Below are 43,727 nucleotides of genomic sequence, written 5' to 3' on the forward strand. Positions count from 1 at the left end.
ACTTTTTTTCTACACTCAAAAAGGCTCCATAATCTCCACGGTGGTTTTACCCACTACAGAAATTATAGAGCCTAATTCTGCAATATCCTCTTGATGAGCTATGATATACCTTGCTAAATCCTTTTCAGACTCCGACAAGTGATCGAAATGCAACCCAACTAACTGTTCAAAATTCAAGACTAACCCTCCACAAACTGATGCTTTCATGCTTAATCATAACGACTGATATAACAATATTGTATACTATTTGCTAAAAATTTTCGATACCAAAAAAGACAATGCTCATCGCATTATCCCTTTAGGTATTTATTTCATTAATCAAATAAATAGACAAAAGCTTCATAAGGTTGGAGTTCTTGTTTAACATTTAATGACGATGGCTCTTTGGGGTAATTATGGATTAAACAACGCCCTGAGCGTTCCAGCAACTCTTTTGGAAGATCAACATAAGTCGGCTTATCAGCAAAAGAACACACAACAAGAAGCATCTGATTTTCGTATGTTCTCAAATAAGAATACACATTACTATCGCTTTCATTAATTAGTTCATAATCTCCGTGAACGATAATTGGTAATTGATGTCGCAAAGCAATTAGTTGTTTATAGTAATAGAAAACAGATCCTTCATCTTCTAAAGCTGACTCAGCATTAATAAATTGATTATCGCTAGAATAAGCAATCCAAGGTTTTGATGGTGAAAAACCATAGCCATCGTTGGCATCCCCATTCCAAGGGAAAGGGGTTCGAGCATTGTCTCTTGATTTGAGATACATCGACTCTTTAATATAACTTTCAGGCTCTCCTTTTTCTTTCATCAATTGCAAGAAATATTGCGTCTCAATATCTTGATAGTCTTCCACTTTTTCAAAAGGAACATTTTTCATACCTAACTCTTCTCCCTGAAAAATGTAAGGAGTCCCTTTCATCATATGTAATAAAGTAGCCAGCATTTTTGCAGATTCAACACGATATACACCGTCGTCACCAAAACGCGTTACAGCTCTAGGTTGGTCATGGTTACTCCAATATAAGCTATTCCAGCCTTCAGCTAACTTATCTTGCCACTTTGATAATACTCTCTTTAATTCACTTAATTTAAAACGAACATCAGAGAATTTGCCATAACGACCGTAGTCTAGATGCATATGGTCAAAATGGAACACCATATTTAACTCTTCATTTTCAGGTTTGGTGTAACGAAGGGCTTGATCAGCATTGGTATTAGGCGCTTCACCTACGGTCATCACATCATAACGTTTTAATACTTTTTCGTTCAATTCGTGCAAATACTCATGAACTCTAGGACCATTTGAAGCACCGATATAATAAGATTTAGTATAAGGGAGAGATTCTGGGGCATCTGGATAGTTTAGATCTTTACTGATTAACGTAATCACATCCACCCTAAACCCATCGATTCCAAATTGGAACCACCAATCTATCATCTGAAAAATCTCTTCACGCAATTTTGGATTATCCCAATTTAAATCGGGTTGTTCCTTGGCAAAACAATGTAAGTAATACTGGTTTCTTTCTGGAACATATTCCCAAGCTGAACCTCCAAAAGTGGATCCCCAATTGGTCGGCTCACTGCCATCTGGCTTTGGATCTTTCCAAATATAATAGTCTGAATACGGATTGTCTTGGCTTTTTTTAGACTCTTCAAACCAGCGGTGCTTATCACTAGTGTGATTAACCACTAAATCCAATATGACCTTTATACCTATTTTGTGGGCTTCTTCCAATAACGTTTTTAAATCATCTAATTGCCCATATTTAGGATCAATCTTATAATAATCGCTAATGTCATACCCGTTATCTACTCCTGGTGACTCATAAATTGGATTTAACCAGATGACATCAATACCAAGGGTCGCTAAGTAAGGAAGTTTTTCGATTATTCCTTTTAAATCACCAATACCATCTGCATTGCTATCTTTAAAACTTTGCGGGTACACTTGATAGACCACGCTATGTTTCCACCAATCTTTCTCCATGACGCTCTTCCTTTATATCCTACTTACAATTCATCTTCATCTAAATCATCAACTGATTCTTTTAAAAACTGATTCACATAGATAATCTGATTTTTAGCCTCTTCAATACTCTGTGTAATCAATTCTTCAGATAGTGGTTGATTTTCCAATTGTAACAACAAAGTCATGATAATAGGTAAATTCATCCCTGCAATGACGTGAACATTGGGTTTTAATTGTCTAACAAATTCTTGATTGACAGAACCGCCTAATAAATCTGTGAAAACCACAACATCTTCTGTATCTTGGCAACGGCCTAAAGCTGCTTCAACAGCCGAATCAATCGGCTCATTGTCAAGATAAGCACTGATGGTTTCAATATCTGTCAAAGAAGGTACGAGATACTTTAACGTATCTCCCATACCATCTGCTAACTTATGATGACTTGCAATAATAACTTTAACCATATATAACCTACGCTTTCAAAATTCCAAAATAAGATAATATAATTGAGAGGATAATAATACCAAAAATAATTTGGATAACAGATACTTTTTTACTTGCAATCAATTTATAGACAGCTACGGTTAATAAAGCAGGTAGTAACGAAGGCATGATTTTATCTAGCACTTCTGTTTGTAAAGGTAGGGAAACTTCTCCTGTTTTAAAAACAGTAGCAACGTCGATTTTGACAACAGAGGCTACCAAGGCACCAATAACAGTCAGTCCCATGATGGAAGCTGCCTCTGTAAAGACACTAAGGCGTTCACCTAAAGCTGTTACTAGCTTAATCCCTGATTTGTAACCGATGTTAAACAATTTAAAACGGAATAACAAGAAAAGCAGATTGAGTAAAAGCCAGACAATTGCTCCTGTTGGATTTCCCTCTAGTCCCATATAAGCAGATATAGAACCAATGATGGTTAGATAAAGAACCCAAACAAGGGTATCACCAATACCTGCCAAAGGCCCCATCATCCCTGTTTTAAAACTTTGAACCGCATCATGAGCAGCCGCCCCATCTTTTTCTTCCATTGCCACACTTGCCCCCAGCAAAATATTAGCCATCCAAGTTGTGGTATTGAAATATTTAAAATGATTATTCAAAGAGGCTAGGTATTCATTATCATCAGGGTAAATTTTTCGTAGTAATTTATTTAATCCAAATACAACTGCTGGTCCTTGTTGTGTTTCATAATTGAAGGTGTTACAAGCCATAAACATGTATCTAAAGGCTGCTTTATTAATGTCTTTAGTGGTTACGGTATCTTTTTGCTTACTCATCAAAATCATCTCCCATATCTTCTACAGTATTAGCACTAGTTGTAGCGACTTTTTGAGTCGTGGTTGTAAAGTAGTAATAAGCTAAAGCTAGTCCAATGATAGAAACCCCTACAATTGGTAGGCTAAGATAAGCCGTTAAGACAAATCCAATCAACAATAGGGATAGGTATTTTTTAGCTGGCATCACTTGTAACAACAACGCAATCCCTACAACAGGAAGCATATTACCAGCAACCGTTAGGCCAGTTGTCACCCAATCAGGGACATAATTCAAGATTAACGTAACAATTTGTTCACTGAACAATACACATAAAGCTGTTGGAATCGCCATTGATAGCCCAAAAATAAGAGGACCAAGCCAAAGGATGCGATTCATTTTATCAAATTGTTTGGCATTTGCTGCCTTTTGTGCCCAGTGTGCAACATAAGTATTTAGGATTTTAGCTAGTACATCTAGTTGAATGCCTAACATACCAACAGGAACCCCTACTGCCAGAGCAACAGCTTTGGCATCTTCAATATTGTTAGTACTCTTTATAGCGACATAACCACCAACCAATGCTGCCAACCCCCAGTTTGGAACCGATGAGCCTCCAATATTTGCGACACCTAACGACATTAATTGGAAGGTTCCACCAATAACCATGGCTGTTTCCATATCGCCCATAATAAGACCAACAAACAATGACACCATGATAGGAAACCAAGTCACAACGACTAGCCCTTGTTGATCCAAAACGACCCAAAATGATAGTAAAATAATTAAAATGCCTTGAATAATATCCATAGTGATCTACCTCAATTAATGTAGCTACTCATTGGTTCTTCAACATCATTTGGAACAAAATGGAAGGTTACTTCCACGCCAAGATTTTCCAATTCTTTCAAAGCACTGATTTCTTCCTCATTGACTGAAACCATCTTTTTAACAGTTTGCTTACCAGGACCATCAAAAATGATTCCGATATTAACTTTAGGAATAGCTACGCCTCCTTTAGCTAAGTCAACTAATGTTTGAGGGTGGCGGACAATTAGAAAAACGTTGTGACTGTCGTATTTTCCTGCTGCAAAATTAGTAATGGCTGTGTTTGTATCGATGATAGACATTCCTGTTCCTGCTGGCTTACTCATTCTCATAGCTGCCTTTTGAACTTCATCTTTGCTAATATCATCATCGACAACCATAAGGCGTTTGGCCTTGGTAAATCCTGCCCACTGTGTGACGACAATACCGTGAATAAGACGTTGATCGATTCTTGCTAATACTACTGACATAATGTTTTCTCCTTTTGTTATCGTTTACATTGGTTATTTTGTCAACATCAATACGGGAAAACAATAGATTTCAGGCATTCTGAAACTTAGTCAGTGAGGTTGGGAAAAGTATTAAACGATGACACTTTTTCCCACTTGATAAGAAATAAAAAAGAGCACTACCTTCTACCCAAATGGGTAAAGGTAATGCTATAAATCATATATAAAGCTCACTCACTTTTTTCAATATCTTCTTTCAAATCATCAATATTGAAGGTTGCAAAGAGGTATTTTCGGTCTTGAACTGGGAAGCGTTGGTCTAATTGGTCAACGGGGCCAACTTCGACAATGCCTTCTGTGATGGTAAAGTCCATGATGTGGCCGCCAAAGGTCAAATCATCAGAGATAAAATGCAAGTGGTAGCCTGCCACACTAACGCCGTGGAACATCTCTGGGGTCCAAATCCCTACAATCGTTCCTGAAATGTTCTCACAGGTGTACTCTGGTTGTCTTGTGGCAACGTCTGCAAACTTAATATTAGGAGCTGATTTTGGAATCATGCGAACGTGCATTTTTGAAAAATTCCCTTTGATTTTAATGGAACGGAAGAGGTTTTGCCCGTCATAATAAGACTCGATACGTCTTTTGAGCTCGGTATCGGTCATTTCAAAGCGTTGTTTAAAAATCACTTCTGCTTGATGAAAAACGACAGCAGCATAGGGAACGGTCACATCATCAGAAACCTCTACCACTTCTGCTTTGCCGTTAGAACCTTTGGCTTGATAGGCCTTACCATCAAGAATAATCAACTCACCATCAATCGAATCCAGCGTTCCAATTCCCAAATCACCGTGCTGCAAAAGCTCGCCGATGGTCATTGTTCCACCGTAAAGCCCCGCCATCAAAGCACTTAAGGTATTGTATTGAAATAGTTTAATAACGTCTGACATTTTACTTCACTTTCTTTCCTAACATCCTTACCGTTTATCAATAAAATTCATCCGGCAAAATGGTTTCACCTAGCTTGATATTGTCCTTATAATCAATAGGAATATCAATCAAAATCGGACCGTGTTTGACTTCTTCCAAGACTTGTTTTAAGGTCTGTTCAAAGGATTCTTTGCCGTCAACACGATAACCTTTGGCACCGAAACTTTCAGCGTATTTGACAAAATCAACCGGACCAAAATCAACGCCAGAAGAACGCCCGTATTTCATTTCTTCTTGGAATTCAACCATGTTGTATTTGCCATCATTCCAAATCAAATGAATGATCGGCAATTGGAAGCGCACAGCCGTTTCTAATTCTTGGGCAGAAAAGAGGAAACCTCCGTCGCCTGATATTGAAATAATCGTGGTGTTAGGGCGTATCAGGGCCGCTGAAATAGCCCATGGCAAAGCAACTCCCAGTGTCTGCATCCCATTTGAAAAGAGCAGGTGACGCGGCTCATAAGATTTGAAATAACGCGCCGTCCAAATGTAGTGACTTCCCACGTCAACAGTTACGGTCATGTCATCTGTGGTGTTGTCTTGCAAAACATCAATAACATCTAGTGGGTGCACCAAACCGTCTTTTGTTTTTCGGTCAAATTTCACATCTTCGACAACGTTTTTCTTAAGGTTTTGCAGGTAAGCCACCGATGTTTTTGGCAAGGAATAACCGTTGATGGCTGGCAACAAGAGTTGAATCGTATCAGCAATATCACCAATCAATTCACGCTCAGGTTGGAAATAAGTGTCAATTTCAGCCTGAGCTACGTCAATCACAATGATGCGAGCTGAAATTTCAGCATTCCAGTTGCGTGCCTCGTATTCGATTGGGTCATAGCCAATAGCAATCACCAAATCCGCTTTTTTGAGCAACATATCACCTGGTTGGTTGCGGAAAAGACCGACACGGCCAAAGAAAGTATCTTCTTCTAGTTCACGCGAAACAATTCCTGCGCCTTGGAACGTTTCAACAACTGGCAATTTGACAGCAGTCAACAATTGACGAATGGCTTGCGTTACCTTGCTCGTTGAGGCACCATTTCCCAACAAAAGAACAGGTAGTTGCGCATTGCGAATGGCTTGTGCCAAATAATTGATGTCATCCACGGAAGCAGAACCCAATTTAGGGTCAGTAAGTGGCTTGATGGCTTTGACAGACACCAAACTATCGGTCACATCTTGTGGAATAGATACAAAACTAGCTCCAGGTTTGCCTGATTTTGCTTCACGATAGGCGTTGGCGATGGTTTCTGACAAAGTATTTGGGTCATTGACTTCCACAGCATATTTGGTGACAGGCTCCATCATGGCAACGTTTTTCATGGATTGGTGCGAGCGTTTCAACAAATCAGAACGTTTCACTTGCCCAGAAATAGCCAAAACAGGGTCGCCCTCATCTGTTGCCGTTACTAAGCCCGTCGCTAAATTGGAAACCCCTGGACCGCTGGTGGTAATGACCACACCAGGATTACCTGTCATGCGTCCAATACCTTGCGCCATAAAAGCAGCATTTTGCTCATGACGCGCCACAATCAATTTCGGTCCCTTATCCTCCAGCGTGTCAAAGACACGGTCAATCTTAGCTCCAGGAATTCCGAAAATATACTCCACATCATGATTAATAAGGCTATCAACAATCAAGTCTGCCCCATATTGCTTATTCTCGCTCATTAGCTCCCCCATCTCTTTTATTTTATAATATTTTTTCGATATTTCACAAATATAAGTCAATTATATCATAGTTTTTGACAGACTTTGTGAATAAATACTTGTGAAATTTTTCTTTTAACATAAAAACAAAAGGACTCTTCACCACCGATTAAAAGAGACAAAGAGTCACTGGTTTGGGCTACTTTTGCCTTGTTCTGATAAAATCGTAAATAGTCATCACTACAAAGCCAGCAAACACAAGGATAATATTGCGCACGGGTTCGCCGCTTTGGTCAAAGAACATCAATAAAATAAAAATCGTGATAACCGTAATCAGATTGCTAATCAGCAAATCTCTAAAATTCATCTTCATGTAAAAATTCCACCATATTGACATCATCAGGAACCAAGGTCAGATAATGTTTAGCCACTTGATGCGCATGCTCTTTTTGCCCAAATTCTCGCAAAATGTAGGCATAATCATGCAAGAATTCTGGGTTTTCGCCCAAATCTGCAGCCAAGTCATTGTACAAGGCCAAGGCTTTTTTGTCAGCTTCTAGACCTTGATAGGCTTTGGCGATATTCCATTTGGTCAACACATTATCAATGGGCTCTTTGGCAAAGGCGATGACGTCTTCATAGCGTTCTTCCTCTAAATACAAATTGGTCAAACGCATCAAGACTTCTTCTTCGTCTTCTGCGACCTCTTTAGCACTGAGCAAATAACTTTCGGATTGAGCAGCATCGTGCAATTCATAAGCTAATTGTGAGGCTAATAACAACAAGCGATCATCAAACGCATTTTTGCTGATTCCTTTTTGTGCCATACGCAAGGCTTCTTCAGTCTTGTTTTCTTCGTGCAAGGAAAGGGCATAAACGTATTCATACCCTTGAAAATCAGGGTCCATGGTGTCCAATTGTTTGAAGTAGGTATTGGCTTTTTGGAATTCGTCTTGGTCATACAAAATGGTTGCCAATTCAAAGACCGTTTCATTGTCGTATTCGATTTCAATGGCTTTTTCCAAAAATTCAACGGCTGCTTCAAATTTACCAAGGCTAGCATAAGCTTTACCGATGCGTTGGTAGGTTGAAATACCTGTCATTTCTAGGACATCGCGGTTATCCAATTTGGCATATTCCTTGATGGCTTCTGAAAAATGACCCAATTCCATTTCGATTTCTGCTAATCCAAAAGTCACCAAAGGATCGTCGCTGATTTGAGAGGCTAACAAGAGTTTTTCACGCGCCACATCCGCCAAACCTTCCATATCGTAAATGTCCGCCATCACCAATAAAGCCGACAAATAAGCGTCACTATCAGGTGAAATGGCATCCAAATAAGTAAAAGCTGCCTCAATATCACCATCCTCAGCCGCAATCTGTGCGAGATTGATATTGACCTCAGGGAAAGACGCACGCTCTTTTTCATAGATGGTTTTTGCTTGATTTAAAAAACCAATGCTTTCAAGATATTCCGCTAACTCAAGCAATGCCTCATCGTCATCTTCCTTTAAAGCTTTTTTGAAATATTTATTGGCATGCTCCAAATCTTGATTTTGGATGGACACTACCATTTTTTCACTATTCAGCATGTTCGGCTACTTGTCCTCCTTCTTCTTCCTTCAATTCTTCGTACAAACCACTGACACGCTTGTACCACGCAAAAATTTCGATCACAATAACTTTAGCCGAAGCGTACAATGGCACCCCTAAAAAGACGCCCCACACGCCAAACAGGGCTCCAGCCGTCAACAAAATAAACATAATGGTGATGGGGTGAATGTTCAAGCGGCTACCCAAAACCAATGGGGATACAAAACGCCCTTCAATAGTCTGCTCAATTGCAAACACAATCAGAACCTTGACTAACATAATCGGTCCTTGCACAATTCCCATAATCACAACAGGAACCATGGCTAGAAAACTTCCCAAATAAGGAACCATGTTCAAAAAGCCTGCCAAAATCCCAAAGGTCGCTGCGTAGCGAAGGCCTATGATGTTAAAAAAGACGGCAAACATAATCCCAACCACAATAGCAACGGTTACCTGACCTTGAACGTAACCAGCCAATTGTTTGTTAATGTCTCCCAAAACACGCGAAATTGGTTGACGTGTTCTGGTAGGAAGGGCTTGAATCAAAGCTTCCTTCATCTTGCTACTGTCACGTAGAAAGTAAAACAAAATGAACGGTGACATGATAATTGCTACGGTCACACGGGCAAAGGTGCCTGCAAAAGTAGATGCCAAATCAATGGCATTTCTAGAAAAACTTTCTGCATAATCAACGGCTTTGGTTCCAATATTAGACACCATATCACTCAATTCTTTTTGATAAGCCAGTAACCAAGGGCTATCCAATAATTTATTGACTTCATGGTTGATGCTTCTCACATAATTTGGGAGATTTTCGACAAAAGAAGTCAGCTGAGTTTCAATCATCGGAATGAAGCTGGCTACCGCCCAAACCAAAAGGGCTGCAATAATGGCAAAGACAATGAAAATCGACACCGTACGATTGACACCGCGCCGTTCAATGAAGCTCACCAGTGGCTTAATGAGGTAATAAAGAAGGCCTGAAATAACCAAAGGCAGCATGATTACAGCAACCACTGAGACTAAGGTTGTAAATAAAAATGAAATCTTGGTAAAGAGATAAATGGTCAAAAACACCAAGAAAGTGACTAAAACAGCAACCACAGCTTGATTGTCTAAAAACCACTTAAAAAACCAAGAATCTGAAAATTTCTTTTCATCTTGCTGATGCATAACGTATTCCTTTCCAAACCACTATAATCCTACTTAGACACCATTATAGCATTTTTGAGCAAAATAACCACATTTAAGCAAAGTAGCTCAGTCGTAAAAAATAACCTCTTTATCAACCAATTCTTGCTGGTCGTTATAGACAAATTTTGCTGAAAAGAAGGGCACATCATCCAAAATCCATTTGAACATCTCATAATCCCCTTCCCAGGTTGGTTTTGAGAGCACTTTATCATAAGGTACCCATTCTAAAGTACCCTCTTTTGATTCCTCATCTGAAATCAATTCTCCCTCAAAATCAGTGACCTTAAAGACATAAGTGTACCAGTCATGACCTGGGGTGAATTCTGGAAACGTAATCACACCTTTGAAATCCATTTTTTTAACCGTTAAATGCGTTTCCTCAAAAATCTCACGTTTGGCACACTCATCAGGCGTTTCACCCGCTTCCAATTTTCCACCTACTGAAATCCATTTCCCGTGATGGACGTCGTTTGGCTTTTTATTTCGATGCAATAATAACAAGGCTTGGCCATTGTCAATGTAACAAATGGTGGCTAGTTTAGTCATTGTGATTTCCTCTCATGTTTGGCGTATTTTCTGATATTCTCATCTTGTCAAACGCAAAAAACACCCTACCAACAGTGTGATAGGATGCTAGACTGTGATTATTTGATGACTTGTTGCATTTTAGCGTATTTCGCTTCAACAGCGTCTTTTTCTGCTTTCCACCAATCTTCATGGTCAGTGTACCATTTGATCGTGTCTTCAAGTCCTTCTTCAAAGTTTGTGAATTGTGGTTCCCATCCAAGTTCTTCACGAAGTTTTGTTGAGTCAATCGCGTAACGAAGGTCGTGACCTGCACGGTCTGTAACGTGGTCGTAAGCGTCTTTTGGTTGACCCATTTTTTCAAGGATAAGTTCAAGAACTTCTTTGTTATTCTTTTCACCATCAGCACCGATAAGGTAAGTTTCACCGATACGTCCTTTAGTCAAGATAGCCCAAACACCAGTCGAATGGTCGTTGGTGTGAATCCAATCACGAACGTTTTTACCATCACCGTAAAGTTTTGGTCGAATACCTGACAAGATGTTCGTGATTTGACGTGGAATGAATTTTTCGATGTGTTGGTATGGTCCGTAGTTGTTTGAACAGTTAGAAATAGTTGCTTTCACACCGAAAGAACGTACCCAAGCTTTAACAATCAAATCTGAAGCAGCTTTGGTTGATGAGTAAGGTGAACTTGGGTTGTAGTTTGTTTCTGCTGTGAATTTTTCACCTGGACCTTCACCATGTCCTGGAAGGTCTTCACGAAGAGGAAGGTCACCGTACACTTCATCTGTTGATACATGGTGGAAACGAATATCATATTTACGAGCAGCTTCCAACAAAGTGTACGTTCCAACAAAGTTAGTGTGGATAAATGGGCTTGGGTCCTTCAATGAGTTATCGTTGTGGCTTTCAGCCGCATAGTGAACAATAGCATCCGCTTTTGCTGCTAATTTATCCACCAATTCAGCATCGGCAATATCGCCAACAACCAATTCAACACGATCACCTAGAATTTCTTCTAGGTTAGCACGGTTACCAGCGTAAGTGAGTTTGTCAAGGACTGTCACATGAACGTCTGGATGATTATTATAAACATAATGTACGAAATTTGAACCGATGAACCCAGCGCCACCAGTTACGATGATATTTTTGTATTCTGACATAATTTAAGATACAAAGGGACATTTTGCTTGTGCAAAATCTCGTAGAAAATAGAACATCTTTTCTCAGAGATTTAGTCCCGTGTTCTGTTTTTAAAAAACGGAACATTCCTTTCTGATTTATTTTTATTTGGTATTACAAATCGTCTTTGCTTAGTGGTTTAACGTCTTTTAATAATGGGTGGTTTTTGTCTGCTTCAGACACTTCCGCTTCTTCCAAGTTTTCCCATTTGATGCCCAAAGTTGGGTCGGCGTAGTTAACAAAGGCATATTTAGGTTTTAATTCTAAAGCCCAGTAGTCATTAACCAAGTAGCTGTATGACACTTTATCAGACAAGACTTGGAAACCATTGGCAACGCCGCGAGGAACGAAAATCCCTTTTGAAGCATCGATAACGGTTTGATACACATGACCAAAGCTGTCGCCTTCACGCAAGTCAACCCATGAACCAAGGACTTTTCCTTCATCAGCTACTGAGATGTATTTATCCCATGGTTCTGCATGAAGCCCACGCAAAACATTTTTATGTGAAAAGCTGACATTATTTTGCAATTTGCCTTCTGCAAAGAATGATTCTGGAAAACCAAGCGGTACCATTTTTTCTTTTTGGAAGTTTTCTTTGAACCAACCACGGTTGTCGCCATGCACAGGAATATCAAATTCAATCATTCCTGGGATGGCTTCGATAGGACGTGCAGCTAAAGCTTTACCAAAAAATTGTTCTGTCATTATTCTTCTCCAATCAAACGAAGCAAGTATTTACCGTATTCGTTTTTCTTCAATGGTTGTGCGAGATTGTGCACATCTTCCCTTGTGATGTAACCCATACGGTAAGCAATTTCTTCCAAGTTAGCAACTTGAAGGTTTTGCATACGTTGCACGGTTTCAATGTATTGGGCTGCTTCCAAAAGGCTTTCGTGTGTTCCTGTATCAAGCCAAGCAAAGCCACGTTCCATCACTTCAACAGAAAGGTCGCCACGTTCAAGGTAAACTTTGTTAACATCTGTGATTTCAAGTTCGCCACGCGCACTTGGTTTGATGTTTTTAGCAATCTCAACCACGTCATTGTCATAGAAATAAAGACCTGTGACAGCATAGTGAGATTTCGGATGTTCTGGTTTTTCCTCGATTGAAATAGCATTTCGGTTTTCATCAAATTCAACCACACCAAAACGTTCTGGATCTTTTACTTGGTAACCAAAGACAGTAGCACCTTTTTCCTTGCTGGCTGCTTTTTGAAGCATTTTGCTAAGTCCTGGTCCATGGTAGATGTTGTCACCCAAGATAAGAGCAACATTGTCATCACCGATAAATTCTTCACCGATGATAAAGGCTTGAGCCAAACCATCTGGACTTGGTTGCACAGCATAAGTCAATGAAATACCGAATTCTGAACCATCACCAAGTAATTCTTCAAAACGATGGATATCTGTTGGCGTTGAAATGATTAGGATATCACGAATCCCTGCCAACATCAGTGTAGATAGTGGGTAATAAATCATTGGTTTATCATACACTGGCATAAGTTGTTTTGAAGCTGCACGAGTCAAAGGGTACAAACGAGTCCCTGAACCTCCTGCTAGAATAATACCTTTCATACTAGGTCTCCCTCTTACATTAATTATTCAATCCTATTCTATCATTTTTTTCAAATGCCGTCACTAAGTTTCTAGATTTTACACTGGACTTACCTTACTTGTCCTTCACATTTACAAATGGTAAAACGGATTCGTTGGGGCTTGACTGGCGATAAATGTGACATCCCAGTCTTGCTCAGCTTTCCAAGTTTCGCATTTTTCGATGACTTTTTCAATAAATAACACTTCGATGTGGTGACCTGGGTCAATAGCCATCAAACCATTGGTAATCATTTCTTGTGCAGTGTGATAATAAATATCGCCTGTGATGTAAACTTGTGCCCCTTTGGCTAAAGCATCGTGGTAAAAACTTTGACCACTGCCACCGCAAACAGCCACACGGTTAATCAGCTGGTCCTGATTGCCATAAGCCACCAAACGCACACTATCCAAGTGAAAGGCCTCCTTCACAGTCAAGGCAAAATCTGAAAAAGCCTGCTCTTTAATCGTGCCAATGCGCCCGATACCATACCCGTCTTTGGTCGGAATCAATATTTCTGTATTTGTAATCCCCAAACGTTCGCAAAACCAATCATTTAATCCATCTGGCACAATATCAATATTGGTATGACTGACGTAAACAGCGATGTCGTGTTTGATTAAATCCAAGTAAATCTGGTTTTGAGCTGTTGCCACCAAATCTTTAAGTGGTTTAAAAATAGGAGCGTGTTTGACAATGATCAAATCCACATTTTTAGCAATAGCTTCCGCAACTGTTGTTTCACGGACATCGAGAGCTACCATCACGCGGTTGATATCCTTGTCCAAGGTCCCTATTTGCAAGCCTGAAATGTCACCCTCCATAGATAATGCTTGCGGGCAATAGGCTTCGTAACGGGCAATAAGATCACTTGCTTTCATGGATAACCTCCTTAATGGCATCTATTTTTTGAATCATAGCAGTGCGGTCAGCCACACGATTTTCAGGAATATGAGACAAAGCCAGTTCCAGTTTGGCCAGTTCACGTTCCCAGCGAGCACAAAAAACAGGCGATTTGGCTTGCATGAGAAATGGTCCAAAGCGCAAGTCTTCGGCTGATAAATGCATGTGACCGTGTTCGACTACCATAATTTCGTAATACTTATCGTTTTCGGTCATGATGTGTTCAGCAACCAATTTAAATCCATTGGTCATCAACCAGGCACGCAATTCATCTTCACGGTTATTGGGTTGTAAAATCAAGCGTTCAACGCTAGCTAATTTTGCTTTTCCTGCTGCTAAAATCTCCTCAATCAGGCCACCACCCATGCCACAAATCGTAATAACATCCACCTTATCTTCTGGCTCAAATGCTGCCAAACCATTGGCCAAACGAACAGCTATCTTGTCATTCAAGCCAGCGTTAGCCACATTATGAAGGGCTGATTCATAAGGTCCCTTGACCACTTCACCAGCAAGAGCAAAGGAAATGGTATTGTCTTCAATCAAAGCAATGGGCAAGTAGGCATGGTCACTTCCCACATCTAATAAACGTGCGCCCTGCGGTACAAATTCTGCCACAGCCGCCAAACGTTGTGATAATACTGTCTGCATAAGTCTTCCTTCTAAATCTTCATTCACCACATTATTATATCAAAAAGGCACCCGGCTTACAAAAAGCGATGGCAATATAAAAAAGCTGAATATCAGCTTTTTACTTGGTATTTTTAACATGATCCTTGTAGTATTTGCAGTAACTTTGGACTGGGCAAATCGCACACTTAGGATTTTTGGCTAGGCAAAAGTAACGCCCAAAGAAAATCAAGCGATGATGTGTCACAATCCAATCCCTTTTAGGAATTTTCTTCATCAAATCATGCTCAATTTCAGTTACACTCGCGTCTTGTGCTGAGATATTAAGGCGCTTAGCAACACGAGAAACATGGGTATCTACGGCAAGGGAAGGCACTTTGTAAATCTCTGCCAAAACAACATTGGCAGTCTTGCGCCCCACTCCTGGCAGGCTTTCTAGTTCCTTGTGCGTCTTAGGTACCACGCCGTCAAAATCCTGCAAAACAGCTCGCGCCGTTTTTACAATATTACGAGCCTTGTTTTTATAGAGCCCAATCGTTCTCAAATCATTTTCAACATCGACCACATTTGCCGCAGCCAAATCCGCGATAGTGGGGTAATGTTGCCACAACTGAGGGGTTACCTTATTGACCGATTTATCTGTTGTCTGTGCTGATAAAATCACAGCCACCAATAATTGAAAAGGGGTTTGATAGTCTAATTCACAGTGTGCATCAGGATACATCTCACCAATAATGACCAAGATCTTGCGCAAACGTTCTCTACCTAATCTCATGAGCCACTCCATAAATCCATTGCTGACAAAAAGTCATCTGATACGAATACTTTGTTGGTTTTGCCACCTTCACGCTCCTTGCGATTTTCCTCAACTTGACGCACAGTGGTAATGCCCTCACGGCGCCAATTACGCAAAATAGCCGTAATGTATCTCCAGTTGGTTTTACCATTGAAAACCGCTTCACGCAAGGCTTCCCGAACCAAATCAGGATCCACTTGGTCCTCACGAATGGTTTGCTGCAAATCCTCCAATTCAAAGGGGCTAAGCATCCGACCCAATTCGCGCTCAAAATCCTCAACCAAGGTTTTGATCGGATTGTCAGAAGCTTGCTTTTCTGGGGTTGTATTAGCTTGATCTTGCAATTGATCCAAGCGGGCTAAAACGGGGCTAGCATCAAAAAGCACTTCAATCTCATTGCCCAGCTCAATGGTTTTCATATCCAAAAGCCCCTGAGCCGTCAAATCTGAAATGGTACTATTGACCTCAGCCACGGTTTTATTTAAGGCAGCAGCTATCTGACTAGGCGCCAAATCCTCCATTTTTGTAGTGTTTTGCAAATAAATAAATTGCCAAATCACAAAATCATCGGCGCTTTTAAAAATATCCTTATAATGAAATAGCAGAGCACTTGGCAAAACCAAATTGCCCGATTTAAAATTGTCTAAAAAACTCATGACACTGTCTCTAAAAAGAGAATCTCCTTTATTGTTTATTTGGCTTTATCGCCCTAAATACCTGCAGATTCTCCCAACTGTTCTAATAAATAAGGGGTTTCTTGGTAAACGGCATAGTTAATCCAGTTGCTAAAGAAAGTCGTTGCGGCTAAATTCCACTGCATTGGTATGGCTTGACTAGGGTCATCATTGATATAATAATGCGCCGGCAAGTGGGGTTCTTTTCCAGCTTTGACATCACGCTGGTATTCCCAATCAAGAGTACCTCTATCATACTCCAAATGCCCAAAACTGTAAACTTCCCGCAAATCTTTACTGGCCACAATGGAAACGCCGACTTCTTTCCCTGAAGCAACGATCTCAAGGTGTTCCACCTGCTCAATCGCCGCACGCGTCACTTCTGTATGGCGTGAATGGGGTGCCATAAACACATCATCAAAGCCACGCACCAAAGGATTTGACGGTGCTTCAATCGTCTGAGCAAAAATACCTGACAATTTCTGTGGAAGCGGTGCCTTAGGAATGCCGTATTTGTAATACAAGCCTGCTTGCGCGCCCCAACACAGGTGTAAGGTTGAGTACACATGACTTTTAGCCCAATCAAATATCTGACACAACTCCTCCCAATAATCCACCTCTTCATATCGAAGGGTTTCAACAGGGGCGCCCGTCACAATCAAGCCATCATAATAATTGTCCTTCACATCCTCAAAGGTCTTGTAAAAGGTTTCGAGATGACTTTTGGCTGTGTTTTTGGAATGATGGCTGCGCATATACAAAAAGTCAATATTGATTTGCAAGGGAGTATTAGCCAATAAACGCAATAATTGCAACTCGGTAGTTTCCTTTGTCGGCATTAAATTGACAATCAAAAAACGAATAGGGCGGATATCTTGGTGATTTGCCCGTTTATTGTCCATAATAAAGACATTCTCTTTGCGCAAAATGTCTAATACAGGTAGTTCGCGATCAAGTTTTATTGGCATGAAAATATCTCCATTCTATAATATGTTAAATCATATTATAAAACATGGAGATATAGTTTTCAATTATATAAATTCTTTATGTAGTTATAACTAATAACTATAATTAACCTGGGAAGTTCATCAAGACTTTGGTATCGTAACCTTCAATAGCTTTACGACCATTAAGACCATCCAATTCAATCAAGAAGGCACAACCAGCAACTACGCCACCAAGGCGTTCAACCATTTCAATGGTCGCTTTAACGGTACCACCTGTTGCAAGGAGGTCATCCACGATAAGAACACGTTGACCTGGTTTGATGGCATCTGCGTGCATACATAAAGTATCCACTCCGTATTCTTTTTCGTAATCTGCTGAAATTACTTCGCGAGGCAATTTACCTGGTTTACGTACTGGCGCAAAACCAATACCAAGTTCAAAAGCAACTGGGCAACCAACGATAAAACCACGCGCCTCAGGCCCAACAATCATATCGATTTTCTTGTCTGTTGCGTATTGAACAATTTCACGGATGGCGTAGCTGTACGCATTTCCATCTGCCATTAGAGGCGAAATGTCACGAAAAGTAATCCCTTCTTCTGGGTAATTTTCAATTGAAGCAATATAATTTCTTAAATCCATTTTCTTCTTTCTATGGGCTTTTTGCCAAAAAATGTTTTACATTTTATTATAGCATATTTTTCGAAAAAAGAAGGGGATTTAGGTAATAAATTTTCAAGACCTTAATTTTGATAATTCACTTGCCAATCTTTAATCAATGGATAAGTAACTAACTTGTTATTATCCAAATTTTCCTTATGCATATCGACAGCTGTAATCTGTGAATTATCGTAAGTTGTGTAGTAATAAATACCTTTTTCTGTGTTGATACATGAACTGTAAATGGTGTATTCGTATTTGCCGCTTTCATCTACGTAACATAACCCTTTTTGTTGTTCAACGGATTTCAAAATATGGAAGAACTGGTTAACACTAGATACTTCTGTATCTTCTGCTACTGAATTTAATTTAGTAAAGGCTGCCTTAACATAGCGTGACATTGATGACAAATCACCAGGCAAACCAAGGCCTCCCATTCCTCGGCTATAAGTGTCTAAGGTAATTTCTGTAGAAAAGAGATTGTCAGAAACTTTTGGAGAAACGTGACGATAATTGTTTAAATTGAATAATTGTTTATCAAAAGTTGGGTTATTTGTCAAAACACCTGTTGGGTTATCATAAACCTTAAGACCACTAGCCACAGATTCCAACACAATAGCTTCATTGCGGTCTGCAATCAACCAGTGCAAGGGACTTGGTGGAAAATCATCACTAAATGCTTCATTTGTGACGTTAAGATTTTGGCAAAGTTTCTTAACTTCAGCAACAGATTGGCATTGTGATAAGAACCATGGAACCAATTCAAAAGATGCAAGGTTGTCTTTCCCTTCTGCTACTTCTTTATAGTCGGCATTTTCAGGGAAATTCAAACCTGCCATTCCTAAACCTTTTTCATTAACTGCTTCGTAATAAAGTGGGTAATCATCCACTACCGTTGCCATTCCAATCATGGCAAAATGGCTGTTATTTTCTCCTTGGTGTCTAAACGAAAAAGGATAATTTCGAGGACAAATCGTTACCGTTTCATTGTAAGAAAAGTCCAAATCAAGATTTCGACCAAAGTAATTATCTTTAGTTGTATAAGTAATTGCAGTACACATAAAAAAACTCCTTTAAAAAATACTTTAAAAGTCATCTACAACTTTGTAGTCTCATTATAGTTCCAATTAAAAAATTTTCCAATTAAAAAATTTTTCAATTAAAAAAGTTTTCAATTTGAACTATAAAAAATACTTTAAAAGTCATCTACAACTTTGTAGTCTCATTATAGTTCCAATTAAAAAATTTTTCAATTAAAAAAGTTTTCAATTTTTAAGTAAACGTTTTCTATGAAAAAACTAAAAAAGCTACGCTGAGCTAAGCAACGTAACTTTTTAGTCTAGTTCATCAACCAGTCATAAATTTCTTGTGGCGTTCCAAGTGCCATGAGCTCTTGAAATTTCACTTCTTGCTTAAGATCTTGATAAATTTTACTATCAGAAATGCTGCGTTTCTCAGCACCTTTATTGACGACCATTACTCCATCTGTGATGGTTACAAAATCCAATTCATCAAAAATTTGAATCATTTTGACCAAAAGAATATCAGGAATATTAAGATAATGACTCAATTCTTTCAGCTTGTAACGAACATCAAATTCAGGGAATTGATAAATCGTTTTATACAACTTAGCAAATTGTTCACGAGTTCCATAGCCAGTCAAATAATAAGCTCGTTTAATGTGATTTTTAAAGTAAACGGCATCAAATTGTCGACCAACAAAAAGGGATTTGAGTTCTTCAGCCTTATCAGGAATATCTAGTACAACCACTTCACTGGCACTGGTGTCTTCACTCAAAACAGGAACACGTTCAGGAAGACTGGCATTTTTGGAACGAATATCAATCAACTGAACGCCGTCAACACGCGCGTCTTCAAGCATCAACTGAACTGTGGTTTGCCCGTTCCATTTGTTGATTGACAAAGTAACGGCAAGGCACAGGTTCTGCGCTTGCTGGAATTCTTGTACCAAATGACCTTGGTTAAAGGCAACAAGGTCAACCGCCGTACTTCCTTGAGCAATTTTTAATTTCAAGTGAGCACCATTTTGCCCCATGGTACGTGCTTGTTTAACGGTAAGGTCTTTGATTTCAAAGACTGGCTTAGCATTATCCATCCCAAAAGGTGCGATCTTCTCAAGACTTTTAACAGTGTCTAAATCAATTTCTGACAAGTCCAGCACTTCATCAATGATCAAAGTCTTTTTCTGAGCTAAATTAATATCATTTTCAGCAATGTAATCACATAAAACTTGTGATAATTGCTCTAAGTTATCAACTGGCAAGGTCATTCCTGCAGCACCAGCATGTCCACCAAAAGCTTCAAATAAATCACGGTGGTCATCAAGTGCATGGAAGATATTGATTGCCTCAATACTTCTTGCAGAGCCTTTTGCCATATCGTCTTCAATGTTTAAGACAATAACTGGCTGAGCAATGTGCTCCAAAATACGACCAGCGACAATTCCTAGAACACCCGGGTGCCAGCCTTCTTTTGCCAACACCTGCACAGGCTTGTCAAGATCAACCATGCCCATGGCTTCATCGTAAATTTTTTGAACAATTTCTTTACGTTCTTCATTCTTGGCATTAATCATTTGCGCAATACTTAGCGCTTCTTCATCATCAAAACCAGTCAATAATTCAATAGCTCGATTTGGATCATCTAGACGACCAAGAGAATTTAGCTGCGGCGCAATTTTAAACCCAACAGTTTCCTCATTAACATCTGACATGTCAATATCAGATACTTTCATAAGCTCCATGAGACCAATGCGTTCGGTCTGCTTGAGCATTTCAAGCCCAACCTTGACCATGATACGATTTTCATCTGTTAGACTAACCATATCGGCAATCGTTCCGATAGCAACCAAGTCTAACATTTCGGTTGGGATGGATTCTAATAGGGCACAAGCCACTTTGAAGGCTACACCACATCCTGCTAAATATTTAAAAGGATAGTCAGCTTCTGGATACTCTGGATGTACAATGGCAAATGCGTCTGGAAGCTCTGCTGGTAAGCCATGGTGGTCAGTAACAATGACATCTACTCCTTGACTTTGTGCATAGCTAATAGCTTCATGTCCAGCTACGCCATTATCCACCGTAATAATCAAAGAAACCTGTTGTTGCTCGATGAAATACTTATAAACCGATTCATTTGGTCCATAACCATCAACAAATCGGTTAGGAAGATAGACTTGAACCTCAGCTCCAAGCATTTCCAACGCTTCTTTCATGATACTAGCGCTGGTCATCCCGTCGGCATCATAGTCACCATAAACCAAGATTTGTTCATAATTTTCAATAGCTTGACGAATGCGGGCAACTGCCTTGTCCATATCGTGCAAAAGATATGGATCGTGAAGTTGTGACAAATCATTCGATAAAAATTGAGCTAGTTTTTCGTCGTTGTCAACGCCACGACTGTATAGGATTTTGCTGGCTAATGCCGTTATATTTTCTTTTTTTGTCACTTCAAAAAAGCCATCATCTGGCTCTTTTTCAATATTTCTCCAATTGTATTTACTTGTTATCATTCACTTCTCACTTCTTATGTAGAATTGAAAGGAGGTTATTTATAATTAAAAACTTTGCGTGCTAAAAAATCAGCAATCTTTGGGAAAAGAGTATAGAATTTGTGTGCTGCAGCTATTAACCAAGGCATGTTCACTTCACGCTTGTTCTTACCTAAAATGGCAACCGTACGTCTAGCAACTTCTTCTGGTTGCAAAACAAAACGTCCAACACTCTTTAAGTATTCTCCAGATGGATCTGCCTTGTCAAAAAAGCTTGTTGCGATCGGTCCAGGATTAATCGTTGTCACATAAACATTGCTATCAGCTAATTCCAAACGTAGAGCATTTGAAAAACCAATCACAGCAAATTTTGTTGCAGAATAAACAGATGATTTTACTGACGCAATCAAACCAGCGATGCTGGCAATATTGACAATATGGCCGTGCCCAGCTTTCTTCATCTTATGCCCAACCAAACGTGAAAAAGTCATCGTCGCAAAGGTGTTGATATCAAACATGTCACGAATTTCAGCGGTCGTATAAGCATCAAACTCACTAAAATCACCATAACCAGCGTTATTGATAAAGACATCGATGTAACCATGTTCAGCATATAGTTTTTCAACCATTGCCCCAATCGCTTCGTCACTTGACATATCAAGTTCGTAGCAAACTGTGTTAGGACGTTCAACATAACAGGCTTCAAGTTTTTTTACATTACGTCCTAAGGCAATCACAAAGTCATCAGATGGTAACTGTTTGACAATTTCTTTGGCAAGTCCACCTGTTGCTCCTGTAATAGCAATTATTCTCATAAGCTAATTTCTTCCAAATCTTTAACCAAGTGTGTATTTTCAAAAATTTCTTGAGCATCGTTTTCGATTTGTTTGCATTCGCGTCCCAAGAAACGTGCACTGATGTGATTAAGCAATAAGCATTTAGCTGATGCTGCTTTAGCAATTTGAGCAGCTTGAGTACCTGTTGAGTGCCCATGCTTACGAGCAATTTTTTCATCACCCTTACCATATGTAGATTCGTGAACCAAAATATCAGCTCCCAAACCAAGGCGCACACTAGCATCAGTCTTACGTGTATCGCCTAAAACAGTGATAACTTTTCCTTTTTTTGGTGCTGAGATGTAATCTTTGGCAATGATTTTTGTCCCATCTTCTAAGACAACATCTTGACCACTCTTGATTTTTCCAAATAATGGACCAAATGGCACACCTGCAGCTTTCAACGCTTCAGCATCAAGTGTTCCTTCCAAATCTTTTTGCATCACACGGTAACCAATACAGAAAATAGTGTGGTCCAATTTCTCAGCATACACCACAAATTTATCTGTTTCCATGATTTTTCCAAGATTGGTTTCGTCAAATTCATGAAAATGAATGCGGTAAGGCAAGCGGGCACCTGACAAACGCAAACTACTCAAAATGTAAGAACGAATACCAACAGGACCATAAATATCAAGGTCAGTTTGTTCTTCATTTGCTTGGAAAGCACGACTTGCCAAAAAGCCAGGAAGACCAAAAATGTGGTCACCGTGCAAGTGCGTGATAAAAATGCGTTTCACTTTACGAGGACGGATCGTTGTTTCTAAAATCTGACGCTGTGTTCCTTCACCACAGTCAAACATCCACACCTCATTAATCTCGTCAAGTAACTTTAACACTAAGCTTGACACATTACGTGATTTTGAGGGCTGACCCGCTCCTGTTCCCAAAAATTGTAATTCCATATATACCTATAAAAACCGAAGTTTTTACTTATCCTTCCTATTACGATACTTTTACATAAGCGATAAATTCACGTTGATCAAACGTATAATAAACTTGCCCTTGATAGTGAGCTAGCAAGTCTGACAATTCATCGCGATTAAAACTTTTTAGCTTAACCATATTTCCCTTTAATTTTGAAACATGACTGAGCAAACTACTTTCTGGTGTGAGGTCTTCAAGTTCTTGGTCATCAAAAGTGATTTTTGACATTTTGATCTTGCCATCTTCAACATAAATTTTATATTGAGGAAAGACTTGAGCCAATTCAAACAAGACATCTTTTGTCAAAGCTTCATCTTTTTCAGAAAAGATACGAGCAACCTCTTTATCATTTTCATAAGTGAAACCATATGATTTTCCTGATAAATTCAAACGAATAAAAGGCTTATGTTCGTCAAAAGATGGCTTATCATTTAAAAGCTGCAATTCTTTTGATAGTTCAAAATAATAATCTGTTGCGGCTTGCGGAGATTGTTTTTGATACATTTCTGCAAAATAAGCATTGATAACACTTGGAGGTGGTGTGATGAAACTCAATTTTTGCTCATCTGTTAAATCCTCCAAAACATTTTGCAAGTATACTTTATCTAGTGACGTAAAGCCACCGTATTTTAAAGCTAAGCTTATATAATCAGTCATAGAATTCTTCTAGTCTCCATTTATTTTTTGGATTAATGTAACCAGTGATGGTTTCGTATTCTTCTGCAAAATCATAACGATCAAGCAGCGCGATTTTATTTAAATCGTATAGCTTATAGGCTTGATTTGGGTGAACACGAATACTAAATGGTTCAAAAATCTCACGAATTTCATTGATAATCAAACGGCGCAAAAGTGAACGAGCATCTTTATCACGCGCAGAAATACGCACATTTGGAAAAGCTGTCGCTGCAAAATGCTCTGCCACATCTATCTTATTATAAACAGCTAAACGTGGAATATCCAACATATCTAGATTTTTTAACAGATTCAGAACAACTTTTTCGTGTTCAGCATGATTTGGGTCACTGGCATCAATCACGTGTAGCAGCAAATCAACATGACGACTCTCTTCCAAGGTTGACTTAAAGGCTGCCACCAATTCTGTCGGTAAATTTTGAATAAATCCAACCGTGTCCGTGAGAGTCACTTGAAATTGATTTTGCAAATAAATTTGCTTTGTCGTCGCATCCAAAGTCGCAAACAATTCATCAGCTTCGTACTGCTTATCATTTGTCAAAACGTTCATAATCGTTGATTTACCAGCATTTGTGTAACCAATCAAACCAATTTTAAAGACTTGTGACTCAGTGCGTTTTTCTCGACCAGTTTCACGATTCTTCTCAACGATTTTCAGTTGACGTTCAATATCTGAAATTTGATTGCGAATCGAACGACGGTTAAGCTCTAACTGACTTTCACCAGGTCCACGACTACCAATTCCACCTGCTTGTCGGCTAAGCATAACCCCCTGACCAACAAGACGTGGCAACATGTATTTGAGTTGAGCCAGATGAACTTGCAATTTACCTTCGTGACTACGGGCACGCATGGCAAAAATATCTAGAATCAACTGCATGCGGTCAATAACTTTAACGCCAAGTTCTGCTTCCAAATTAACATTTTGACGTGGCGTTAAGCGGTCGTTGACAATCACAGTATCGATCTCATCAGCGTCAACAATCGCTTTGATTTCAGCTAATTTCCCTGAACCAATCAAAGATTTGCTATCATATTTCTCACGTTTTTGACGATAAGATGAGACCACCTCAGCACCTGCTGTTTCAGCGAGTGACGCCAATTCTTCCATTGACATTTCAAAGTTTTCTGTGTCAGGCAACTCAACTCCTAGCAAAATCACTCGTTCTTGGTGCTTGCTTGTTTCAATCATCTTGTACTCACCCCTTTACTTGATTAACCCGTAGATATCATTATACCATAAAATCAAAAATGACAGTACAAAGCACCGTTAGGCTATCAGCAAAAGCATTAGAAAAAGCACCTTGAAGGTGCTACTTGCCTTAGGCTAGTTAGTTTGCTAAAAAATCCTGAACAGCCTTATTTATCTGCTTTTTAACATCACTTTCTGATACCATGTAAAAAGAAACGGCCATGCGATTTCGGAACCACGTTAATTGTCGTTTGGCGAAACGGCGAGTGTTTTGTTTGAGTTTGTCAACGCTCTCCTCCAACGAAGCTTGACCTGCGAAGTAAGGAAAAAGTTCCTTGTAACCAATAGCACGCGCCGCCTGCACATCACGATGATTGTCATAAAGCCATTTTGCCTCATCCAAAATCCCCTTTTCAACCATGACATCCACACGGTGATTAATGCGTTCGTAAAGCACCTGACGGTCATCGTTTAAGCCAATCAACAAAGCATCGTAGGGAGTTTCCTTGTTTTCCAAATCTTGCCCAAATGTCGCTAATTCCAAGGCACGAATGGCACGGCGGCGGTTTAACTCAGGAATCTCAATGCCCTGCTCTGCTATTTTGTCAAATAAAACAGCATCCGCCAACTGCTCCAGCTCCTGACGATAAGCCAGCACCTCCTCTTGATTGACCTGACCGCCTAGATGATAGCCTTCCAGCAGACTTTGCAAATACAAGCCCGTCCCGCCAACGATAATAGGCAACTTGCCACGGCTAGTAATATCCTCAATCGCCGCACTGGCTTCCTTGACAAAATCATAGGCCGAATAAGCCTCATCCACCTCACGCACATCAATGAGATGATGCGGTGCCTCAGCCTGCTCCTCAAGAGTCGCCTTAGCCGTCCCAATATCCAAATGACGATACACCTGCTGGCTATCCCCACTAATGATTTCACCGTTAAATCGCTTTGCTAATTCAATCCCTAAAGCGGTTTTTCCCACTGCTGTTGGACCAACAACTGCTATGATTTCTACCTTATCTAAACCCATTTTTACTTATCCATCCGTCCTAACACATATCCTGATAAAAGAAACGTTTTTACTTGAATTCTACACTAATTTTAGTTACTATTATTATAACATATGGTGACGGGACAAGGAACAATCGCCAGTTACTAATAACGACTTGATTTTAGCAATCAGCGATGTGTTGTGACTACCGTCCTTATAAAAAAGGAGGAATTAGATTATGGCTAAAAGATTTGCTTTTGCTAAAGGGATTGCGACAGGTGTTTTAGCAACTGCAGCAACTGTTGCTGGAGCTGTTTACGCTGTCAAGAAAAATATCATTGACCCAGAAGAAGAAAAAGCTGCTTTCATCGAAGAAAATCGTAAAAAAGCCGCTCGTAAACGTGTCTCTCACTAATCAGACAAGTTTAAAAGAACTACAAGCAGATGCTTGTAGTTCTTTTTTTGTCTTACTTACAAAATTTCCCATTCCTTAATGCCAAATTCCTCTAGCAACTGTTGGATCTTATCAAAATACAGGCGAAAATGTTCCAAACGATGCCCGTCTGAGCCGATCGAATACTTATGCCCGCCCAATTCCTTGACCAAGCCCAAGGCATAACGATACAAGTCCTCATTATGATACAAATACATGGATTTACTATTTAACTCAAAAGCTAAATCATGGTCAATCATTTTTTGGAAGATACGCTTTAATTGAGGTTCATAAACTTTTAAATCCTCGACTATCATATCAAAAATTCGAAAGCCATAATCAAAATGTGCTAAAACATCCGCATCCACGCGCCCAATCGCGTGCTCAAGCCTATCCAAATAATCTTGAATGACCACATCCTTGTCCATGCTAGCCACTTCATCATCCAAATAATCATTGATGCCATTGTGGTGAACTGATAACAATTTTAAGTCATAGTTCTTATCTGCTAAATAAGCAATAATATCATCTTCACGTGGCTCATAATAGCCAATTTCAATTCCTTTTTTGATACGATTGCCATATTTTCGATTAAGCTCAGCTATTTCACGCGAATAAGCGTCATAATCCGGCACATTATCTTGCTTAGTATAAGGATTTGACAAATCATAGTGCTCTGTTGTCACAATATTACCATCATAATGAGTTAAATAATCTTCAAACTGAGTCTCTGAATCATATGAAAAATGTGTGTGTAAATGATTATCTCGCATCCTCTACCTCGTTTATCTTTACTTGTGACTAATCTAAATCCTCAATACCAGCTGCCATGCGCTCTTCTCCCCACCAATTTGGCATCAACTCACCAAGTGTAATGGTTTCACGCTTGTCATAGTCAATCATAAATTCCAAATCTTTATTTTTAGGTGACAATTGCATCAAAAATTCACGGCAGGCACCACAAGGCATACCTGAACCACCACCATTTGGCGCTTTATCACGAAAGGCAATGATACGCTTTATAGTCGTTTGACCAGATTGCTGGAACATATTAAATGATGCAGCTCGTTCCGCACAAAGATGAAATACACCAGACGTAGCTTCAAAACAGTAGCCTGTGAAAATCTGTCCATCTTCTGCTTCAATTGCTGCAACAACATGATTTGAATAAATAAAAGGCGTCACATAATGTGGATTATAGTCATTTTTTGCCGCTTCGTACAGTTTCTCCCAAATATCCATCATAAATCTCCTATAAAAATTGTCAGTCTTTTATTATTTTACCAAATTTTCTGTCATTTTTATAGAAAAACATATTTTTTCAGTTATAGTTTATAACTATACATTATCCCATATAAATAACTATTTTTCAAAACTGAAAAGCTCAGCTAAAATAGGAATCACAAAAAAATAAACGAGGTATAGAAAATGGCTAAATCAAGATTTCAACTAGTTGGTTCACTTTTACGACCAGCAGATTTACGCGAATACAAAATCGCAATCGAGCATCGTGATGATATCAAATATCCTTTCTACGATGCATTCGAAGGCTACAAAGAAACAGAAACAGCTGATATCAGAAAAGTTATCGCTGAAGAAAAAGCGGCAGGTATCGATGTCCTAACTGACGGCGAATACTCAAAATCTATGTGGCACCTTGATTTCGTTTGGGGCTTAAAAGGTATTGAACGTTACATCGCTGACCACGGATACACTTTCCAAGACCATGATGGCGGTCATTTTGAAACACGTAAGGATATTGGTATCCGTATCACAGAACCACTTTCTGGCAAAAATCACCACTTTCTAGATATTTACAAACTTCTTAAAGAAGAAGCTGGTGAAACTGACACAAAACTAACAATCTGGGGACCTGCTCACGCCTACACAGAATTCACAGTCTTTAATCAATTAGTTGGCGAAGACCAAGTTTACAAAACTAAAGAAGAACTAAAAGCTGGTCTTACAAATGCCTATAAAGAATTCTTGAAAGAATACAAAGAAGCTGGCGGAGAAATCATTCAATTTGACGACTGCCTCTGGGAACTTTTCGATGAAACAAACCCAGCTGGTTTCTTTGCTCAAGGAAACAACGCTCTTGCCAATCTTGCTGATGAATTCATCGCAGTAAATAACGATGTTGCGGACTACGGTCATGAGCTTGGTTTGCAAGTTTGGACTCACAACTGTCGTGGTAACTACGAAAGTCGTTCTGCTGCTGGTGGTACTTACGAAGCTATCGCAACAAAATTCTTGAAAGATCAACACTATGACCGTTTCTTCCTTGAATGGGATAGCGAAGTGGCTGGTGACCTTAAAGCTCTTGAAAGCTTGAAAGACTCAGATGCTGAAGTCGTTCTTGGACTTCTTTCAAGTAAAACAACTGATCTTGACGATGAAGAACGTGCGCTTAAAATGCTTGAAGAAGCTAGCCAAATCTTGCCAAAAGACCGCCTTTACCTCTCACACCAATGCGGTTTTGCTTCATGTGATTCTGGAAATGAATTGAGCATTCCACAACAATGGGCAAAAATTAAACAAGGACAAGACATTGCGACACAATTCTGGGGCTAATCAGTTTCCATTACCAAACCAAAAAGCGACCAATTGGTCGCTTTTTTCTATGGTTAAAGAGAAAGCACTTGTAGGCGCTCACCACCAAGTAAAATCAGGTATTTATCAACAGGTTTGTTCTGGTAAGATTTGCTGAGGGCTTCGGCGTAAAGAGCCATTTGACCTTGATAGCGGTTTTTAATTTCCTCGCTATTGGTGTATTTGTCCGTCTTGTAATCAAAGAGAACAATACGGTCCTCTAGTAGCAGGTAACCATCGACAATTCCACGCACAACAAAGTTTTCTTGACTCTCAGGGTCTTGTTTGAGCATGGCAAATGGGGCTTCGCGGTAGATTTTGTCAGTATTTTGCTGAATCAATTGTCCAAGAGCTGAATTTTCAAAGAAATCCAAAACATTTTCTAGATGAATGCGCGCTTTAACTTCATCTTTAGCAGACACTTGTGTTAGAGCTTTTGAAATATCCTCTAGTGTCACTTTTTGAGACAAGGAAATGCGCTGCATGAGCTCGTGCATGGCAGAACCAATCGCTGTCGCTTCAACCTTGGCTTTTTTCGAAAAATCAGGTAAGGCAAAGCTTGGTTTTACTTGGTCCTTCTTAGCCATCACATCAACACCATCAGTATCCATAACAAGCTCATACAGTTTCTTAACCTGACTAGGTGTTCTTAAGCTTGGCAGGTTAATGGCTGATTGATATTTGGTATTCAACTCTGCAACTGCCTCAAGTCTCTCCAAAGCTTCTGCAATATTTTCTGACTGGCGGTTATTTGACAAATCATCAGGTTTAATAGCTGATTTGACTTCAATCTGCCCGATTTTCTCTTCTGTCAGATCTTCATCTGTGACAAATTCAACCTTAAATGGTAAGTCCTTATAAGCTTCATGAATGGCCAACATCCAATCTTGGAAAGTCATGAAAGCTTCACGTTCTGCAACTGGAAGATGATTATTTTCTGACTTACCGCTGTATTTATCAACCAATTTTTCAGAACTTGCTTTTCCGACTAAATACAATTTCTTCTCAGCACGGGTCATGGCAACATAGAACAAACGCATTTGTTCAGACAAGGTTGCTAGGCGCAGTTCACGTTTATTAAGCTGATAAGGCAAAGTGTCCATGCTGACTTTAACGGTTGGAAAAACATCCGTATCTAACTCTTCTCGCATGTCAGCCAAATATTTGATACCAGCTCCATTTTGACGTGACAAAATCAAGGGTGACATCATGTCTTGAATACTGAATTTCTTATCAATGTTCAAAATAAAGACATACTTGAATTCAAGTCCTTTACTCTTATGGATAGTCATCAAATTCACAGCATGTTTTGGAAGGGCCACTTCAACGTCAGCCAAATCATTTTCACTTTCTAAGACGCGATCAATCATGCGAATAAAGCGTGATAAGCCTTTAAAGCCAGTCTTTTCAAAATTATTAGCGCGAAGGGCAAGGGCGTAAAGATTGGCTTGGCGCTGCTCGGCACGGGGGAGATTGCCCACGTAATCATAATAAAAGCGCTCATTGTAAATCTTCCAAATCAAATCATAAAGCGAATGCCATTTGGCAAAATCACGCCACTTGCTAAAGCAAGTCATAAAATCTTTTAATTTTTCACGTAAAACTGGTGTGACCAATTCTGCATGCTGACCTTGATTAGCCAAAGCATGTTCTAGTTTTTGGTAAAGATTGGCTCTGGTCTCATCCTCGCTTGTTTGAAGAGCAAGACGAGCAAGATCATCTTCGTTAAAAGAAAACATTGGTGAACGCATCAGAGCTACCAAAGCATAATCATTAAGCGGATTATCCAGAGCTCGAAGGGTATCTAGCATCACCATAACTTCAACAGATTTTAGGTAATTTTGCTCACCGCCATCCGTCACCAAAGGAATACCATAATGTTCAAAAGTCTGCAAAATACCATCATTACGCGTACGTGATGAAACTAGCAACGTGATGTCTTCAAAGGCAACACCTCCTTCGTTATGCAGGCGAATAATTTCTTTAGCTACCAGCTTAACCTCGTTTGGATTGATTTGCTCCTCTTCTGGACTACTTGCAAGTTCACCACCATCATCAGTATCGTAAATAAGGACTTGTGTTTTATTTTCTGGATGAGCTTCTTTTTGTGCGGGACTGCCTGCTACTAACTGGTGCATGCCATCATACAAAATTTCCCCAACAGACTCGTCCATCAAATGCGTAAAGACACTATTTGTCGTATCCAAGACTTCTGACTGACTACGGAAGTTTTCTTTTAGCAGAATTAATTTTCCATGTTCTGGATGCTCTTGAAAATCCTTGAATTTTTGGTTAAAAATCTGCGGATCAGCCTGACGAAAACGATAGATAGATTGCTTGATATCTCCCACCATGAATCGATTATGACCATTTGACAATAATTCAAGCATGCGTTCTTGCGTGTGATTGTTATCTTGGTACTCATCGACCATGACTTCGTGGTATTTATCTTGGTAGAGCTCACGAATATCTGGATTTTCTTCCAAAATCTGGATAGCAAAATGAGCGATATCCGAAAACTCAAAAGCATTTTCTTGGATTTTAGCTTGCAAATATTGTTCAGAAAAATCCTGCATAAACGCTTGTAAAAGTTCTAACAAAGGTAGACTTTCCGATTGGTATTTGAAGATAGTTTCTAAGTGTTTCAGACCAGCCAAACGACCTTGGAGAGTCTTGAAAATTGGATATTTTACCCCTGCAACTGTCACAGCTGGACTAGATGGAATCAAGTCAGCCACATCTGTCGCCAAACGACCAAGTCCATCACGACCGTAAAGCGTCTCAAAATGCAAAGCCCACTCATGCAAATGCTCAATCATGTTCAAATGCTTTTTATAAGCCGCTGTAGGCGTCCCCTTAGCTGTTTTTTGCTTATAATCTTCTAAATCCGTCACATCTTGTAATTGATTAGCTGTCTCATGCATGCAAGCTAGAAAATCCACAACTTCTTGGTCGGGAATGGCGGAAAAATCAGTATAGGTTCTAGCACCTTTCAAGAAAACCTCAGCCAGCCATTTCTTAGGATTATCCGTTGCTTGACTGAAATCATAGATTTTGTAAACAATTCCTCTAAAAGCTGTGGTATCTTTACGATTGCCAGAAAAATTACGAACTAATTTGCGGAAAATGTCTTGATTTTGCCCCGTCATGTAATCTGCAAAAAGATCTGCAAAAACGTCATTCTTGACAAGATCTTGTTCGCTCTTATCCGTCATAATGCGAAAAGTCGGTGAAATTCCTAATGTGTAGCCGTATTGGTTAACCAACTTTTGCGTAAAGGCATCCATGGTTCCAATATCAGCAGTCTGCAGAGCTAGCAGCTGCTCATTAAGATAGGTTTTTAAATCATTATGCGTCGCTTGTTGCAAAGCTTGGCTGATTTTTTTCTCAAGACGTTCTTTTAATTCTCCCGCTGCTTTAACTGTAAAGGTCGAAATAAAGAGCTGGTCAACAGCAATCCCACGCAAAATTTTATCAATAATGCGCTCAACCATGACGAAAGTTTTCCCAGAACCAGCCGACGCTGATACCAAAATATTGTTGCCATAGCTATAAATGGCTTCAATTTGTTCAGGTGTTCGTTTTTGCGCTTTTGATGACTGCGCCTCTTTTTGCTGTAGAGAAGAAATCGCTTCAGCCGTTAAAAATGGTTTAAAGGTCATCTTTTTCCTCCTCTTCTTGCATCAGGCTCAAAAAGCCTTGACGTCTATCTTTTCTTGGTAATTTAAACCACTTGCGTGCGTATGGCATGTGGCGGTCCGCTTCAAAGCGTGTGATAGCTTTTAATTGGTCACCCTTAACCGTCTTACCATCCTCACTGTAAGGATTAATCAAAAAGTATCCTTGTTTAATTTGCTCAGCTGCTTGAAGGAATAATTTTTGATTATAAGCTAGTAAAATATCTAACTCTTCTTGCGTGTAAACAGAATCATTAAGATGATAATTTCCATTTGATAAATAGCCTTTTTCATCTTCTAAGAACAAGCCACGATAGCGAAGTTCTTTAGACAAATTCTCCAAAATTTTCTCTGTAGTAGTTACCGATGACAAATCTACTTTTGGCTCTTGCATGTGAAGGTACATGGCTCCAAAAATCTTATCTGATTCACTTTTAATTTTTTTATCGCGAAGTGCTTGCATATAAGTCACCAATTGCGGATTAAGACCATTGTAGAATTTTTGAATATCAAAGGTATTGTTACTTGATTTGTAATCAACCACCCCAAGACTTCCATCTGACAAACGATCCACACGGTCAATAATGCCTCGAATACGAACTGCATTGGCAAGCATTAATTCAAAAGGTTCTTCTTCATTTTCCACCTGGATCTGAGTATCCTGACGTAAAATGGTTGCCGTGCTTCTAGCAATATCTTCTAAGACTGTCAATGAGTAGCGGCTTTCCTCGTCTTCTTCGTAGATAAATTTGAAAGCATCTTCGGCGTTGGTTGTTTGAATAGCTCGATCTAATTTATTGTCAAACGGCTGGTTAGAAGCATCTTTCATGACCAATTCAAAGACACGATGAAGGTATGTTCCGTGATTTCTAGCATCAGGGTGAATGGTTTCAACCTCTTGTAAACCAAGCACATACTGTAAGAAATATTTGTACTGATTGTTATAGAAAGTTGTCACCGCTGATGAAGATAAATTAATCGGCTCATCACTTGGAAAACGCGTCTCAATCACTTCATCAGAAACTGGCTTGGTCTGCATATTGTCCTTAATAAGTGGCAATTCAATACCGTCATTTACCAGTTTTTTACGAAGATAACGTACAGCTACTGACCAGAAGGTCTGCTCTTCTTTGCTAAGCTCGCGTTCTTCTTCAATAGCTAAGCGATTAACCTCAATCACACGAGATAAGAGCGCTTTATAATTCCCAATGTCTTCAGCATCTGTCGACAAACGATTTCGTCCCTTAACCAAAACAGGCACACCAAAGCTAGCTAATTCCGCAAGATAAGAAGATTCCTTATCTTCTGACTCGTTAGCAATTTGTGGCAAACTGAGCACCAATTCTTCCGTCGCTGAATTAAACAATGACAAAGCAGCAAAATGATTTTTCTTAATATTTTCACGACTAATCATATCAAAACGTTGATTGTCAGCTGTTGTCTCATTAACCTTGGCACGTTCTTCATCTGAAATCAAGCTACGATTTTGCGCAATCTTTGGGAAATGCGACTGCGTCATGCCAAGTGCAAAGACAAATTTATTGGTATGTGGCTCAACCAAATCATAAGATTTTACAGAAACCACATCAACACTTGCTGGCACTACGCGGTACTGGGCAGCCAACATACCACTTCTTAAAAGAGCTAAAAATTCATCCAAAGACAATTTTTCTTGTCCAAAAATCGTTTGAAATTGCTCGAGAATGCCAGTAAATGTTCGCCAAACTTGCTCGTGCTTTTCCTGGTCATTTTCTGAGAAGGTAGCTACCATACGCTCTAAATTCTCAGGCAAAGAAATAGCACCCAAGAAAGTCATCAATTTTTCAAGCAGGCTTGAGCCAAACTGCTTTTGTGCCTTAAATAAACTTAGCAAAGGCGCTATGATTTGCTCGCGCATGCAATTAATATAAGCTAAGTGTTCTTCACCCTTGTAAGCAATCGTGAACTCCTTGCCAAATTTACTTTGTCCTTTAATATCAGCGTAAATCAGATATTGCTCAAAAAGGTCTAAATCATCTTGAGTGAAGGAACCATAAAGTCCTGTTTTCAAAAGATTAGCCACATCTTCCATACGAAAACGATAACGTTTCACGCGCTCCAAGGAATCAATAAAATGCACCAAAGGATGATCGCTCATCGACTCTGCTTTTCCAAAATAATAGGGAATTTCATATTTATCAAAAATTTTGCCGATTTGCAGACGATAGCTATCCACATCACCCAAAAGCACCAAAATATCTTTATAGCGATAGCCTTGGTGAAGTTTATGACGAATAGCCTTTGCCACATGCTCAACTTCTTCTTTTTGATTAATAACATCCCAGATAGCATAATGTTTCTTATCATCTTGCGTTAAGGTGATATCTGATGTTGTAAAGTCGTGCTTAGCTTCAAAGAGTTTTGACAACTTAGCAAATGCTTCTTGAGATTTTTGAGAACTCTCGACATACTCTGGCTGTGTTTGAAATTTAGCAGCCAAAGAATGCAAAAAATCTAAACTTGCCTGATAGACATTCCCAGTTGAAAATGTAGCCTTATAAGCCTTTTGACTACTGTAAGTTCCGATAATCACTTGAGCACATTTTTCCTCTAAAAGGCTGACTAAGTCTTCCTCTTCTGCTGAAAAACGAGTAAAGCCATCGATAACCAAAACAACATTTTCAAGCGCATCATCCAAATGACCCGATGCTACCTGTTTAACAAAAAATGCAATTTTTGATTGATTTTCATACTGGTTAGCTAACAAAATGTCATTAACTGCCAAAAAGATTTTCACCAAATCTTCTTGCTTCTCAGCCGTATGCAATTCTGTCAAATCAAGCACGGTCATGTTAGCCGTTTTTAATTCCTTATACAAATCAACCAATTGCTTGATGAAATTCGTATCTTGCTTTAAACGCCCGAAAACTTTCAAATCTGTATCAGAAAAATGAGACAGCGCACGATAAAAAATCATAGCTAAGCCATTGTCATCAATCGTTTCTTTGGTCTGAGGTTCATTTAAGACAAAATAGCGCGCCATTTGAGCAAAACGTGTAATGGTAATGGCAAAAGACGCTTGGTCAGGCAAAAGTTCCAAAACTGCCCTTTCTTTTTCAAAAGACAAAGAGTTTGGAGCGATGTAGAAAACACGCTTACCAGCTTTAGCCTCTTCCATCGCTTTTCTTGCCAAAATTTCAGTCATATCAAACTGAATATCTGTATATAATAATTTCATAATAATCCTTCGTCATGTCACTAGATAATCCTATTATACCAAATTCTGCTTTTGGTTTGGCCTTTTGATAAACAAGAAACCACCACTACTTTCGTAGAGGTGGTTTATCTATATTAACCAAAATAGCCTAATATTGTATCAAATGATTAACGAACTTCTGCTCCTAGTTGTTCAACAAGGACTTTAGTGATTTTATCCATGTATTTAGTAACTTCTTCATCAGTCAAGTTATCGTTTGGATTTTGGAAAGTAAGGCTGTAAGCCATTGATTTCATGCCTTCGGCGATATTAGCACCAGCATAAACGTCAAAGAGTTTGATATCTGTCAAACGTTTCACGTTAGCCGATTCAATAGCTGTAATGATGTCTTTATGCGTTGTTGTGCTTGGCAATAACAAGGCAATATCACGAGAAACTGCAGGGAATTTGGTGATGTCAACAAAAGTTTTATCCGCAGGAAGAGCTGCTTCAATCATATCCAAGTTCAATTCTGCAACATAAGTTTCAGGAATATTGTAGTTGTTAGCGGTTTGTGGGTGAACTTGTCCGACAAATCCAAGCAATTGGTCATCTAGGTAGATGGCTGCTGTACGTCCTGGGTGCATGCTGTCAAGACCTTTTTCAGCCACATAATCCACCGTCACATCAAGCTTATCAAAGAGAGCGTCCAAAATACCTTTGGCATAGAAGAAATCAACTGGAGTTGCCTTGGTTTGGAAATCTTTTTCAGCCACTAAACCAGAAATCGCAAAAGCAAAAGTGCTGATTTCATTTGGCAAATCTTCTTTTGGATTGCCTTTTTGTTCAAAGATTTTACCAATTTCGTAAATGGCAATATTGCTGTTTTTACGAGCGACGTTGTAAGCGATGGTATCTAACATACCAGACACAATGTTTTGACGAAGCACTGAGCGTTCCACTGACATTGGCCACATTAATTCGGTCAAATGGCTTGGTTGTAAGGTAAATTCAACAGCTTTTTCAGGTGTTGTCAAGGCGTATGACACGATTTCAGTCAAACCAGCACCTTCTGCGATTGAACGCACTTTGCGGCGTAATTTTTGCGTCGCAGTCAATTCGCCTGCTGTTCCAGCAGCTTCTGGAAGGGTTGTTGGTAGATTGTCATAACCATAGATACGCGCAATTTCTTCAACCAAATCAGCTTGAATGGCAATATCCCAGCGACGACGTGGCACTGAAACAGTGAAATGTTCTGCATTGCCAGACACACCAAAGCCAAGTTTGGCAAAGACATCTTCGATATCAGCATAAGTTAAGGATGTACCCAAGCGAACGTTAACGTAATCAAGGCTTGTTGATACTTCAACGTCTGTTGTTGGAACGAAACCAGCTTCAACACACCCAACAAGAACTTCTCCGCCTGCCAATTCATTTAGCATAGCAGCTGCAAAATCAAGGGCTTCATCAACAGTTGCGTAGTTGATGCCTTTTTCAAAACGTGATGAGCTTTCAGAACGAAGGTTCAAGCGGCTGCTGGTTTTGCGAATAGATGTGCCATCAAAGACCGCAGCTTCCAAAACAACGTTTTTAGATTGGTTATCAATTTCAGTTGCTTGTCCACCCATAACACCTGCAAGGGCAACTGGTTTGTCCGCAACAGTGATAACAAGGTCCTCATCCACCAGGTCACGTTCTTCGCCATCAAGGGTTACCAATTTTTCACCCAAACGCGCTTGACGGGCAACAATTTTGCTATCGTCAAATTTATCCAAATCAAAAGCGTGCATTGGTTGACCAAAGTACAACAAGATGTAGTTAGTGACGTCAACCACATTGTTGATTGGGCGAATACCAGCATTCATCAAAAGGTTTTGCAACCATTGTGGGCTTGGTTTTACCGTTATATTTTCCACCACACGCGCTTTGTAAGTCAAAACCTTATCAGATTCGATAGCCACATCAATCACATCTTTGGCTGCTTTTTCAACTTCTTTCACGTCTTTTTGTGGGAAGTGAACAGATTTGCCATAAATGGCTGCCACTTCATGAGCAACCCCACGCATTGAAAGAGCGTCCGCACGGTTTGGTGTGATTGACAATTCAATAATCTCATCATCCAAATCAAGGTATGGGAAAATGCTATCACCTGGTTTTGCTTCTGCTGGCAAGATTTGAATACCATCTGAAAATTCTTTTGGAATGATTGAATCAGGCAAACCAAGTTCTTCTAGAGAACAAATCATCCCAAGTGATTCCATGCCACGGATTTTACCTTTTTTGATTTTGTAATTGTCTGCAATACGAGCTCCTGGAACGGCTACAATGACATTAATCCCTGCAGTCACATTTGGAGCACCACAAACGATTTGGCGCAATTCATCATCACCAGTATCTACTTGGCAAAGGTGCAAGTGTGTTTCAGGAACATCTTCACAAGATACAACGTGACCAACAACCAATTTTGTCAATCCTTCAGATGGTGATGAAACTCCTTCAACCTCAATCCCTGTTGTTGACATTTTTTCAGAAAGCTCATGTGTTGTAACATCAACATCAACAAGCTCTTTTAACCATTTATAACTTACTAACATAATATGTGTTAAAAGCTTTTCGCAGTCAAAATACGTTTGACAGGTAAGCTTCTTTATCCCTTTCTACTCTTATTCTTTTAAGGCTTTTCGCATAAGCCAATCTGTGTCTACTTTATCGCCAACTTTAAATAAGTGCTCTGAAAATTTTTCAAATCCGTATTTATGGTAGAAACCTTGAGCTTTGATATTGCCTTCCCAGACACCTAACCAAGCCCAATCAAATTCACCTGCCTTAGCCATATCAAGCGCCAGCTCAAATAATTTCTTACCTAAGCCAAATCCCTGACATTCACTAAGAATGTAGATACGTTGAATTTCAAAAGCATTTTCCAACTCATGCTCAGTCTGTGCTGCGCCCCAGTTTACTTTCATAAAACCAACCTCGCGCCCATCAACTTTGACAAATCGAACATCAGATTCTTTATCTGTCACATCTTTTTCAAGTTGCGCTAAAGTATAATTCTCATCGAAAAATTGTTGAAGTTCTTCTTCGGTATTATCAAAACCAAAGGTTTCACGGAAAGTATCGATGCTAAGCTTTTGCAGCGCCTCTAACTTATCCAAGGTCACTTTTTCAACTTTGATTTCTGCCATGATGACCTCCAATTCTTTTTCTTGCTAATCAATTATTTAAATTGATCTGAGAAACGGACATCGCCTTGATAGAAACCACGAATATCATTGATACCGTAACGAAGCATCGCAATACGTTCTTGACCAAGACCAAAAGCAAATCCAGAATATTTTTCTGAGTCAACACCAGACATTTCTAAGACGCGAGGGTGAACCATTCCTGCCCCAAGAATTTCAATCCAACCTGTTTTCTTACAAACGTTACAGCCTTTACCACCACATTTGAAGCATGACACGTCCACTTCAACAGATGGCTCCGTGAATGGGAAGTAAGATGGACGAAGGCGGATTTTACGGTCTTCACCAAACATTTTCTTGATAATCATCTCAAGCGTTCCTTTAAGGTCACCCATTGAAATATTTTCGCCAACCACAAGTCCTTCGATTTGGTGGAATTGGTGGCTGTGTGTGGCATCATCCGTGTCACGACGGAACACACGCCCTGGTGAAATCATTTTCAAAGGTCCTTTGGCAAAGTCGTGTTTGTCAAGTGTACGGGCTTGAACAGGGCTTGTGTGCGTACGAAGCAAGATTTCTTCTGTAATGTAGAAAGTATCTTGCATATCACGCGCTGGATGGTCTTTTGGCAAATTCATGCGTTCAAAGTTGTAGTAATCTGTTTCCACTTCAAAACCATCGACTACTTGGAAGCCCATACCGATGAAAATGTCTTCAATATCTTCGCTGATTTGAGTCAAGACATGACGGTTACCAAGGTTCACATGGCGACCTGGCAAAGTCACATCCAAACTTTCAGATTCTAATTGAGCTTTAATTTTTGCTGCTTCAACAATTTTAGCTTGTTCTTCAAAAGCTTTTGTCAAGACGTCGCGGACTTCATTGACTTGTTTTCCAACCACTGGACGCATATCATGTGAGAGTTCTTTCAAACCTTTCAACAATTCTGTCAATGATCCTTTTTTCCCAAGAACTTGTACACGTAATTCTTGAAGTTCTTTGGCATGATCGCCATGCATTTCAGCCAACTTGGCTTGCGTTGTTTCTTTTAATTCTTCTAATTGCGCTTGTAAATCCATTCCATTCCCTCTCTGAATACTGCTCACAAAACGAAAAACGTGCCAAGCTCCATTAGCGGAGCGTTGACACGCGGTACCATCCGTTTTTTATCTGACTTGCAGACCTTAATTCTTGTCTTTTTTGGTGAGTGAATTCGCCAAACTTTCATCTAGGAAGCTTCCAGTCACGGCTCCCATTCCCTGTTAAACTGCCATAAGGGTACTACTCTCACAAGACACTATTCAATTACAGTTTATTCTAACAAATTTTAAACCATTTGACAAGATTGAAAAACGGCTAATTGACACTGACCTCACCAGAATAGTAATTGAAAGTCAGGCCGCTTTGGACATTTGGAATAAAGACATTAAATTCCAAACTACCGTCTGATGATTTTGCCTCCAAATGCGTACCACTTGAGAGAATATTGTCGCCATCATAGATTAAGGTCACGCGATAACGCACACGTTTGTTTTGATCCAAAGCCTTGCGAACCTGTGATTCATAGTAATTCTGACCTGTTGAGTCTTCTGAGTTGGCTTCATTTGCCCAAGCTGTTTGCGTTGCCACATTAGCAGGATTGCTGGTTGAGGCATCAAATCCTTTTAGACCACCAACCAAAGCATAGCCCAGCAAATGCCCGCGATCAACGGCATGGTGATAAGTTCCTGACAAGTGTTGCAATTGGTGCCAGCCAGCTGGTTTCCAAGAAGTTGAGCCATTGCCAGTTTCCTCACGGCTCTTGTATTGGCGTGTGGATTTGCTTAGCAAGGCATTCGCAACCGTCGGAACCGTTTGCCCTTGAACGGTTTTGGTTTTGTTGTTGACATAAGGCTTACTCGATACCTTGGCATTTAAAGACGTCTTGTTTTGATTCACAATATAAGCTCCAGCCCCATTCCACTCAAGCTTGTTGCCCAACTGTTCCTTGACGCTATCGGTTAAAACCGTTTCTGCTAAGGCTTGACTTGGGGCACCGTCTGTTGATTTGGATTGGTTAGACGTGACAGATGAGGCAGACGTTTCTTGCCCAGTGACCAAGGAAACCACCTGCTGCAAGGATTGCTCGCCTGATTCTGAGGTGGTTACCCAACCCGTCCCGATACCAATTAAGGCAACTAGTACTGCAATAATGGATTTAAACTGTTTTGATGTTTTTGATTTTTTCGCCATAATTCCTTCCATTAAAAAAGTGGAAAACCGCATTTACTCGCATAAAGGCGATTATCCACTTTGAATTTGATAATGTGATTAACCTAACCGTTTCCAGTGAATTTTCCGATAATGGACTGCCATTTATCAAGGGATAAGATGGCTAAGGGGTTCTTACCCTCTCCAAAAACGCTGTAACCTAGCATTAAACCGATAGCTAGAAAAAGAACGCTAAGAATCACCACCACTAGAATTAAGGTTAGTTGTTTTGCAACATATTTCCAACCTGTTGTCATTTAGTCCTCGCTTACACGCTTAATATGCGCTCCTAGTTTTGCTAATTTTTCATGGAATTTGTAGTAGCCACGGTCAAGGTGAACCAATTTGCCAACTGTTGTTGTGCCTTTTGCCACCATACCAATCATAATCAAGGCAGCACTGGCACGCAAGTCTGTAGACATGACAGGTGCTCCTTGTAATTCTTTGCCTCCATGAATCATTGCTGTATCACGCAAAATCTCAGACTGCAAGCCCATGCGGCGCATTTCTTCAAGGTGTTGGAAACGATTTTCAAAAACCGTTTCAATCATGGTTGATTCGCCGTTCACAACCGCCATCAAAGCGGTAAATTGTGCCTGCATATCCGTTGGAAAACCAGGGTGGGGTAGGGTTTTAACAGTCACTGGTTTTAAGGCTGGCGTGTCCGCAATCACACGGATACCCTCTTCTTCATCAATCACTGTCACGCCCATCTCAATCAATTTCGAAATCAACGGACGATTGTGTTCCCAAATGGCATCTTTCACCAAAACATTACCTGAAGTCATGGCTGTAGCGACCATGAAAGTCCCTGCTTCAATACGGTCTTGCACCACATCGTGTTCTGCACCGCGAAGGCTTTCCACACCAGTAATGGTCAAGGTTTCTGTACCTGCTCCTCTAACCTTTGCTCCCATTTTATTTAGCAGCATGGCTAAATCAACAATTTCTGGTTCGCGTGCAGCATTTTCAATGGTTGTCACACCTTCTGCCAAAGTGGCTGCCATCATCAAGTTTTGCGTTGCTCCAACAGATGGGAAATCCATGTAAATCGTGGTTCCACGCAACTTGCCGTCAACTGTCGCAGTAATATCACCGCCAGATTGTGTGATAGTTGCTCCCATTGCCTCCAAACCTTTTAGGTGCAAGTCAATCGGACGACTTCCAATCGTGCAACCGCCTGGCATAGATACTTGGGCATGGCCGTTACGAGCCAAGATAGGTCCCAGAACAACAATAGAAGCACGCATTTTGCTCACATACTCGTAAGGAGCAACATCTAAAATTTTTCCTGATGCATCAACCTCAATGGTGTTAGTGGCTTCATCAAAATCCACTTGAATGTCCAAACCACGCACCACATGATTCATGGTAAACACATCCGAAAGAATTGGCACATTCGTAAGTACCGTCTTTCCTTCTTCTGGTAAAATGGTGGCTGCAAGAAGTGGCAAGACGGCATTTTTAGCCCCTTCAATGACCACTTCTCCTTGCAAACGCGTATGACCACCTTCTATAATAATCTTATCCAAAATGAACTCCATTCTCAATATTCTATTAACTAGAATTATATCACAGTTTTCTATTTAATGCTTTTATTGAAAGTTGAAGAAAAGTGTTTGACTCAATGTCACAATTTCCAAGATAAAATTGCTAACCAAGTAGCCAATTGCAATGCTTAAAAACAAGATAAACACTTTCAAGCGCCCGATATTATCAGGGGTGTTTTTTATCCACTTAGACCAGTCAAATAACTGCCTTAACAAAGAATTGGTCATAGCAATAAAAATGACATGACTAAATAGACTTACAGTTGTATTTAATATTTCCATAATGCCATTATAACATAAAAAAGACCTTCACAGTATCATTCCTCAAAAAGCCCTTACAACTGTAATCTTCTTGTCATAAGAAGACACAAAAAAAGCTAGACAAAGAGGCTCTATAAAAAGTCACATAACCAAGAACCCCCTGACAAATGTGGTTCTATAATTTCTGTAGTGGGTAACTCCTAGTCAGAAGTTATGGAGCCTTTTCGTGCATAGAAAAAAAGCCCCATATGATCTATTGACCTATAATGAAAAGCGACGAAACTACTCATTAGAAAGAATCATATGGAACACTTCAATACTATCACAAAACTACTCGGAATGAAAGACCAAAATATCACAATCAACGATATTGTAGACTGTCAAACACACAAGGAAATTATAGCTTCTCTTGATTACGATGTTCCGAACTGTCCTGCTTGTGGGACAAAGATGGGGAAGTATGACTTTCAAAAAGCCTCTAAAATCCCTTATCTGGACTGTGTCGGCTTCAAGTGTCGAATCCTTCTTAAGAAGCGTCGCTTTCGCTGTTCAAACTGTCGAAAGATGCAAATCGCTGAGACTTT

General features: G+C 39.7%; 42 protein-coding genes. 3 read left to right on the forward strand and 39 right to left on the reverse strand.

Annotated elements, in window-relative coordinates:
* Nucleotides 1-15 precede the first annotated feature (15 nt).
* From ACFORE_RS07015 to miaA, 28 genes are all read right to left on the reverse strand, one after another.
* Nucleotides 16-177, reverse strand: coding sequence for a hypothetical protein (locus ACFORE_RS07015; protein WP_235280898.1), 162 nt, complete (start codon nucleotides 175-177; stop codon nucleotides 16-18).
* A gap of 137 nt (nucleotides 178-314) precedes the next feature.
* Nucleotides 315-1,997: a glycoside hydrolase family 13 protein gene (locus ACFORE_RS07020; RefSeq protein WP_154454264.1), complete on the reverse strand. Its 1,683-nt coding sequence runs from the start codon at nucleotides 1,995-1,997 to the stop codon at nucleotides 315-317.
* A gap of 23 nt (nucleotides 1,998-2,020) precedes the next feature.
* A complete protein-coding gene (locus ACFORE_RS07025; protein ID WP_154454265.1) occupies nucleotides 2,021-2,443 on the reverse strand; it encodes a PTS sugar transporter subunit IIA in 423 nt (140 codons plus the stop codon).
* A 7-nt stretch (nucleotides 2,444-2,450) separates the two neighbouring features.
* Nucleotides 2,451-3,269, reverse strand: a complete 819-nt coding sequence (locus ACFORE_RS07030; RefSeq protein ID WP_154454266.1) for a PTS system mannose/fructose/sorbose family transporter subunit IID — start codon at nucleotides 3,267-3,269, stop codon at nucleotides 2,451-2,453.
* On the reverse strand, nucleotides 3,253-4,047 hold the full coding sequence (locus ACFORE_RS07035; protein WP_154454267.1) for a PTS mannose/fructose/sorbose/N-acetylgalactosamine transporter subunit IIC: 795 nt from the start codon (nucleotides 4,045-4,047) through the stop codon (nucleotides 3,253-3,255). Before ACFORE_RS07035 ends, ACFORE_RS07030 begins: the two co-directional genes overlap by 17 nt.
* Nucleotides 4,048-4,058: 11 nt before the next feature.
* Nucleotides 4,059-4,535 carry a PTS sugar transporter subunit IIB gene (locus tag ACFORE_RS07040; protein ID WP_154454268.1) on the reverse strand — a complete coding sequence of 159 codons (477 nt, stop codon included), beginning with the start codon at nucleotides 4,533-4,535 and terminating at the stop codon, nucleotides 4,059-4,061.
* A 209-nt stretch (nucleotides 4,536-4,744) separates the two neighbouring features.
* On the reverse strand, nucleotides 4,745-5,464 hold the full coding sequence (gene budA, locus ACFORE_RS07045) for an acetolactate decarboxylase (protein ID WP_154454269.1): 720 nt from the start codon (nucleotides 5,462-5,464) through the stop codon (nucleotides 4,745-4,747).
* Nucleotides 5,465-5,501: 37 nt separating this feature from the next.
* Nucleotides 5,502-7,175, reverse strand: a complete 1,674-nt coding sequence (alsS, locus tag ACFORE_RS07050; protein ID WP_154454270.1) for an acetolactate synthase AlsS — start codon at nucleotides 7,173-7,175, stop codon at nucleotides 5,502-5,504.
* 178 nt (nucleotides 7,176-7,353) lie between these two features.
* Nucleotides 7,354-7,527, reverse strand: coding sequence for a sec-independent periplasmic protein translocation protein TatC (locus tag ACFORE_RS07055; protein ID WP_154454271.1), 174 nt, complete (start codon nucleotides 7,525-7,527; stop codon nucleotides 7,354-7,356).
* A complete protein-coding gene (locus ACFORE_RS07060; protein ID WP_264879602.1) occupies nucleotides 7,511-8,746 on the reverse strand; it encodes a tetratricopeptide repeat protein in 1,236 nt (411 codons plus the stop codon). The genes ACFORE_RS07055 and ACFORE_RS07060 overlap by 17 nt, the downstream gene beginning before the upstream one ends.
* The gene (locus tag ACFORE_RS07065) at nucleotides 8,736-9,920 is read right to left on the reverse strand and encodes an AI-2E family transporter (RefSeq protein WP_380435070.1); all 1,185 of its coding nucleotides are present in this window, start codon (nucleotides 9,918-9,920) and stop codon (nucleotides 8,736-8,738) included. The genes ACFORE_RS07060 and ACFORE_RS07065 overlap by 11 nt, the downstream gene beginning before the upstream one ends.
* 87 nt (nucleotides 9,921-10,007) lie before the next feature.
* Nucleotides 10,008-10,487: an NUDIX hydrolase gene (locus tag ACFORE_RS07070; protein WP_154454274.1), complete on the reverse strand. Its 480-nt coding sequence runs from the start codon at nucleotides 10,485-10,487 to the stop codon at nucleotides 10,008-10,010.
* Between the two features lie 98 nt (nucleotides 10,488-10,585).
* Nucleotides 10,586-11,632 carry a dTDP-glucose 4,6-dehydratase gene (gene rfbB, locus ACFORE_RS07075; RefSeq protein WP_154454275.1) on the reverse strand — a complete coding sequence of 349 codons (1,047 nt, stop codon included), beginning with the start codon at nucleotides 11,630-11,632 and terminating at the stop codon, nucleotides 10,586-10,588.
* Between the two features lie 133 nt (nucleotides 11,633-11,765).
* On the reverse strand, nucleotides 11,766-12,359 hold the full coding sequence (locus ACFORE_RS07080; protein ID WP_154454276.1) for a dTDP-4-dehydrorhamnose 3,5-epimerase family protein: 594 nt from the start codon (nucleotides 12,357-12,359) through the stop codon (nucleotides 11,766-11,768).
* Nucleotides 12,359-13,228 carry a glucose-1-phosphate thymidylyltransferase RfbA gene (gene rfbA, locus ACFORE_RS07085; RefSeq protein WP_154454277.1) on the reverse strand — a complete coding sequence of 290 codons (870 nt, stop codon included), beginning with the start codon at nucleotides 13,226-13,228 and terminating at the stop codon, nucleotides 12,359-12,361. Before rfbA ends, ACFORE_RS07080 begins: the two co-directional genes overlap by 1 nt.
* 111 nt (nucleotides 13,229-13,339) lie before the next feature.
* Nucleotides 13,340-14,128, reverse strand: coding sequence for a Nif3-like dinuclear metal center hexameric protein (locus tag ACFORE_RS07090; RefSeq protein ID WP_154454278.1), 789 nt, complete (start codon nucleotides 14,126-14,128; stop codon nucleotides 13,340-13,342).
* On the reverse strand, nucleotides 14,115-14,801 hold the full coding sequence (locus ACFORE_RS07095) for a tRNA (adenine(22)-N(1))-methyltransferase (RefSeq protein ID WP_380435071.1): 687 nt from the start codon (nucleotides 14,799-14,801) through the stop codon (nucleotides 14,115-14,117). Before ACFORE_RS07095 ends, ACFORE_RS07090 begins: the two co-directional genes overlap by 14 nt.
* Before the next feature lie 100 nt (nucleotides 14,802-14,901).
* A complete protein-coding gene (gene nth, locus ACFORE_RS07100; RefSeq protein ID WP_380435072.1) occupies nucleotides 14,902-15,555 on the reverse strand; it encodes an endonuclease III in 654 nt (217 codons plus the stop codon).
* A complete protein-coding gene (locus tag ACFORE_RS07105) occupies nucleotides 15,552-16,232 on the reverse strand; it encodes a DnaD domain-containing protein (RefSeq protein WP_380435073.1) in 681 nt (226 codons plus the stop codon). The genes nth and ACFORE_RS07105 overlap by 4 nt, the downstream gene beginning before the upstream one ends.
* A 53-nt stretch (nucleotides 16,233-16,285) precedes the next feature.
* The gene (gene metA, locus ACFORE_RS07110; protein ID WP_264879599.1) at nucleotides 16,286-17,218 is read right to left on the reverse strand and encodes a homoserine O-acetyltransferase MetA; all 933 of its coding nucleotides are present in this window, start codon (nucleotides 17,216-17,218) and stop codon (nucleotides 16,286-16,288) included.
* 103 nt (nucleotides 17,219-17,321) lie between these two features.
* The gene (locus ACFORE_RS07115) at nucleotides 17,322-17,840 is read right to left on the reverse strand and encodes an adenine phosphoribosyltransferase (protein ID WP_154454283.1); all 519 of its coding nucleotides are present in this window, start codon (nucleotides 17,838-17,840) and stop codon (nucleotides 17,322-17,324) included.
* Between the two features lie 101 nt (nucleotides 17,841-17,941).
* A complete protein-coding gene (gene bsh / locus ACFORE_RS07120; protein ID WP_154454284.1) occupies nucleotides 17,942-18,919 on the reverse strand; it encodes a choloylglycine hydrolase in 978 nt (325 codons plus the stop codon).
* A gap of 278 nt (nucleotides 18,920-19,197) precedes the next feature.
* Nucleotides 19,198-21,396: a single-stranded-DNA-specific exonuclease RecJ gene (recJ, locus tag ACFORE_RS07125; RefSeq protein ID WP_380435074.1), complete on the reverse strand. Its 2,199-nt coding sequence runs from the start codon at nucleotides 21,394-21,396 to the stop codon at nucleotides 19,198-19,200.
* Between the two features lie 35 nt (nucleotides 21,397-21,431).
* Nucleotides 21,432-22,190 (reverse strand): SDR family NAD(P)-dependent oxidoreductase, encoded by a 759-nt coding sequence (locus tag ACFORE_RS07130; protein ID WP_154454286.1) that lies wholly within the window; start codon nucleotides 22,188-22,190, stop codon nucleotides 21,432-21,434.
* Nucleotides 22,187-23,116: a ribonuclease Z gene (gene rnz / locus ACFORE_RS07135; RefSeq protein ID WP_154454287.1), complete on the reverse strand. Its 930-nt coding sequence runs from the start codon at nucleotides 23,114-23,116 to the stop codon at nucleotides 22,187-22,189. Before rnz ends, ACFORE_RS07130 begins: the two co-directional genes overlap by 4 nt.
* 40 nt (nucleotides 23,117-23,156) lie before the next feature.
* Nucleotides 23,157-23,795: a cystathionine gamma-lyase gene (locus ACFORE_RS07140; RefSeq protein WP_020916508.1), complete on the reverse strand. Its 639-nt coding sequence runs from the start codon at nucleotides 23,793-23,795 to the stop codon at nucleotides 23,157-23,159.
* Nucleotides 23,788-25,026: a GTPase HflX gene (gene hflX / locus ACFORE_RS07145; RefSeq protein WP_154454288.1), complete on the reverse strand. Its 1,239-nt coding sequence runs from the start codon at nucleotides 25,024-25,026 to the stop codon at nucleotides 23,788-23,790. The genes ACFORE_RS07140 and hflX overlap by 8 nt, the downstream gene beginning before the upstream one ends.
* Nucleotides 25,027-25,165: 139 nt before the next feature.
* Nucleotides 25,166-26,059 carry a tRNA (adenosine(37)-N6)-dimethylallyltransferase MiaA gene (miaA, locus tag ACFORE_RS07150; protein WP_380435075.1) on the reverse strand — a complete coding sequence of 298 codons (894 nt, stop codon included), beginning with the start codon at nucleotides 26,057-26,059 and terminating at the stop codon, nucleotides 25,166-25,168.
* A 199-nt stretch (nucleotides 26,060-26,258) separates the two neighbouring features.
* Here miaA and ACFORE_RS07155 point away from each other — a divergent pair, with 199 nt between their 5' ends.
* Nucleotides 26,259-26,435, forward strand: coding sequence for a DUF3042 family protein (locus ACFORE_RS07155; RefSeq protein WP_154454290.1), 177 nt, complete (start codon nucleotides 26,259-26,261; stop codon nucleotides 26,433-26,435).
* Nucleotides 26,436-26,491: 56 nt separating this feature from the next.
* Here ACFORE_RS07155 and ACFORE_RS07160 read toward each other — a convergent pair whose 3' ends face one another.
* Together ACFORE_RS07160 and ACFORE_RS07165 are read right to left on the reverse strand one after the other, a co-directional pair.
* On the reverse strand, nucleotides 26,492-27,226 hold the full coding sequence (locus ACFORE_RS07160; protein WP_154454291.1) for a PHP domain-containing protein: 735 nt from the start codon (nucleotides 27,224-27,226) through the stop codon (nucleotides 26,492-26,494).
* Nucleotides 27,227-27,254: 28 nt separating this feature from the next.
* Nucleotides 27,255-27,695, reverse strand: coding sequence for a cytidine deaminase family protein (locus tag ACFORE_RS07165; RefSeq protein ID WP_058833145.1), 441 nt, complete (start codon nucleotides 27,693-27,695; stop codon nucleotides 27,255-27,257).
* Between the two features lie 186 nt (nucleotides 27,696-27,881).
* Here ACFORE_RS07165 and ACFORE_RS07170 point away from each other — a divergent pair, with 186 nt between their 5' ends.
* A complete protein-coding gene (locus ACFORE_RS07170; RefSeq protein ID WP_154454292.1) occupies nucleotides 27,882-29,027 on the forward strand; it encodes a cobalamin-independent methionine synthase II family protein in 1,146 nt (381 codons plus the stop codon).
* 53 nt (nucleotides 29,028-29,080) lie between these two features.
* Here the strand turns inward: ACFORE_RS07170 and addA are convergent, their stop codons facing one another.
* The 9 genes from addA to ACFORE_RS07215 all read right to left on the reverse strand — a co-directional run bounded on the left by addA (nucleotide 29,081) and on the right by ACFORE_RS07215 (nucleotide 43,164).
* Entirely contained in the window at nucleotides 29,081-32,707 is a 3,627-nt protein-coding gene (gene addA, locus ACFORE_RS07175) for a helicase-exonuclease AddAB subunit AddA (protein WP_264879595.1), read from the reverse strand.
* Entirely contained in the window at nucleotides 32,697-35,939 is a 3,243-nt protein-coding gene (rexB, locus tag ACFORE_RS07180; RefSeq protein ID WP_154454294.1) for an ATP-dependent nuclease subunit B, read from the reverse strand. Before rexB ends, addA begins: the two co-directional genes overlap by 11 nt.
* A 146-nt stretch (nucleotides 35,940-36,085) precedes the next feature.
* Complete coding sequence (gene pheT, locus ACFORE_RS07185) at nucleotides 36,086-38,491, reverse strand: phenylalanine--tRNA ligase subunit beta (protein WP_154454296.1); 2,406 nt, start codon at nucleotides 38,489-38,491, stop codon at nucleotides 36,086-36,088.
* A 69-nt stretch (nucleotides 38,492-38,560) separates the two neighbouring features.
* The gene (locus ACFORE_RS07190; protein WP_058833150.1) at nucleotides 38,561-39,085 is read right to left on the reverse strand and encodes a GNAT family N-acetyltransferase; all 525 of its coding nucleotides are present in this window, start codon (nucleotides 39,083-39,085) and stop codon (nucleotides 38,561-38,563) included.
* Nucleotides 39,086-39,117: 32 nt separating this feature from the next.
* The gene (gene pheS / locus ACFORE_RS07195) at nucleotides 39,118-40,161 is read right to left on the reverse strand and encodes a phenylalanine--tRNA ligase subunit alpha (protein ID WP_380435076.1); all 1,044 of its coding nucleotides are present in this window, start codon (nucleotides 40,159-40,161) and stop codon (nucleotides 39,118-39,120) included.
* 277 nt (nucleotides 40,162-40,438) lie between these two features.
* Nucleotides 40,439-41,314, reverse strand: coding sequence for a DNA/RNA non-specific endonuclease (locus ACFORE_RS07200; protein ID WP_154454298.1), 876 nt, complete (start codon nucleotides 41,312-41,314; stop codon nucleotides 40,439-40,441).
* An 83-nt stretch (nucleotides 41,315-41,397) separates the two neighbouring features.
* The gene (locus ACFORE_RS07205; protein WP_154454299.1) at nucleotides 41,398-41,589 is read right to left on the reverse strand and encodes a DNA-directed RNA polymerase subunit beta; all 192 of its coding nucleotides are present in this window, start codon (nucleotides 41,587-41,589) and stop codon (nucleotides 41,398-41,400) included.
* Nucleotides 41,590-42,864 (reverse strand): UDP-N-acetylglucosamine 1-carboxyvinyltransferase, encoded by a 1,275-nt coding sequence (gene murA / locus ACFORE_RS07210; protein ID WP_168260943.1) that lies wholly within the window; start codon nucleotides 42,862-42,864, stop codon nucleotides 41,590-41,592.
* 63 nt (nucleotides 42,865-42,927) lie between these two features.
* Nucleotides 42,928-43,164 (reverse strand): DUF1146 family protein, encoded by a 237-nt coding sequence (locus ACFORE_RS07215; protein ID WP_293789605.1) that lies wholly within the window; start codon nucleotides 43,162-43,164, stop codon nucleotides 42,928-42,930.
* Nucleotides 43,165-43,446: 282 nt separating this feature from the next.
* On the opposite strand from ACFORE_RS07215, the gene ACFORE_RS07220 reads away from it, so the two are divergent.
* Nucleotides 43,447-43,727, forward strand: a 281-nt coding sequence (locus ACFORE_RS07220) for a transposase family protein (RefSeq protein ID WP_380435077.1), incomplete at its 3' end; no start/stop codon positions are given.

Source organism: Streptococcus alactolyticus, assembly GCF_042649785.1.
Classification (GTDB): Bacteria; Bacillota; Bacilli; order Lactobacillales; family Streptococcaceae; genus Streptococcus; species Streptococcus alactolyticus.

Bases quoted from the DNA above. Each gene is read 5' to 3' on its own strand.
- ACFORE_RS07020 (WP_154454264.1), bottom strand. From the start codon at position 1,997: ATGGAGAAAGATTGGTGGAAACATAGCGTGGTCTATCAAGTGTACCCG.
- ACFORE_RS07190 (WP_058833150.1), bottom strand. From the start codon at position 39,085: ATGGCAGAAATCAAAGTTGAAAAAGTGACCTTGGATAAGTTAGAGGCG.
- rfbB (WP_154454275.1), bottom strand. From the start codon at position 11,632: ATGTCAGAATACAAAAATATCATCGTAACTGGTGGCGCTGGGTTCATC.
- nth (WP_380435072.1), bottom strand. From the start codon at position 15,555: ATGAGATTAGGTAGAGAACGTTTGCGCAAGATCTTGGTCATTATTGGT.
- ACFORE_RS07055 (WP_154454271.1), bottom strand. From the start codon at position 7,527: ATGAAGATGAATTTTAGAGATTTGCTGATTAGCAATCTGATTACGGTT.
- pheT (WP_154454296.1), bottom strand. From the start codon at position 38,491: ATGTTAGTAAGTTATAAATGGTTAAAAGAGCTTGTTGATGTTGATGTT.
- ACFORE_RS07130 (WP_154454286.1), bottom strand. From the start codon at position 22,190: ATGAGAATAATTGCTATTACAGGAGCAACAGGTGGACTTGCCAAAGAA.
- miaA (WP_380435075.1), bottom strand. From the start codon at position 26,059: ATGGGTTTAGATAAGGTAGAAATCATAGCAGTTGTTGGTCCAACAGCA.
- ACFORE_RS07080 (WP_154454276.1), bottom strand. From the start codon at position 12,359: ATGACAGAACAATTTTTTGGTAAAGCTTTAGCTGCACGTCCTATCGAA.
- bsh (WP_154454284.1), bottom strand. From the start codon at position 18,919: ATGTGTACTGCAATTACTTATACAACTAAAGATAATTACTTTGGTCGA.
- ACFORE_RS07070 (WP_154454274.1), bottom strand. From the start codon at position 10,487: ATGACTAAACTAGCCACCATTTGTTACATTGACAATGGCCAAGCCTTG.
- ACFORE_RS07160 (WP_154454291.1), bottom strand. From the start codon at position 27,226: ATGCGAGATAATCATTTACACACACATTTTTCATATGATTCAGAGACT.
- ACFORE_RS07040 (WP_154454268.1), bottom strand. From the start codon at position 4,535: ATGTCAGTAGTATTAGCAAGAATCGATCAACGTCTTATTCACGGTATT.
- rexB (WP_154454294.1), bottom strand. From the start codon at position 35,939: ATGAAATTATTATATACAGATATTCAGTTTGATATGACTGAAATTTTG.
- ACFORE_RS07205 (WP_154454299.1), bottom strand. From the start codon at position 41,589: ATGACAACAGGTTGGAAATATGTTGCAAAACAACTAACCTTAATTCTA.
- recJ (WP_380435074.1), bottom strand. From the start codon at position 21,396: ATGATAACAAGTAAATACAATTGGAGAAATATTGAAAAAGAGCCAGAT.
- alsS (WP_154454270.1), bottom strand. From the start codon at position 7,175: ATGAGCGAGAATAAGCAATATGGGGCAGACTTGATTGTTGATAGCCTT.
- ACFORE_RS07215 (WP_293789605.1), bottom strand. From the start codon at position 43,164: ATGGAAATATTAAATACAACTGTAAGTCTATTTAGTCATGTCATTTTT.
- ACFORE_RS07065 (WP_380435070.1), bottom strand. From the start codon at position 9,920: ATGCATCAGCAAGATGAAAAGAAATTTTCAGATTCTTGGTTTTTTAAG.
- ACFORE_RS07090 (WP_154454278.1), bottom strand. From the start codon at position 14,128: ATGAAAGCAAGTGATCTTATTGCCCGTTACGAAGCCTATTGCCCGCAA.
- ACFORE_RS07035 (WP_154454267.1), bottom strand. From the start codon at position 4,047: ATGGATATTATTCAAGGCATTTTAATTATTTTACTATCATTTTGGGTC.
- ACFORE_RS07060 (WP_264879602.1), bottom strand. From the start codon at position 8,746: ATGCTGAATAGTGAAAAAATGGTAGTGTCCATCCAAAATCAAGATTTG.
- budA (WP_154454269.1), bottom strand. From the start codon at position 5,464: ATGTCAGACGTTATTAAACTATTTCAATACAATACCTTAAGTGCTTTG.
- addA (WP_264879595.1), bottom strand. From the start codon at position 32,707: ATGACCTTTAAACCATTTTTAACGGCTGAAGCGATTTCTTCTCTACAG.
- ACFORE_RS07030 (WP_154454266.1), bottom strand. From the start codon at position 3,269: ATGATTTTGATGAGTAAGCAAAAAGATACCGTAACCACTAAAGACATT.
- ACFORE_RS07200 (WP_154454298.1), bottom strand. From the start codon at position 41,314: ATGGCGAAAAAATCAAAAACATCAAAACAGTTTAAATCCATTATTGCA.
- ACFORE_RS07165 (WP_058833145.1), bottom strand. From the start codon at position 27,695: ATGGATATTTGGGAGAAACTGTACGAAGCGGCAAAAAATGACTATAAT.
- rnz (WP_154454287.1), bottom strand. From the start codon at position 23,116: ATGGAATTACAATTTTTGGGAACAGGAGCGGGTCAGCCCTCAAAATCA.
- pheS (WP_380435076.1), bottom strand. From the start codon at position 40,161: ATGGATTTACAAGCGCAATTAGAAGAATTAAAAGAAACAACGCAAGCC.
- ACFORE_RS07170 (WP_154454292.1), top strand. From the start codon at position 27,882: ATGGCTAAATCAAGATTTCAACTAGTTGGTTCACTTTTACGACCAGCA.
- ACFORE_RS07155 (WP_154454290.1), top strand. From the start codon at position 26,259: ATGGCTAAAAGATTTGCTTTTGCTAAAGGGATTGCGACAGGTGTTTTA.
- ACFORE_RS07105 (WP_380435073.1), bottom strand. From the start codon at position 16,232: ATGAGTTTTTTAGACAATTTTAAATCGGGCAATTTGGTTTTGCCAAGT.
- ACFORE_RS07140 (WP_020916508.1), bottom strand. From the start codon at position 23,795: ATGACTGATTATATAAGCTTAGCTTTAAAATACGGTGGCTTTACGTCA.
- ACFORE_RS07115 (WP_154454283.1), bottom strand. From the start codon at position 17,840: ATGGATTTAAGAAATTATATTGCTTCAATTGAAAATTACCCAGAAGAA.
- ACFORE_RS07095 (WP_380435071.1), bottom strand. From the start codon at position 14,801: ATGCAGACAGTATTATCACAACGTTTGGCGGCTGTGGCAGAATTTGTA.
- hflX (WP_154454288.1), bottom strand. From the start codon at position 25,026: ATGATTGAAACAAGCAAGCACCAAGAACGAGTGATTTTGCTAGGAGTT.
- ACFORE_RS07025 (WP_154454265.1), bottom strand. From the start codon at position 2,443: ATGGTTAAAGTTATTATTGCAAGTCATCATAAGTTAGCAGATGGTATG.
- rfbA (WP_154454277.1), bottom strand. From the start codon at position 13,228: ATGAAAGGTATTATTCTAGCAGGAGGTTCAGGGACTCGTTTGTACCCT.
- metA (WP_264879599.1), bottom strand. From the start codon at position 17,218: ATGCCAATAAAACTTGATCGCGAACTACCTGTATTAGACATTTTGCGC.